This is a genomic window from Mumia sp. zg.B21, assembly GCF_019550855.1.
In the GTDB taxonomy this organism is placed as follows: domain Bacteria; phylum Actinomycetota; class Actinomycetes; order Propionibacteriales; family Nocardioidaceae; genus Mumia.
This window is the reverse complement of record NZ_JAHWCJ010000004.1, coordinates 57,672-113,691: the sequence shown is the minus strand read 5'-3', so window position 1 is coordinate 113,691 and position 56,020 is coordinate 57,672. Positions and strand designations below refer to the sequence as shown.

Genomic DNA, 56,020 nt, shown 5'->3' with positions numbered 1-56,020 from the left:
GAGCAGCAGACCCGACCGCCCCGTCCCGAGCACGTGGGCGAGGAGCAGCTCGGCGTCGTTGCGCGGCGAGGCGACCCCCGCCTCGGCGAGCCGACGGGCGGCGTCGGCCAGTGCCGTACGGACCTGGGTCACGCCGAGCTCTCGACGGCGGCGAGCCGCGCGGCGAGGTCGGCATCGACGCAGGCCTCCACGACGTCGTCGAGCGCGCCGTCCATCACCTGGTCGAGGTTGTAGGCCTTGAAGCCCACGCGGTGGTCGGAGATGCGGTTCTCGGGGAAGTTGTAGGTCCGGATCCGCTCGGAGCGGTCGACCGTGCGGACCTGTGAACGGCGGGCGTCCGAGGCCTCGGCGTCGGCGGCGTCCTGAGCGGCCTGCAGCAGCCGCGAGCGGAGGATCCGCAGCGCCTGCTCCTTGTTCTGGAGCTGGCTCTTCTCGTTCTGGCAGCTCACCACGATGCCGGTGGGAAGGTGGGTGATCCGGACGGCGGAGTCGGTCGTGTTCACGCTCTGCCCGCCCGGCCCCGACGACCGGAAGACGTCGATCCGGAGGTCGTTCTCGTTGACGTCGACATCGACGGACTCGGCCTCGGGGAGGACGAGCACGCCGGCGGCGGAGGTGTGGACGCGGCCTTGCGACTCTGTCACGGGCACGCGCTGGACCCGGTGGACGCCGCCCTCGAACTTGAGCTTCGCGTACGGCGCCTCCCCCGGCTCGGGCCTTCCCTTGGCCTTCACGCCGACCGTCACCGACTTGTAGCCGCCGAGGTCGGAGGCGTTCTCGTCGATCAGCTCGGTCTTCCAGCCGCGGCTCTCCGCCCAGCGCAGGTACATCCGGAGCAGGTCGCCGGCGAACAGCGCGGACTCCTCGCCACCCTCGCCCGCCTTGATCTCGAGGATCGCGTCCTTGGAGTCGGCGGGGTCCCGCGGGACCAGGAGGCGCTGCAGCCGCTCAGCGAGGTCGTGCTCGCGGCTCGCGAGGGACGCCACCTCGGAGGCGAAGTCGGGGTCCTCGTCGGCGAGCTCACGCGCGGCCTGGACGTCGTCCACCGTCTGCTGCCAGTCGTGGTAGGTCCGGACGATGCTCGTGAGCTCGGCATAGCGCTGGCCGAGCCGCTTGGCGCGCGCAGGGTCGGAGTGGACGGCGGGATCGGCCATCTGCGTCTCGAGGTCGGCGTGCTCGCGCACGAGCGACTCCACGGCGTCGAACCGGTTGCTCATCGGTCTCCTCCCTCCCTGCGTAACGGGTCCTGACATGACAACGGCGCCGGCGCACGCGAGGTGCGTGGCCGGCGCCGCGACGGGGTTACTTCTTGCCGTAGCGCTTCTCGAAGCGGGCGACGCGGCCGCCGGTGTCGAGGATGCGCTGCTTGCCCGTGTAGAACGGGTGGCAGGCAGAGCAGGTCTCGACGCGCATGACGCCCTCGGTCGAGGTGCTGCGGGTCGTGAACGTGTTGCCGCAGGTGCAGGAGACCTCGGTCGCGACGTACTTGGGGTGGATGTCGTGCTTCATGTGTCTTCCTCTCGTCAGCCGCTGGGTCGTCCCGCTGGTCGGGCCGTGAACCAGAGCCGTAGGCATTGTGCCACCGTCGCTCGGTGAAACACGAATCGTCGGGGTTGCATTCCCTGGTCAGGCCGCGATCATCGAGCCCGCCAGGAGGATCACCGAGAGCGCCATGAGCCCCACCGCGACGGTGAGGTAGACCGCGGTCTCGGAGATCGGCACACCCTTGTTGGCCTCGGTCAGCGCGAACAGCACCGAGGCCCCGGCGAGTGCGTTGAGCAGCACCACCGTGACCACCAGAGGGTTCACCGCAGGAGCTTCTCGATGTCGTCGGCGAGGTCCTCGGGCTTGGTGGTGGGCGCATAGCGGTCCACCACGTTGCCCTCGGGGTCGATGAGGAACTTGGTGAAGTTCCACTTGATCCGGTCACCGAGGACGCCCGACTTCTGGTCGCGCAACCACTGGTAGAGCGGGTGCGCCTCCGGCCCGTTGACGTCGACCTTGGCGAACATGGGGAAGGTCACGTCGTAGGTCAGGGAGCAGAACTCCTTGATCTCGGCCTCGTCGCCCGGCTCCTGGTTGCGGAACTGGTCGCACGGGAAGCCGAGCACCACGAGGCCCTCGTCCTGGTACTCCCGGTACAGCTTCTCAAGCCCCTCGTACTGCGGGGTGAAGCCGCACTTGCTCGCCGTGTTGACGACGAGGACCGCCTTACCCCGGAACTCGTCGAGATCCCGCTCCGTGCCGTCGATGTCGACGGCGCGGAAGTCGTAGACGCTGCTCATCAGTCGTCGTCCCCATTGCCCCGGCGTCCGGTGGCGGGGGTGCTCTGGTTGATCTGCATGAGGAACTCGACGTTGCTCTTGGTCGTCTTGAGCTTCTCGATCATGAGCTCCAGGGCCTGCTGACCGTCCAGGCCCGACAGCACGCGACGCAGCTTCCAGATGATGGACAGCTCCTCGCGGCTCATCAGGAGCTCCTCGCGCCGGGTGCCGGAGGACTCCACGTCGATCGCCGGGAAGATCCGCTTGTCGGCGAACTCGCGGCGGAGACGCAGCTCCATGTTGCCGGTGCCCTTGAACTCCTCGAAGATCACCTCGTCCATCCGCGAGCCGGTCTCGACCAGCGCGGTGGCGAGGATGGTCAGCGACCCGCCGTCCTCGATGTTGCGAGCGGCGCCGAAGAACCGCTTCGGCGGGTAGAGCGCCGACGAGTCGACGCCACCGGAGAGGATGCGCCCGCTCGCCGGGGCGGCAAGGTTGTAGGCACGTCCGAGGCGCGTGATGCCGTCGAGCAGGACGACCACGTCGTGCCCGAGCTCGACGAGACGCTTGGCGCGCTCGATCGCCAGCTCGGCGACCGTCGTGTGGTCGGTGGCCGGCCGGTCGAAGGTCGACGCGATGACCTCGCCCTTGACGGTGCGCTGGAAGTCGGTGACCTCCTCCGGGCGCTCGTCGACGAGGACGACCATCAGGTGGCACTCGGGGTTGTTGGTCGTGATCGCGTTGGCGATCTGCTGCATCACCATCGTCTTGCCGGCCTTGGGGGGCGACACGATGAGTCCGCGCTGGCCCTTGCCGATGGGCGACACGATGTCGATGATGCGGCCCGCGAGCTGGGTCGGCTCGGTCTCCAGGCGGAGCCGCTCCGAGGCGTAGAGCGGGGTGAGCTTGGAGAACTCGACCCGCTGCTTGGCCTCCTCGATCGTCATGCCGTTGACCGACTCGATCTTGACCAGGGGGTTGAACTTCTCCTTGCGCTCGCCCTCACGGGGCTGGCGCACCTGACCCACGATCGCGTCGCCCTTGCGCAGGCCCCACTTGCGGACCATCGACAGCGAGACGTAGACGTCGTTCTCGCCGGGCAGGTAGCCGCTGGTGCGCACGAACGCGTAGTTGTCGAGCACGTCGAGGATGCCGGCAGCGGGGATGAGGACATCGTCGTCGCCCACCATTGGCTCGGACTCGCGCCCGGTCCGCTCACTGCGGTCACCCCGGTCGCCCCGGTCGCCCCGGTCGCTGCGGTCGCCCCGGTCGCCCCGGTCGCTGCGGTCGCGATCACGGTTGCGGTTGCGGTTGCGGTTGCGGTTTCGGCGGCGTCCGCCGCCCTCGCCGTCGCGGTCGTTGCCGCGGTCGGCGTCACCGCGGTCGCGGCTCTCGGTCTTGTCGGCGCGCTGGGCGTCGGCAGCATTCTGGTCGCCGCTGCGGTCGTCGCGGGACTTCTCCGCGCGCTCTTCCCGAGGCTTCTCCTCGCGGGGCTTGTCGCCGCCGCGGTCGCCCCGGTTCTCACGGGGCTTGTCGCCGCCGCGGTCGCCCCGGTCCTCGCGGGCCTTGTCGCCGCCGCGGTCGCCCCGGTCCTCGCGGGGCTTGTCGCCGCCGCGGTCCTCGCGGGCCTTGTCGCCGCGGGCCTGCTGGCCACGATCCTCACGCGTCTCCGCGCGAGGGGCACTCTCGGTCGTCGCGGCGGCCGCCTCGGGCGTGGTCGCCTCGGGAGCGCTCGTACGCGCCGGCGCCGCGGTGGTCGAGCCGCCCTGTGCAGACTGGATGGCTTCGATCAGCGCGCCCTTGCGCATCTTGCCGACCCCCTTGATGCCGAGGCCGGAGGCGATCTGCTGCAGCTCCGGGAGAACCATGGCGTTGAGGCCGGTCCCCCGTCGACGGGAGGTCTTCGCCACGGGCTCGGCTGCGGGCTCGCCGGCGCCACCGAGCAGGGTGGGTGTTTCGGTCACGTGAGGTCCTTCCCACGTCAGGCGGCACTCGGGCGCCGCTCGTTGTGAGCGGTCCGTACGAGGTAGCGGACCGCCAGGCCCGACCCCGTGAACCGGAGGCGGACAAGCATGTGCGGTTCCCACGCGGTCCTGGAACTTCTGAACATCGACGGACGTCAGGAGGATGCGGGGAGAGATGGGGTCGAGGAGGTGCAAGCGAGTCGTACCCTCTCGGATCACCCGATGCGACTGTAACACCCCCCACAGTCCACATGTTCCCCTGGTGAACAGATGGTGAGACAGCGCCCTCCGAGGATCGGTCAGGCCCGGCAGGCGCCGCGGGCGGCGATCTCGAGCGGGAGCGCCGCCCAACCCTCGGGCGCGCGTCCGACCAGCGGCGCCGCCTCGTAGATGTCGGTCGCGAAGGCCAGCACGGTCGGGCCGGCGCCGGAGATGATCGCCGGGACGCCGTCAGCCCTCAGCTCCTGCACGAGCGCGTACGACGCGGGCATCGCCGGCGCCCGATACGCCTGGTGCAGCGCATCCTCGGTCGCGTCGAGCAGCAGCTCGGGCCGCCCGTCGAACGCGGCCACGAGCAGCGCCGCGCGACCGGCGTTGCGGGCGGCGTCGGCGTGCGGGACCTGGTCGGGCAGCAGCCCGCGCGCAACCTCGGTGCTCACCCCGTCCGGGGGCACGAAGGCCACCACGGAGGCCTGCACGTCGAGGCGTACGGCACGTGTCCGGGCACCGTCGTCCCAGGCGATGGTGAGGCCGCCGAGGAGTGCGGCAGCGACGTTGTCCGGGTGACCCTCGATCCGGGTCGCCAGCTGGAGTGCGCTGGCGTCGTCCACCGTCACCGCGCCGGGCGGCGCGATCGTCCCGGGAGCGGTCGCGGTCAACAGCGCCCGCGCCGCGGAGATCCCGCCGACGATCGCCGCGGAGCTCGACCCGAGCCCACGCGCGTGCGGGATGCGGTTGAGGCAGCGCACCCGCAGACCCGGCTGGTCGAGGCCGGCCTCGTCGAAGACGGCGCGCAGGGCGCGGACCACGAGGTGCGACTCGTCACGAGGCACGTCGTCGGCACCCACGCCCTCGACCGTCACCTCGAGCCCTGACCCGCCTACGACCTCGGCCGTGACCTCGTCGTAGAGGCCGAGTCCGAGGCCGAGGGTGTCGTAGCCGGGGCCGAGGTTCGCCGACGAGGCCGGGGTCACCACCGTCACCGGCCCCGAGACGAAGGGGCTCATGCCAGACCGGCGAGCTCGGCCGCCTTGCGGACATCGGCGTCCACGACGTTCTCGGCGATGTCGCCGAGATGGGTCAAGGGCGTGTCGATGTCCTTGAGGCCGTTGCCGGTGACGACGACCGCCACCGTGGCGCCGGTCGGCACCTCACCCGCAGCCGTGGCCTTGAGCAGCCCGGCCACGCCGGCGGCCGACGCCGGCTCGACGAACACGCCGTCGTGCCGGGCCAGCTCGCGCTGCGCGTCGAGGATCTCGCGGTCCGACACCGAGGCGATGCGTCCGCCGGACTCCTCGCGCGCGGCGACCGCGAGGTTCCAGGAGGCGGGGTTGCCGATCCGGATGGCGCTGGCGACCGTCTCGGGGTCGGGCACCGGAGCACCGAGCACGAGCGGTGCCGCACCCTCGGCCTGGAAGCCCCACATCTGCGGACGGCGCGTCGCCACGCCGTCGGCGGCGTACTCGCTGTAGCCCAGCCAGTACGCCGAGATGTTGCCGGCGTTGCCGACCGGCATGACGTGCAGGTCCGGCGCGTCGCCGAGGGCGTCGACCACCTCGAAGGCGCCCGTCTTCTGGCCCTGGATCCGCACCGGGTTGACGGAGTTGACGAGCGCGACGGGGTAGCTGTCGGCGAGCCCGCGGGCGATGTCGAGGCAGTCGTCGAAGTTGCCGCGCACCTGCACGACCAGGGAGTCGAACATCAGGGCCTGAGCCATCTTGCCCGCGGCGATCTTGCCCTGTGGGACGAGGACGATGGGGCGCAGGCCGGCGCGGGCGGCGTAGGCAGCCATCGACGCCGACGTGTTACCGGTCGACGCGCACACGACCGCCTCGGCCCCCTCGGCCGCTGCCACCGTGATCGCGGCCGTCATGCCACGGTCCTTGAACGAGCCCGTGGGGTTGCTCCCCTCGACCTTCAGGTGGACGTCGCAGCCCGTGATCTCAGAGAGCCAGCCGGAGTGGACCAGGGGCGTGCCACCCTCCCCCAGCGTCACCGCCGGCGTGTCCCCGACGACGGGGAGACGGTCGCGGTACTCGTCGATCACGCCGCGCCACAGGCGGGTACCGTGCTGCTCGGTCACAGTCCTTCTCCTTCGACCCGCATCACCGACGACACGTCACGGACCATCGGCAGGTCACGGAGCTGTCGTACCGTGCGCGAGAGCGCGGCGTCGGTCGCGGTGTGGGTGATGACGACGAGCTGGGCGTCGTCGCCGTGGCCTTCCTGCTGGACGGCCGAGATCGAGACCTCGTTCTCCGCGAACGCCAGGGCGACCGAGGCGAGCACGCCTGCCTTGTCGTCGACGTCGAGGGCGATGTGGTAGCGGGTCAGGGCGTCGCCGATGCCGAGGACGCGGCGACGGGCGTGGGTCCGCTCGGGCGGGCCGGTCACCCCGAGCAGCCGGTTGCGGGCCACGGCCACGACGTCGCCGAGGACGGCGCTCGCCGTCGGGGACCCCCCTGCGCCGGGACCGTAGAACATCAGCTGTCCGGCGGACTCGCTCTCCACGAAGACCGCGTTGTAGGCCCCGCGCACGCTGGCGAGAGGGTGGTCCTTGGGGATCATCACGGGGTGGACTCGGGCGGAGACCGCCTGACCGTCCGAGCTCTGGTCGCAGATCGCCAACAGCTTGACGACGCAGCCCATGTCGTCGGCCGAGGCGATCTCTGCCGCGGTGACGCTGCTGATGCCCTCGCGGTGGACGTCGTCGATGGTCACCCGGGTGTGGAACGCGAGGCTCGCCAAGATGGCTGCCTTCGCGGCGGCGTCGAAGCCCTCGACGTCGGCGGTCGGGTCGGCCTCGGCGAACCCGAGACGCTGGGCCTCCGCGATCGCCTCGTCGAAGCTCTGGCCGGTGCTCGTCATCGCGTCGAGGATGAAGTTGGTGGTCCCGTTGACGATGCCCAGGACACGACGCACGTGGTCGCCGGTCAACGACTCGCGCAGCGGCCGGACGATCGGGATCGCTCCGGCGACGGCCGCCTCGTACGACAGGTCGCGACCGGCGGCATCGGCCGTGGCGAAGAGCGTGGTGCTGTCCTCGGCGAGGAGCGCCTTGTTGCCCGTGACCACCGATGCTCCATGCTCGAGCGCCGCCAGCACCAGCGACCGGGCAGGCTCGATGCCCCCGATCAGCTCGATCACCACGTCGACGTCCCCGCGCGTGACCAGCGACATCGCGTCGGTGGTCAGGAGCGCCGCGTCGAAGACGGTCTCGCGGTCGCTGCGCGCGCTGTTGACGGCGACGCCGACCAGCTCGAGGCGGGCACCGACACGCTGGGCCAGCTCGTCGGCGTCACGGGTGAGCAGGCGAGCCACCTCGCTGCCGACGGCGCCGTGCCCGAGCAGCGCCACGCGCAGGGTGCGAGGTTGATCAGGGTGGGAGGTCACAGGGCCAGCCTAGTCGTGGAGGCGGGCGCCGGACGCCGGTGTCCGGCGCATGAGCGACAGGCAGGTCAGCCGACGTCGAGGCGCAGCAGGTCGTCCTCGGTCTCCCGGCGCACGATCAGCCGAGCGGCCCCGTCCTTGACCGCGACCACCGCGGGGCGTGGGACGTGGTTGTAGTTGGAGGCCAGCGAGCGGCAGTACGCGCCGGTGCCAGGCACCGCGATCAGGTCGCCCGGGGCCACGTCGGACGGCATGAACTCGTCCTTGACCAGGATGTCTCCGGACTCGCAGTGCTTGCCGACGACACGACTGAGCACCGGCGTGGCCGTGGAGGCACGGGAGGCGAGCGTGCACGAGTAGTCGGCGTCGTACAGAGCGGTGCGCATGTTGTCGCTCATCCCGCCGTCGACGGCGACGTAGCGTCGCATCGCTCCGCCGTCGAGCGCCACCTCCTTGGTGGTGCCCACCTCGTACAGCGTGAACGTGGAGGGCCCGGAGATCGCGCGACCCGGCTCGACGGACAGTCGTGGGACGGCGACGCCCAGCCCGCGGCACTCCCGCTCGACGATCTCGCGCATGTTGTCGGCGAGCTGCTGCGGGGTGGAGGGGTCGTCCTGGGTCGTGTACGCGATGCCGTAGCCGCCGCCGAGGTCGAGCTCGGGGGCGACGTAGCCCAGGTCCGCGCAGATCCGGGCGTGCAGGGCCAGCACCCGGTGCGCCGCAACCTCGAAGCCCGCGGTGTCGAAGATCTGCGACCCGATGTGCGAGTGCAGCCCGAGCAGCTCCAGCGACGGCCGCTCGATCACCTGCCGCACCGCCTCGAAGGCGTCGCCCTCGGTGATGGAGAGGCCGAACTTCTGGTCCTCGTGCGCGGTGGCGATGTATTCGTGGGTGTGTGCCTCGACGCCGGCGGTCACCCGCACCATCACCCGCGCCGTCACCCCCAGATCGGCAGCGACCGTCGCGACGCGCTCCACCTCGAGGAGCGAGTCGACGATGATCCTGCCCACCCCGGCCTGAAGCGACCGGCGGATCTCACTGATGCTCTTGTTGTTGCCGTGCAGGCCGAGGTTCTCCGGGGGTACACCGGCACGCAGCGCGACGGCGAGCTCGCCCCCGGTGCACACGTCCATCCGCAGGCCCTCCTCGGTGATCCACCGCGCGATCGCGGTCGAGAGGAAGGCCTTCGCGGCGTAGTAGACGTCCCACCCGGCGAACGCGTCGCGGAAGGCGCGCGCGCGTCCGCGGAGATCGTCCTCGTCGACGACGTAGAGGGGCGTCCCGAACTCCGCGGCCAGCTCTGTCGCGCCGACGCCGGCGACGGCCAGCTCGCCGTCCTCGCGCCGCTCGACATGGTCGGACCACAGGTGCCGCACCAGCTCGTTGGTGTCGTCGGGCTCGCGCAGCCATGCCGGACCCCGGCTCCCGGCCTGCCCGTGCAGCGCACCGGCCTCGTGCGAACGCACCGGATCACATCCGCTCGGGAGCGGAGACGCCGAGCAGCTCCAGCCCGTTGGCCAGGACCGTGCGGGTGGCGTCGATGAGGACCAGGCGTGCCGTGTGGACGGGCTGCACGTCCTCGTCGCCCTGCGGAAGGACGCGGCACACGTCGTAGAACTTGTGGAACGCCGCCGCCGTGTCCTCCAGGTAGCGCGCGACGCGGTGCGGCTCGCGCAGCTCCGCGGCGCGGGCCACGACCCGGGGGAACTCCGCCAGCGCGCGCAGGAGGTCGCCCTCGCGCTCGGTCGAGAGGTACGACAGGTCGGCGGCGTCGGGCGCCGGGACGATCCCGAGGTCGGCGCCGTTGCGCAGGATGCTGGAGAGGCGCGCGTGCGCGTACTGGACGTAATAGACCGGGTTGTCCGGGCTCTGCCGCGTCATCTCGGCCACGTCGACCGTCAGCGGGGAGTCGACCGGGTGCCGTACGAGCGTGTAGCGCAACGGGTCCACACCGACCATGTCGATCAGCTCCGAGAGCGTGACGAGCGTGCCCGCCCGCTTCGACAGCTTGAGTTCCACCCCGTCGGAGAGGATCTTGACGAGCTGGCCGATGAGCACCTGGAGGTTGTAGCCCGGCTCGTCCCCGGCGCACGCCGCCATGGCCTGGAGCCGTCCGACATAGCCGTGGTGGTCGGCTCCCAGGAGATAGAGGCACTGCTCGAAGCCACGGGCCCGCTTGTCGAGGTAGTAGGCCGTGTCGGACGCGAAGTAGGTCTGCTCCCCGTTGGAGCGGATCAGGACCCGGTCCTTGTCATCACCGAAGTCGGTCGTCCGCATCCAGGTGGCACCGTCGGCCTCGTACAGATGGCCCTCCTCGGCGATGACCTCCAGCGCCCGGTCGACGGCGCCGGACGCGACGAGCGAACGCTCGGAGAACCAGGAGTCGAACACGGTCCGGAAGGTGGCGAGGTCGGCCTTCTGGTGGGCGAGCTGGAGCTCGTAGCCGTTCTCGCGGAACGCGGCGAGCTGCTCGTCGGCGGGCAGGTCGAGGATCCCCGGGACCGCGGCGACGACCTCCGCGGCGAGGTCGACGACGTAGCCACCGTGGTAGCCGTCCTCCGGGACCTCGTCGCCGTTGGCCACCGCCATCAGCGAGGCCGCGAACTTGTCCATCTGGGTGCCGCGGTCGTTGACGTAGAACTCGGTCGAGACCTGGGCCCCGGCCGCGCTGACGACCCGGGCGATCGCGTCACCGACGACGGCCCAGCGGGTGTGGCCGAGGTGCAGCGGACCCGTGGGGTTGGCCGAGATGAACTCGAGGTTGACCCGTCGGCCGCCCAGCGTGTCCGTGATGCCGTACGCGCTGCCGGCACGGACGATGTCGCCGGCGAGGGAGCCTTGAGCCCCGGTGTCGACGCGGACGTTGAGGAACCCAGGCCCGGCGACCTCGACGGAACCCACTCCCGGGGCCTTCGCGAGCTGCTCCGCGAGCGCGGCAGCCAGGTCCCGCGGCGCCATCTGGGCCTGCTTGCCGAGCCGCATCGCGACGTTGGTCGAGTAGTCGCCGTGATCCTTGACCTTGGGTCGCTCGACGACCACCGACGCGGGAACCTCGGGCAGGGATACCGTCCCCGACGCCACCAGGGCGTTGAGGGCGTCGACGATCGCAACGGAGAGCTGTTCGGGAGTCACCTACGAATCGTATCGAGGCCCGTCAACGCAGGCGCCGCGGTCTCACTCGGCTATCCGGGCTGGGACGCCCCCTCGATCACCTCGCGCACGGTACGGACCAGCACCGCGGGGTCGAAGGGCTTGGTGACGTAAGCGTCCACGCCGACGTCCTGGCCCCGCTGGAGGTCGTACGCCTGGGCCTGGGTCGTCACCATGACGACCGGGATGTCACGGGTGCTCGGGGACCTGCGGAGCGCGCGTACAGTCTCCAGCCCGTCCATCCGGGGCATGACGACGTCGATCGTCACCACGTCGGGCCGGGTGTCCACGACGACGTCGAGGCACTCCAGGCCGTCGGCCGCCTCCAGGACGGTCCATCCCTCCAGCTCGAAGTTGGTCCGCAGCAGCAGACGGATCGAGTCGGTGTCGTCGACCACCAGGACACGCGGCGGCCGGCCGTTCGGGAAGGGCATGTGCGCAACCGTACTCGGCGTGCGCTACCGTTGTCGGGCTCGCTCGAGAAGCGCGCACGCCCCCGTAGCTCAGGGGATAGAGCACCGCCCTCCGGAGGCGGGAGCGTAGGTTCGAATCCTACCGGGGGCACCGACAGATCAAGCCGCTGACCTGCACCGACAGGTCAGCGGCTGTTCTTCTTCCGGGCGCTTCGTCCGTCGCGATGCTGTCCGAACGTGCCCGCGCCGACGTACCCTGGTGGGCATGCGAGCGAACCGCGGCAACCGCCTCCCCAGCTGGGCGGCCTGGCTCAGCGTGGCGGCCCTGGTCGGTCTCACCGTCGGACCGGTGGTCGCCGTGGTCGCAGCAGGCGCGTGCATGGCGGCACTGACCGCCGAGGAGGTGGGCTACCGTCGCCGCGCGCGGGCCTACTTCGCCCGCCTGCACCGTACGTCGCTGCACCGGCACGACGGGATCCTCGACGCCTGGATGGACATGCGCGAGGAGGTCCACGGCCACGAGTCCGCCGCGCTCGCCGACGACGTACGCCGTCGCCCGACCGCACGCTTCGTGGCGCTCGCCTCGACCGCCTCCTCCCGTCGGGACGCGGCGCGACCGCGCGACCACGCGAGCATCGCCGCCTACGCCGATGCCGTGGCCGACCTGGAGCGCGCGTGGCGGCGTCTCGAGCTGCAGGCACGCGGCCTCGACCTGTGGGGTGACGCTCGCCGCTGGGGTCGCCAGCACCTGCCGGCCTCGGCGACCGCCGCCGTCGCGCCGCTGGTCCCCGTGGTCCGTTCGGCCGCGCAGTCGGCCTGGCGCGCCGCCGAGGCACGCTTCGTCGCCGCCTCTGCCCGCGACGACCGGACGGCCTAGACGCTCGAGACCCGCCGACTACGACCTGCTCGCGGCGGCCGCGCCGAGGACGGCGCCCGCGTGCCCGAGCAGGGCGACGTATGTTCCCGTGCCGGCCACGACGTCGACGACGACGCCGAGGAGGGCGAGGACGAGGAAGCCCGCCCACGCCCCGAGGACCCCGACCGCGACACCGCGGGGCCTGCTCCTCCGTACCGGTGGAGAGGGCCGGAGGAGGAGACCGGCGACGATGCCGATGACGGTGACCGAGACCAGTGGCAGGAGCATGCTGCCATCCTGGGCGCACCCGGGGCCCGTTGTGATCGGGGACGCCCCCGGACGTGCCCCTGATCTGGACGTCCGAACCCGGACGTCACCGCCTGGATGTGAGCCTGGACATGCTTCGGTACCGTCGATGACGCCCCTTCCTTCGGGGTCTACCCTGGTACGCGTATGCCCTGCGGGGCGTCGGAGACAACGGACAAACCCGGAAGAGGCGATCGAGGCCGTGGCCCAGAGCGACAGCCCCCTGCCAGATTTTGGCACCAACCAGTGGCTCGTCGAGGAGATGTACGAGCGCTACAAGTCGGACCCCGCGTCGGTCGACGCGTCGTGGTCTCGCCTCTTCGAAGGCGATGGAGCAGCGCCGAGCAGTCCCCCGACGTCGAACGGCTCGAGCAGCGCCCGGCCGGTGAAGGCGACGGCGACCGCTGTCCGTCCGCCCACAGCCAAGCCGACGGCGGCCGGGGACATCCCCACGCCGGCCGGTGACGGCGCCCGCCCGGCGGTGGCCTCGCCCCCGACCGAGAGCGTGAAGGCCGCACCCACGGGCGACGCCGACAAGGCTGCCAAGCCGGCCAAGGCGAAGCCGAAGCCCAACGCCCCGGCGGCCAAGACGTCGGCTCCCGCCCCCGGCGCCGACGTGGAGAAGAAGGTCCTTCGCGGCGCTTCGGCCCGTACGGCGCTGAACATGGACGAGAGCCTCTCGGTCCCGACCGCGACGAGTGTCCGCTCGGTGCCGGTCAAGCTCTTGATCGACAACCGCATCGTCATCAACAACCACCTCGCCCGCGCGCGTGGTGGCAAGGTGTCGTTCACCCACATCATCGGCTACGCGCTGGTCAAGGCGCTCACGGCGATGCCGGAGATGAACGCCGGCTTCGAGGTCGTCGACGGGAAGCCCAACCTCCTCCAGCCCGCTCACGTCAACCTCGGTCTCGCGATCGACCTCGCCAAGCCCGACGGCACCCGTCAGCTGGTCGTGCCGTCGATCAAGCAGGCCGACACGATGGACTTCGCCCAGTTCTGGACGGCGTACGAGGCCGTCGTCGACAAGGCGCGCAACAACAAGCTGACGGTCGCCGACTTCCAGGGCACGACGATCAGCCTGACCAACCCGGGCACGATCGGCACCAACCACTCGGTGCCGCGCCTGATGAAGGGCCAGGGCGCCATCATCGGCGTCGGCTCGATGGACTACCCGCCGGAGTTCCAGGGTGCCTCCGAGCACACGCTCGCCACCCAGGCCATCTCCAAGATGATGACCCTGACGTCGACCTACGACCACCGGATCATCCAGGGCGCGCAGTCGGGCGACTTCCTGCGCCGCGTGAGCGGTCTGCTCCTCGGCGAGGAGGGCTTCTACGACGAGATCTTCGCGTCGCTGAAGATCCCGTACGAGCCGATCCGCTGGGCCCGCGACATCGCCGTCAGCCACGACGACGAGGTCCACCGCCAGGCCCGCGTGCTCGAGCTCATCCACGCCTTCCGCGTGCGGGGCCACCTGATGGCCGACACCAACCCGCTCGACCACTCCCCCCGCAGCCACCCCGACCTCGAGATCTCCTCGCACGGGCTCACGCTGTGGGACCTCGAGCGCGAGTTCGCGACGGGCTCGTTCGGGGGCCGCGAGCGCCGCTTCATGAAGCTCCGCGAGATCCTCGGCATCCTCCGCGACTCCTACGCCCGCACCTCCGGCATCGAGTACATGCACATCCAGGATCCCGAGCAGCGGCGGTGGATCCAGGAGCGTGTGGAGCGGGAGCACTCCAAGCCGCCCCGCGAGGAGCAGCTGCGGATCCTGCACAAGCTCAACCAGGCCGAGGCCTTCGAGGCCTTCCTCCAGACGAAGTTCGTCGGCCAGAAGCGCTTCAGCCTCGAGGGCTCGGAGACGACGATCCCGCTCGTCGACGAGATCTGCGAGGCCGCTGCGGCCGACAACCTCGACGAGGTCTGCATCGGCATGGCGCACCGGGGCCGGCTCAACGTGCTGGTCAACATCGCCGGCAAGAACCCCGGCTACGTCTTCCGCGAGTTCGAGGGCAACATCGACCCGCGAACCGTGCAGGGCTCGGGCGACGTGAAGTACCACCTCGGTGTCGAGGGCGAGTTCACGGCGGCCAGCGGTGACAAGATCAAGGTCTCCGTCGCCGCCAACCCGTCCCACCTCGAGGTCGTCGACCCGGTGCTCGAGGGCATCACCCGCGCCAAGCAAGACCGCCTGAACCGCGGCGAGGAGTTCCCGATCCTCCCGCTGCTCATCCACGGAGACGCGGCGTTCGCCGGCCAGGGCGTCGTGGCGGAGACGCTGAACCTCTCCCAGCTGCGCGGATACCGCACCGGCGGGACGATCCACCTGATCGTCAACAACCAGGTCGGCTTCACCACCTCGCCGAGCTCGTCGCGCTCCTCGACGTACGCGACCGACGTCGCCCGGATGATCCAGGCGCCGATCTTCCACGTCAACGGCGACGACCCGGAGGCGTGCATCCGGATCGCACAGCTGGCCTACGAGTACCGCAGGACCTTCAAGCGCGACGCGGTCATCGACCTGATCACCTACCGCAAGCGCGGTCACAACGAGGGCGACGACCCGAGCTTCACCCAGCCGCAGATGTACGACGTGATCGAGAAGAAGAAGTCCGTGCGTGTGCTCTACACGTCGGCGCTCATCGGTCGTGGCGACATCACGATGGAGGAGGCCGAGAGCGCGCTCAAGGACTACCAGGACCAGCTCCACCGCGTCTTCGCCGAGGCCAGCACCGTCGACGAGTACCAGACGGCGCCGGAGTACCCGGAGAAGCCGGAGCTCGCGCGACTCGAGACGGCCGTGTCTCCGGAGACGCTCAAGACCATCGCCGAGGCCTACACCAGCGTCCCCGACGGCTTCACGGTCCACCCGAAGGTTCTTCCGCAGCTCCAGCGCCGGGCTGCCGCGATCACGGCCGGCCCGATCGACTGGGGCACGGGAGAGATCATCGCCATGGGCTCGCTCCTGCTCGACGGGCGTCCCGTGCGTCTCGCCGGCCAGGACTCGCGCCGCGGCACCTTCTCGCAGCGCTTCGCGACGATCATCGACCGTCGCACCGGAGCCGAGTGGACGCCGCTGGCGCGCATGACGGAGGACCAGGGCACGTTCTACATCTACGACTCGCTCCTCAGCGAGTACGCCGCGCTCGGCTTCGAGTACGGCTACTCGGTGGCGCGGCCCGAGGCGCTGACGATGTGGGAGGCACAGTTCGGCGACTTCGTCAACGGCGCCCAGTCCGTCATCGACGAGTACATCTCGGCCGGTGAGGCGAAGTGGGGCCAGAAGTCGGGCGTCGTGCTGCTGCTGCCGCACGGCTTCGAGGGCCAGGGGCCTGACCACTCCTCGGCCCGGATCGAGCGTTTCCTCCAGCTCGCCGCAGAGGACGCGATGGTCGTCGCCCAGCCGTCGACCCCCGCCTCGTACTTCCACCTGCTGCGTCGCCAGAACCTCGAGAGCGAGCACCGCCCGCTCATCGTGTTCACCCCCAAGCAGCTCCTGCGCCTGAAGGCCGCCACCTCGCAGCCCGAGGACTTCACGACGGGCACGTTCCAGCCGGTGCTCGCCGATCCGGCCGAGGGCGGCATGGACGCGAGCAAGGTCGAGCGGGTCGTGCTCACCTCCGGTCGGGTCGCGTACGACATCCTCGCGACCCGTGACAAGGTCGAGAAGGACGGCATCCGTACGGCGGTCGTCCGCGTCGAGCAGCTCTATCCGCTGCCGCTGGCGGAGATCGAGGCCGAGCTTGCCAAGTACGGCAACGCCCGTGAGGTCCGCTGGGTTCAGGACGAGCCTGCCAACCAGGGTCCGTGGCCGTTCATGGCGCTGAACCTGGCGCCGGAGCTGTCGCTGCCCGTGGTGCGGGTCTCGCGTGACGCGTCGGCGGCGCCGTCCGTGGGCAACCACAAGCGGCACGTGGAGGAGAACAAGGCGCTCATGGAGCGCACGTTCGCCTGAGGCGCGAAGGAGGAACGGTGTACTTCACCGACCGAGGGATCGAGGAGCTCGCCTCCCGCCGCGGCGAGGAGGAGGCCACGTTCGCGTGGCTCTCTGAGCGGCTGCAGGAGTTCGTCGACCTGAACCCCGAGTTCGAGGTGCCGGTCGAACGGCTCGCGACCTGGCTCGCGCGCCTCGACGACGAGGACGACTGAGCAGGACAGACGCACGAAGGCCCGCCGATCTCCGGATCGGCGGGCCTTCGTCGTCGGGTGGGTCAGCGCGTGAAGACGATCTTGCCGAACACGTCGCCGGACGCGACCGCCGCGAAGCCCTTCGGCGCGTCCGTCATCGGGATCACCTGGTCGATCAGGGGCCGGGTGCCCGTGACGTCGAGGAGCTCGACGAGCTGAGCCAGCTCCGTGCGGGTGCCCATGGTCGAGCCCTGCACCCGCAGCTGGAGGAAGAAGATCCGGGTCAGCTCGGCGTGCGAAGGGTTGTTGCCCGACGTGGCACCGGCGATCACGATCGTCCCGCCCGGCTTGAGCGACTTGACCGAGTGCGACCAGGTGGCGGCACCCACGGTCTCCATCACGGCGTCCACGCGGACGGGCAGGCGGGCACCGGCCTCGAAGACCTCGTGCGCGCCGATCTCAAGCGCCCGTGCCCGCTTGCCCTCGTCCCGGCTCGTCGCGTACACGCGCATCCCGGCAGCTCTCGCCAGGACGATCAACGCGGTCGAGACCCCGCCACCGGCACCCTGGACCAGGACGGTGTCGCCAGGCTTGAGCCCGGACTGGGTGAAGAGCATCCGATAGGCGGTGAGCCACGCCGTCGGCAGGCACGCGGCCTCCTCGAACGACAGCCCGGACGGCTTGGGCACCACGTTGCGACGCGGCACTGCGACCTTGTCGGCGAACGTCCCCTGGAACCGCTCCGACAGCAGCGAGCGCCTCGGGTCGTGCGTCTCGTCGCCGGTCCAGGAGGGGTCGCTGACGACAGCGTGGACGACCACCTCGTTGCCGTCCTCGTCGTAGCCCGCCGCGTCGCAGCCGAGGATCATCGGCAGCGACTCCTCGCGCAGGCCGACACCCCGCAGGGACCAGACGTCGTGGTGGTTCAACGAGGCCGCCTTGACGGTGACGGTCGTCCATCCGTCAGGCACCTGGGGGTCGGGACGCTCACCGACCACGAGGCCGGAGAGCGGGTCGTCGGGACTGAAGGACTCGGCATACACGGCGAACATGCACGCACCCTACGGGGTCCGGCGTCGCCCTACCGACGCGCGACCCCGTCGCCCTACCGACGCGCGACCCCGTCGCCCTACCGACGCGCGACCCCGTCGCCCTACCGACGCGCGACCCCGTCGCGACGCGCCGCCGCCATCACCGCCCCCGCCACCACCGGCGCCACCCGCTCGTCGAACGGCGACGGGATCACGTACAACTCGCTGAGCGCGTCGCCGACAAGGTCCGACAGCGCCCGCGCGGCGGCAACCTTCATGCCTTCGGTCACCCGCGAGGCACGCACGTCGAGCGCCCCGCGGAAGACCCCGGGGAACGCCAGGACGTTGTTGATCTGGTTGGGGTAGTCGGAGCGACCGGTCGCGACCACGCGGGCGTGGCGGCGCGCGATGTCGGGGTGGACCTCGGGCGTCGGGTTGGCCAGCGCGAAGATGATCGCGTCCTCCGCCATGCGCTCGATCGCCGACTCCCCCACGGTGCCGCCGGACACGCCGATGAAGACGTCGGCGCCGTCGAGGGCGTCGGAGAGCTGGCCTGTGCGACCCCACTCGCGCGTCTCATAGGCGAGCTCGGCCTTGATCGGCGTGAGGTCTGTCCTGCCGCGGTGGATGACTCCACGGCGGTCGACCACCGCCAGCATGCGGACACCGCTGGCCTGAAGGATCCGGGCGATCGCGACACCGGCGGCGCCGGCCCCGGAGATGACGACCTTGGTGTCCTCGACCCTCCGACCCGTGAGCCTCAGGGCGTTGAGCAGCGCCGCCAGGGTGACGATCGCCGTACCGTGCTGGTCGTCGTGGAAGACCGGGATGTCCACCCGCGCCTGGAGCGCGCGCTCGATCTCGAAGCAGCGGGGAGCAGCGATGTCCTCGAGGTTGATGCCGCCGAAGCTCGGCGCCATCCGGGCGACCGTGTCGACGAAGTCGCCGGGATCACGCACGTCGAGCGCCAGCGGGATCGCGTCGACCCCGCCGAACTGCTTGAACAGGATCGCCTTGCCCTCCATCACCGGCAGGGACGCCGTCGGCCCGATGTCACCGAGTCCCAGGACCGCCGAGCCGTCGGTGACCACCGCGACCGTGTTGGGGACCCAGGTGTAGTCGTCGGCGACGGAGGGGTCCGCGGCGATGGCCTCGCACACACGGGCGACGCCGGGGGTGTAGGAGAGCGAGAGGTCGTGGGCGTCGCGCAGCGGGGCGGTCGCCGCGATCTCCATCTTGCCGCCGCGGTGTACGTCGAAAACCGGGTCTCCCACGTGCTGCGACGGGAAGGGGAGACGGTCGACTGATTCGGCAACCACGACAGAACCTCACTGGGAAGAAGGGTGAAAGCACGTCCACGACGGCACCAGAGTGCCGCGCAGAGGACGGCCGGTCAGGAACGGGACCGGGAACCGGAGCCCCGCACACGGCCGGTCTGGCCGCGGGAGCGGTGGAGAGGGGGTGACCCGAAGCCCATTGAACCACACGCGTCACTGCTGAGAGGCGCGCGACTCCTCGTCGACGGCCGCGAGGATCCGGCTCGTCCCCGGCGACAGGATGCCCCACAAGACGGCGCCGGCGACGACGGCGAAGAGCCCGGACAGCGGCGGGGCAGCCTCACGGAGGTTCCACGCCAGGCCGAGCTGGATGAGCTGCGTGAACACGATGGGTGCCCTCACCCAGGTCTGGAGGCGCCACAGTCCGCGCGCGGAGGCCAGGAGCAGACCGGCGTAGGCGAACAGGAACAGCGAGGTCCCGATCGCCAGGACGGCGCGGTCGGCGTGCAGGTCCAGGAGGTCGAGCGTGGCGAAGACGGCGAGCCCCAGCCCCTCGACGGCCACGAGGAGGACGGCGGCGACGATCCTGACTGTCCGCCCAGGTGTGGTGTGACCCACGGAACAGGCTCCTTCGTTCAGATTGCCCTTGTGTTAACCGGCGTTTATTGCGACGATCTTATTGCTGCTGTTCAGCGCCGGTTTCACGGTGTTTTCCTCCGGGCGCAGGACAAACAGATCGGACGCCCAGAACCCCCTCACCTACGGTAAGGGACTAGTAGGCTTCCGCCCCCGATCGTGAAGTGATTCACAAACCTAAGATCGCGCCCTCCCGCGGTCAGAAGAAAGGACGTTTCGCCATGGACTGGCGTCACCACTCTGCGTGCCTCGACGAGGATCCGGAACTCTTCTTCCCCATCGGGAGTACGGGGCCGGCCATCTCGCAGGTCGAGGAGGCCAAGGTGGTGTGCCGCCGTTGCGACGTCCGCGAGCAGTGTCTCACGTGGGCGCTGGAGTCCGGTCAGGACCACGGCGTCTGGGGTGGCATGAGCGAGGACGAGCGCCGCGCACTCAAGCGTCGCACCGCGCGTGCCCGGATCCGCACCGCCTGACCCCGCGCCCTTCACCGGGCTGCTGCACCTTTTCGTACCGAGGCCCCGTACCCGCCAACCGCGGGACGGGGCCTTCGTCCGTCAGCGTCCCCCGAGCGGCACCTGGATGCGCACGCGCGTGCCACCACCGCCGGTCGCCGGATGCCGTGGGCCGAAGGACAGCACTCCCCCGAGCTCGGACTCCACGAGGGTCGCGACGATCGAGACGCCGAGACTCGTCGTCCCGCGGGGGTCGAACCCCGCGGGCAGTCCGACCCCGTCGTCCAGGACCGCGATGTCGAGCCGGTCACCGCGCCTGTGCGCCTCGACGACGACGTGGCCACGCTCCTCTTCTCCGAAGGCGTGCTCGGCGGCGTTCTGGATCAGCTCGGTGAGCACCATGGCCAGCGGCGTCGCCACCTCGGCAGGAAGCTCCCCGAAACTCCCGATCCGCTCCGTGGTGACGCTCCTGGCTGCCGAGGCGACCTCGGCGACCATGGTGCGCAGCCGGTCGGCGACGTCGTCGAACGGGACCTTCTCGTCGAAGGCCTGACTCAGCGTCTCGTGCACCACGGCGATCGACTCGATCCGTCGCACCGCCTCCTCGAGCGCCTCGCGACCGGCACCGGTGTCCATCCGGCGGGCCTGCAGCCGCAGCAGCGCCTGCACCGTCTGGAGGTTGTTCTTGACCCGGTGGTGGATCTCCCTGATCGTCGCCTCCTTGCTCATCAGCTCCCGCTCACGACGACGCAGCTCCGTCACGTCGCGCAGCAGCACCAGGGCGCCGGACGGCTCCCCCGAGGAACGGAGCGGGATCGAGCGCAGGCTCAGTGACGCGTCACCGTTCTCGAGCTCGGCCTGGGTGACGTTGCGTCCGGTGAGCGCAGGAAGGATCGCTTGCTCGGTGGGACGGTTCGGGGCGCTCAGCAGAGATCTGGTGACCTCCGCGAGGTCGACGCTCTCGAGGTCCCCTGTCACGCCGAGACGACGGAAGGCCGACACGCCGTTGGGGCTGGCATAGATGACCCGGCCGTCAGCGTCGGTGCGGATCAGCCCGTCGCCCACCCGCGGCGAGTGAGACAGGTCGGACTGCTCGCCCAGCAACGGGAACTCGCCCTTGCTGATCATCTCCGTGAGGTCGTCGGCCATCGCGAGGTAGGCGAGCTCGAGCCGGCTCGGCGTCCGCACTCCCAGGAGATTGGTGCTGCGGGCGATCACCGCGATGACGGCCCCGTCGCGGCGTACCGGGATGGTCTCGAGCCGGACCGGGATGTCGTCGCGCCACTCCGGGTCGCCCTCGCGCACCACGCGGCCCTGGCGGAAGGCCGCGTCGATGGTGGGTCGGCGGTTGCGGGGAACGAAGTCACCGACGACGTCGTCGAGGTGCGCCGTCACGCCGGTGGTGGGCCGCATCTGCGCCCCGGCCCAGAATCCTTTGCCCTCCGCATCGGGCAACCACAGGACCAGGTCCGCGAACGAGAGATCGGCGAGGATCTGCCAGTCGGCGACGAGCTGGTGCAGCCACTCCATGTCGGCAGCGTCGAGGCTGGTCTGGTGAGTCGCGACGTCGTCGAGGGAGGGCACGGAGTCCAGCGTATCCAGCGGGCGGCGGAGGCGGTCTGACTGCCGAGACGAGTGTGGGCCGGGTCTCGCCTGCACCGCTCGGCGTGCAAACATGTCCTCGTGTCCGAGTCGTACTGGCGTTCCGTGATCGACGCCGGGATGCATGTCCCGGACGACCGATCACTCAACGACCTCACGCTCGAGCTGATCGACATGCTGGCGAGCCCCGACGCCCACACGCGTGACGCCATCGCCTTCCCGCTGCTGGCGACGTGGATCCACTCCGGCGAGTACGACGCGTTGCTGCGCGGCTTCGGCAACGGCGTCGTCACCGGCCTCCAGACAGGACTCGGCACGCAGGGCGACCTGACGATCCTCCGGCGGTCCTACACGGCGCTCGTGCTGTCCGAGATCATCGTGCGCGACAACGAGATGCAGCTGCTGCCGGCGGCGACCGTGATGGGCTGGGGCGACCAGGCCACGTCGTGGTTCGTGCGCGAGAAGGACCTGCGGGGATGGATCCCGGACGTCGGATGGGCCAACGCCGGGTCTCACGGCGCCGACCTGCTCGGCGCCCTCGCGCGCTCGCCGCACTTCGACAAGCTCGAGCTGACGGTGCTCCTCGACGTCCTGGCCGACCGGCTGCTCTCCCCCACCGAGCACGTGCTGCACCACGGCGAGGAGGACCGGCTGGCGTACGCGGCGATGGCGGTGCTGCACCGCGACGTCGTCGCACCCAACGTCGTCGAGCCGTGGCTCGCTCGACTCGGAGCGGGGACCCGTCGCCCTCGTACCCGCGGCAGCTCGCCGGGTGAGTGGCCGACCCCGGCGGCGTACAACACCTCGCGCTTCCTCCGCGCCCTCTACGTCCAGCTCGCGCTGGGCGTGAAGGGGCGCGTGGAGGTGATCGGCGACGACGCGCTCTTCGCCACGCCCACCCCGCACCGCGCCGACCTGCTGCTTGCGGTGATCGAGCAGATCCGTGCCGAGACGCCGTGGCTGTTCGCGACGGCCGGCGGGCGACGGACGGTGACCACCGCGCGGTGACCGAGGATTACCCCTGGGTAACCTAGGTCACATGACAGCTGAGACCCCCACCGCGCCCGACGCTCCGGCCCCCGAGGGTCGGGAAGGCCACGGAGGCGACCACGCCCTCGACGCAGCCCGCGCGCACGGCGTGGAGACGATGTTCACCCTCTCGGGTGCCCATGTCTTCCCGCTGTACGACGCCGCGGTGAAGGCCGACCAGCCGATGCGTCTCATCGACGTGCGCCACGAGCCGTCCGCGGTGTTCGCCGCCGAGGCGACGGGGAAGCTCACCCGTACGCCTGGCCTGGCCGTGCTGACGGCCGGACCGGGCGTCACCAACGGCGTCAGCCCCATCGCGCAGGCGCACTTCGCCGGGTCGCCGCTGGTCACGATCGGCGGCCGTGCGGCGACGCACACGTGGGGCATGGGGAGCCTCCAGGAGCTCGACCACCCGCCGATCGTCTCCACCGTCTCGAAGTGGGCGGGCACGGCCAAGACCACCGATGAAATCGGTCCGACGGTCGACCAGGCGTTCGCGCTCGCGGGCTCGTCGCACCGGGGGCCCACGTTCCTGGACGTCCCGATGGACCAGCTCTTCAGCCGGACGACGGCGCCCGCCGACGCCGCGTACGGGAGCCTTCCCGACGCGATCGAGCCCGATGACGACCAGGTCGGGCAGGTGGCGCGTCTGATCGCCCGGGCAGAGCGTCCCCTCCTCGTCCTCGGGACGGACGTCTGGGCAGACGGCGCCGAGGAGGCGGCTCTGCGGTTCGTCGAGGAGACGGGGATCCCCGCCGTCTCCAACGGCATGGGCCGCGGGGTGGTCCCGCGCGGTCATCGACTGCTCGTCACGAAGGCGCGGTCCCAGGCGCTCGGCAAGGCCGACCTCGTCGTGGTCGTGGGGACACCGCTCGACTTCCGCCTCGGCTACGGCGTCTTCGGCGGCAAGGACGGCGCCACCCCCGCACAGGTCGTGCACGTCGCCGACAGCCCGGGCCAGGTGTCGACCCGCGCAGACCTCGCGGCCTCCCTCTCGGGCGACCTCACGGCGTGCTTCGACCAGGTGCTCCGCGCGCTGGAGGCGACGACCGGCACCCGCCCCTCCTGGTCCGGCTGGGCCGAGCAGCTCAGCGACGCCGTCTCGGCGGCGGTCACCCGCGACGCCGAGCTCCTCAGCGCCTCCGCCGACCCCATCCACCCCGGGCGCATCTACGGGGAGCTCATCCCGCGCCTGGCCGACGACGCGGTCGTCATCGGTGACGGAGGGGATTTCGTGTCCTTCGCCGGCAAGTTCCTCGAGCCGGCACGCCCGGGCTGCTGGCTCGACCCCGGACCGTACGGCTGTCTCGGCGCCGGTCTCGGCGCCGCGATGGCGGCACGGATCGCCCGACCCGACAGCCAGGTCGTCGTGCTCTTCGGCGACGGAGCCGCCGGCATGTCGCTGATCGACGTCGACACGCTCGTACGCCACAACCTGCCGGTCGTCATGGTCGTCGGCAACAACTCGGCATGGGGCCTGGAGAAGGCGCCGATGAAGTTCCTCTACGGCTACGACGTCGCTGCCGACCTCGCTCCGCAGACGCGCTACGACGAGATCGTGACGACCCTCGGCGGTGGTGGCGAGGCGGTCACCGACCCCAAGGAGATCGGTCCCGCACTCGACCGGGCGTTCGCGTCCGGCGTCCCCTACCTCGTCAACGTGATGACCGACGTCGACGCGATCTACCCGCGCAGCACCACCGGGGTCTGAGGTCGCGTACGGGCCACTCGGCCCGACGTGCGACCATGGGAGAAGCACAGTTCGAGGAGGACCCATGGGCAAGACTGGCCGCAAGCGCCGGGCGCGTCGCAAGAAGAACGCGAACCACGGCAAGCGTCCCAACGCTTGATCACACCGAGAGGGCCCCGCACCACACGGTGCGGGGCCCTCTCGTGTGTGGTCTCAGGCGACCGGCCGGCTGAAGCCGACGAGCTGCGTGCCGGGCACCGGCGACCAGTCGAGGTCGGTACGCCGGACGAACCCGTGCTGTCGATAGAGCCGATGCGCAGCGGTCATCTCCGGCAGCGAGCTGATCACCACCTCGGCGAGGCCCTCCTGGTGTGCACGATCGAGGCACCACGTGATGAGCGCGGTGCCGACACCACGGCCCACGGCACCCGGGTCCACGCCGAGCATCCGGAACTCGCCCTGGTCATGGCGCGTCGCGAGCTCACGCATCGACGAGCCCGGCGTGCACCAGGTCACCGAGCCCACGAGTCGTCCGTCGAGCTCGACGACGAGGACGACAGAGTCCGCGGCACGCGTGGCCACGTCGGCGAGCTTGGCGGCGTAGGCGTGGTCCTCCGAGCCGTCGGAGAACCGGAGGTAGCCCTCGCTGCGGTAGGCCGTGACGACGATCTCGCCGGCGCGCGCGTACTCCTCAGGCCGGACCGGCCGGACGAGCAGCCGTCCGGCCCCGACCGACGCGGCCGAGGTCACGGGCGGACGCGGGCAAGGAAGCGGTCGGTGTCGACGACGACCCGGCGCACCTCGCCCTCGGCCAGCAGCGTGCCGTCGGCGCTCATGACGACGACCTCGAACGACACCATGCGGCCGTCGACCGCGGTCACCGCGGCGGCGACCGTCACGGTCGCACCGACCGGACTCGCCGCGAGGTGGTCGAGGCGGACCCGGGTCCCGACAGACGTCGACCCGTCCGCGACCGCCGACGCGATCGCCTCGCAGGTGGCTTCCTCGCACCAGGCGAGCGTGCGAGGCGTCGCGAGGACCGGCAACGAGCCGCTCCCGAGGGCGAGCGCCGTGTCGCTGTCACCGACCGTCCGCGACAGCGTGGCGGACATGCCCTTCTCGAGCGCTCTCACGCGCCCGGGCTCGACGCCACGGTCGCTCCGCGTGACCGTCACGGTCGTGCGGATGGACGTGAGCACCTTGGCCCGCAGGACCTCGGGGGCCTTCTCGCGGCACGAGCGGGCGACGAGCTCCTTGACGATGCGCTCCACGTCGAACTGAGAGAGGCACGGTGCGCAGTCGGCGATGTGCGCGTGCACGGCGTCCCAGTCGCCCTCGGCCATCTCGTGGTCGAGGAACAGGTAGAGGTTCTCCAGGGCGCTCTGGCAGTCGGGGCCGAGCCTGATGTCGTCACTCATGCTTTGTCACCTGCTGAGACCATGCCGCGCTCCCGTGCGTAGTCGGTGAGCAGCTCGCGGAGCTGCTTGCGTCCACGGTGAAGACGCGACATCACGGTGCCGATCGGCGTCTCCATGATCTCGGCGATCTCCTTGTAGGGGAAGCCCTCGACGTCAGCGAGGTACACCGCGTAGCGGAAGTCCTCGGGGAGCTGCTGCAGCGCCTGCTTCACGTCGCTGTCGGGAAGGTGCTCGAGGGCTTCCATCTCCGCGGACTTCAGACCGCTCGAGGTGTGCGCGGCCGAGCGGGCGAGCTGCCAGTCCTCGATCTCCTCCGTCATCTGCTGCTGCGGTTGCCGCTGCTTCTTGCGGTAGGAGTTGATGTAGGTATTGGTGAGGATCCGGTAGAGCCAGGCCTTGAGGTTGGTCCCCGGACGGAACTGGTGGAACGACTGGTACGCCTTGGCGAACGTCTCCTGGACCAGGTCCTCTGCGTCGTGCGGGCTCCGTGTCATCCGCAGCGCGGCGGAGTAGAGCTGGTCGAGGAACGGCAGCGCGTCCTGCTCGAAGCGGGCGGTGCGCGCCTCGGCCGACTCACCGGCCTCGGCCCGGTCCGTCCCCTCGTCAGCGGGCGTCGCGGCTACGTCATTGGGTTCGGTCATCGCAGTCCAGCCTACCCCGGCGATGCCGGCCGGGACCGGGGTGATGACCCCGGCGGGAGCCGGACGGGTCAGAGTCGCGAGCACGCATCCTCCTCGGATCGAGGCGTCCGCCACAGTCGGGCGGCACCGTGTGGGTTCAACACGGGTCCGCCGGGCGTCATTCCCCGACGGGAGCCGCCCGCCCGACCCGGCGGCGTACGAAGTCGTGCACGCCGTCGACGAGCAGGGCGTCCACCGCAGCCTGGTCGGGGACCGCGCGCTTGCCGACCTTGAGGGAGTGGTCGGCGCCCGGGAGCACCACCATCGAGGTGCCCGCCGGGAACTCCGGCGGCGTCCCGAAGGGGTCACGCTCACCCTGGACGACCACGGTCGGCAGTCCCGACCCCTCGAGCTCGGCCACCCGGGTGCGCTCAGGCTTCCCGGGCGGGTGCAGGGGGAAGGCGAGCGCCACCACGCCCACCGCACCCAGAGCCCGGGCGCGACGGCACGCCACCCGTGCGCCGGCGCTGCGCCCGCCGATCACGAGCGGGACCCGCGGACGCAGATGGTCGACGAGCGCCGTGAACGACGCGTCGAGCACCGAGGGTGCCGGGGCGATCCGCCTGCCGGCCGTACGCCAGGGCATCTCGACGCGGACGACGCCGATCCCGAGGCGTGGCAGCCCGCGGTTGAGCACCTCGAGATCGTGGCTGTCGATGCCTCCGCCGGCACCGTGGGTGAGGACCAGGGTCGCCCAGGGGCGGTCGGGGCGCCGTGAGACGAGCCGCCCGGGCCCGTGAGGAGTGTCGTACGTGGCCTCGGCCAGGGTCGTCATCAGAGGCCACCGAGCGTCGGCTGCTCGCCCTCCTCGGCTGCGCCGGGCTCGTCCTCGAGGGCGATCGGCTCCACCAGCTGAGGGCCGTTGTTGCGGACGTTGTTGACCTCCCGGGACACCGGGTAGGCCTGCAGCGCCCCGGGTGCGGCGGGGACGAGCAGACGGGCGAGCTCGTCCTTGTCGTCGGTGTCAGGGTCGAGCCAGGTGGCCCAGCGGTCGCGCGGGACGAGCATCGGCGCCCGGTCGTGGATCCGGCCGACGTCGTCGGTGGCGGTCGTCGTGATGATCGTGAAGCTCCACAGCCAGGCGGTGTCGTCGTCCTCCGGCAGCGAGCGGTCCCGCCAGATCTCATAGAGCCCCGCCATGGCGAGCGTGCTCCGGTCGGGCGCATGGATGAAGAAGGGCTGCTTGACCGGTCTGCCCTTGGCGTCGCGCTTCTCGCTCGCGTACCACTCGTAGAAGCCGTCCGCCGGCACCAGCGCCCGCCGCTTCGCGTAGGCCGCGCGGAACGACGGCTTCTCGGCGAGAGTCTCGGCGCGCGCGTTGATCAGGCGGTTGCCGATCGCCCGGTCCTTGGCCCAGCTCGGCACCAGGCCCCAGGTGACCGCCTTGACCAGCCGGTGCTTCGCGGCGGGGTCCTCGCTGGAGCGCCGCTCCAGGATGAGCGGGACGACCTTGGTCGGGGCGACGTTGTAGTCGGGGTCCAGCTCAGGCAGGTCCTCGGCCGGCTCGGCCTCGAACTCGGCGCTGAGGTCGGACGGGGATCGCGTGGTGGCGTATCGACCGCACATGGCACCAGCGTTCCACACGTCGGTGACGGGGCCGCCGAGCGTGCACCGTGAGCCCCGGCGTCCGCCCGCCCCGAGAACGAGCGGACGCCGGAGCAGTCAGCCGAGCCCGTCCGCGGACCCCCCGCGGCCGAGCTCGCCCAGCAGGCGGGAGGCCGCCTCGCTGGTCCCCGGGACACCCTCGATCCACACCCGCGTGGGCGGGACGTCGGGTGAGGAGTCGACAAGGCCCCGCAGCGCGCTGTAGCCGCGGGTCGCGTCCCAGCGTCGCACCAGCGCGACGGCTCGGCGCTCGCCGAGCCGTGAGACGGTCTCGTCGCCGTCGAAGCAGGAACGAAGGAGCTCGGCGACGACGATCATCGAGAGCGACCGCAGCAGGCCGCTCTCCGCACCGCCGCTCGGACGCACCTCGACGACCACGAACGCCCACAGGTCGGACGCGCTCGCACCGGCGCGCTCGGCGAGACGATAGGCATCGTCGAGCCGGGTCCGCAGGTGTGCGGGCGAGGTGAGCCCGGTGAGGGGGTCCTCGCAGGAGACGACGTAGCTGTCCTGCGCGGCGGTCTCGGTCCACGCGATGCTCATCGCGCGGACCAGCTCGTACGGAGGGAGCGAGCCCGAGACGCTGCGACTCACGTCCTCGACGTCGCGCAACAGCTCGCTCCAGCCGATCCCCTCCGTGGCTGCGGCCGCCCCGAGCTCGACCGCAACCCCTTCGGGGTCCTCACCACCGCGAAGCACGTCCCGCAGCGCGTCCAGATGACGCCGGGGGACGAGGAACAGAGACTCCGCGGCCAGCCCGCGTATGGCCGGAGGGTGCCACTGGTCCTGCCGACCGGAGCTTGTCGCCGTAGGGCGTGCCATGTCGTCGCGCTTCATGCGAGTGAGACGGGCGCTTCGCCGGTCCATGACGCGGGTTCGACAACTTTTTTGCGCGACACGCCTGCGACACGTCGATCTCGCCTACCGTGGGAGGCGCCATGACAGAGCCCACCGCCGATCCGAGCAGGCCGAGCGACGCCGAGCTGATCTCGGCCGTCCGGGCCGGCGACAACGCCGCGTACGGCGTGCTGTTCGAGAGACACCGTGACGCGGCGCGTCGGATGGCCGCTCAGCTGGTCCGCAGCCCCGACGGTGACGACCTCGTGTCCGAGGCCTTCATCAAGGTGCTGGACCAGCTGAGGGCGGGCGCCGGGCCCGACGTCGCCTTCAGGGCGTACCTCCTCACCGCGATCCGCCGGCTCCACATCGACCGCGTGCGCGCCGACCGACGGGTTCAGCCCTCCGACGACCTCGAGAAGTACGACGGCGGCGTCGAGTTCGGCGACACGGCCGTGGCCAGCTTCGAGAGCTCCGCCGCGGCGCAGGCGTTCGTCGCCCTCCCCGAGCGTTGGCAGCTGGTCCTGTGGCACCTCGACGTCGAGGGGGCCAAGCCGGCCGACATCGCCCCGATGCTGGGCATGTCGGCCAACGGCGTCTCGGCGCTGGCCTACCGGGCACGAGAAGGACTGCGGCAGTCCTATCTCCAGGTCCACCTCGCCGACACCGCCGAAGAGAGCTGCCGTGGGACGACCGAGCGCCTCGGTGCCTACGTCAGGCAGGGCCTGGGCAAGCGCGAGACGACCAAGGTCCGTGAGCACCTCGACGGCTGCGCGCGCTGCACCGGTGTCTACCTCGAGCTGGTCGAGGTCAACTCGGGGCTCCGTGGACTGCTGGCTCCGGCGCTGCTGGGAGCGGTCGGACTTCGGTACGTCGCCGATCTCCAGGGTCAGGTGGCGGCCGCCGGCGCCGGTGCGGGGGGATCCGCCGCCGGGGGCGCCGGTCACACGAACCCGGGACGCTGGGCCGGGAACACAGCAGGGCGCGCCCGCGACTGGGTGACGGCGGCACCCGCCCATGGGGTGGCCGCGGCCGGGATCACGCTGGGCGTGATCGGCGCCGCGGTCGTGGCCGCGATGGCGTTCATGACGCTGGAGAGCCCGGGCGGTCCCACCTCCGACGAGGTGTCCGACGGGCCGTCGCTCTCGCTTCCCGGCCCTACGCGCCCCGGAGACTCCGACCCACGGGTCCGTCCCCAGACGGTCCCCCCGACGGCGGTCATACCCCCGACCCTTCCCGGGTTGGTGCCACCCGGATCCCCGTCGACCATCCCGGGGATCCCGGGTGTCGAGGACCCCGGAGCTCCTGACGCGCCAGAAGGACCGGGCGCACCCGACGACCCCGGGCCTGGCGGACCAGGCCCGGACGACCCACGCAACCCGGAGGAGCCGCAACCTCACGACCCCGGGCCCAACGACCCCGGGCCAACAGAGCCGGCACCCACCGAGCCTGGGCCCACCGAGCCGACAGAACCGACCGAGCCGGCACCGACCCCTCCCGTGGCACCACGAGACCTCGCGCTCACCGACGAGCCGGGCGGGCTCACACTCGCGTGGTCCGCCGTCGCCGGCGCCGACGGGTACGAGGTCTACCGGAGTGTGGGCACGGGCCTGGCGGGTGCGGGCCGCTCCGCAGCGGCGGTGGTGAGCGGCGACCTCGTGTCGGGCCCCGACCCACTCGTCACCACCTCGTTCGTCGACACCGGAGCACCGAACGGCGCCCGTGTGGTCTACGAGGTGGTCGCACTGAACGCCGCCGGGAGGTCGGAGACCGCGACCCTGGGCCCGATCCGGCTGCCCGCCGTCGCGCGCATCTCCGTGCGCCCGATCGGTCTCGGCACCCGCTGCATCGAGGCGACCGGTCGTCCCGGCTCCGCGTCGACGCGCCTCGGGAGCTGTGGCACCGCGACGGTGTGGCGGGTCTGGGACGCCGGCAGCGGCACGGGGTGGTGGACGATCCGCGCGGTCAGCGGGCCTGCGACCGGAGCATGCCTGACCTCGGCGGCGAGGCCCGTCGTCTCGACCGTGACGACGGAGGCCTGCGCCGGCAGCACCCGTCAGCAGTGGGCGTTCGACCCCGGCTCCACGGCGTCGCAGCACGTGTCGGCGAGGGCACGTCCGGGTCAGGTCCTGGACGCCACCACGGCGAGCGCCGGCGGCCCGCTCTTCACGCTGCCGCGCACCACGAGTCCGCGGCTCGATCGCAACCAGCGGTTCAGCGCGCTGCTCGAGGACGTCGCTGCCACGTTCCGCTGAGACCTGGCATCCGTTCCGTGGCGCCCGTCACCGGGAACGGCGTACGGTCACCGGCATGAGCGATGAGACGTACGTGGTCGTGGGTGGCGGGCTGGCAGGCGGGAGCGCGGCGGCGACCTTGCGCGAGGAGGGCTTCGACGGCGCGGTCGTGCTGGTCACCGTCGAGGACAGGCCGCCGTACGAGCGGCCGGTGCTCTCCAAGGGCTACATGCTCGGGTCGGAGAAGGAGTCCTCGGCGTACCTGCACGACTCCGGGTGGTGGAGCGACCACGACATCGACCTCCGGACGGAGACGATGGTGACCGGGGTACGCCTCGAGGACAGGGTGCTGGAGCTCGAGGGCGGCGGCACCCTGGCGTACGACAAGCTCCTCCTCGCGACCGGCTCGTGGCCGCGACGGATCGAGGTGCCCGGCGCCGACCTCGACGGTGTCCTCTACCTGCGCGACATGCCCGAGGCGGAGCGGATCCGGGCGGCCATCGAGGCCGGTGGTCCGCTGGTGATCGTCGGCGCCGGATGGATCGGGCTCGAGATCGCCGCGGCCGCACGGACGCACGGCGTCGCGGTGACGGTCCTCGAGACGGCGACCCTCCCCCTGCAGCGGGTGCTCGGCGACCGCGTGGCCGAGGTCTTCGCCTCCCTCCACCGGCACCACGGCGTCGACCTGCGGCTCGGCAGCGGCGTGACGGAGATCCGGGGCGACGGCGGCTCGGTCACGTCGGTCGTGACGAGCGAGGGCGAGGAGGTGCCCGCGGCGGCGGTGGTCGTGGCGATCGGCGCAGCACCGCAGAGCGACTGGGGACAGGCAGCGGGGCTGTCCGGCGACCCCGGCATCGACACCGACGCGTCGTTGCGCACCTCCGACGTCGCGGTGTGGGCAGCGGGCGACATCGCGGCGGTGGACAACCCTCGTCTCGGGCGGCGCGTGCGGGTCGAGCACTGGGCGATGGCGCACGACTCCGGTCCGGTGGCGGCGCGGTCGATGCTCGGCCAGGACGTCACCTTCGACAAGCTGCCGTTCTTCTTCACCGACCAGTACGACCTGGGCATGGAGTACGTCGGTCACGTGGAGGACGTCGACGAGACCGAGGTCGTCGTGCGGGGCGACGCCGCCCCGGCGGGCCCGTTGGCCTTCCAGGCGTTCTGGCTGCGCGACGAGGTCGTGCAGGCGGCGATGCACGTCAACATGTGGGACGACGGTGTCGACCCGCTCGAGGCGCTCGTGGGACGCCGCGTGGACGCGGGACGCCTCGGCGACCGGGGCGTCCCGCTGGCCGACCTCTGAGGTGACCGGCGCCGGTGATGTGTGGCGGTGGGCCGAAGAGGGTAGTAAAGAACCATGACTCTGCTGCGTACCGTCGCCCGTCCGTTGCTCGCCTCGATGTTCGTCTACGGCGGAGCGAGCGCCCTCCGTAACGCCCCGATGATGGCCGAGCACGTGAAGCCGACGACCGACAAGATCGCCGGGTTCGTGCAGTCGGTCGTCCCGGGAGCATCGATCCCGACCGATCCGGAGTCGATGGTGCGCGTCAACGGCGCCCTCCACCTCGGCTTCGGCACGGCGCTGGCGCTGGGGCGTTTCCCGCGCCTGTCCGCGGCGGTCCTGGCCGCGACGTTGGTCCCGACCACCCTGGCGGGCCACTCGTTCTGGGACGAGGACGACGCCTCGACGGCGGTCAACCAGAAGATCCACTTCACGAAGAACCTCTCCATGATGGGTGGCCTGCTGATGGCGACCCTCGACCCCGAGCCGCACAAGAAGATCCTGCCCCGGCGCGCGAAGGACCAGGTCGTCAAGGCCGGCGGCCACGTCCAGGACTCGGTCCAGAGCACGGCCAAGCAGGTCAAGAAGTCGCTGCCGCTCTGAGCGTCGCCACGACGTCGTCGCAGTCGTGGTCGGATAGGCTCGGCTGCGATGACGTCACCGCTGTGGGCCGCCCCGTTCCGTCTCGATCCCGTCGACGCGACAGTGTCGCTCCCGGGGTCGAAGTCGCAGACCAACCGCGCGCTCGTCCTGTCGGCGCTCGCCGACGGCCCGTCGCGGCTCGCGCGCCCGCTCGTCTCCCGTGACACGTCGCTGATGGCCGAGGCGCTGCGGACCCTGGGCGTGGGCGTCGTCGAGGACGGCGACGCCTGGGTCGTGACGCCGGCCACGTGGGGCACGCCCCTCGGCGCGGTGCACATCGACGTCGGTCTCGCGGGGACCGTCATGCGCTTCGTGCCCCCGGTGGCCGCGCTGGCCGACGGCGAGGTGACGTTCGACGGCGACGACCGGGCACGTGAACGCCCCATGGCGACCACCGTCAGCAGCCTCCGCGCGCTGGGTGTCACGGTCGTCGACCGCGGCGACGGGCGGCTCCCGTTGGCGGTGCGCGGCGACGGGCACGTACGCGGTGGCGCGGTGACCATCGACGCGTCGGCGTCGAGCCAGTTCCTCTCCGCGCTGCTGCTCGCGGGCGCCCGCTACGCCGAGGGCGTGGACGTACGCCACGATGGCCCGCCGGTCCCCTCCGCGACCCACGTGGAGATGACGCTCACCGAGCTCAGGCGCCGTGGCGTGACGGTGGAGGCGAGCACCGACCGCTGGACCGTCGAGCCCGGCCCCATCGCCGCGTACGACACCACGATCGAGCCCGACCTCTCCAACGCCGGTGCGTTCGTCGCCGGTGCCCTGGTCACCGCGGGGCGGGTCCGGGTCACCGGATGGCCCCGCGCGACCGACCAGGCTGGTGATCGGTGGCGAAGGATCGCCGAGGCGTTCGGGGCCGACGTGTCGTTCGACGGCGACGACCTGGTCGTGACCGCTCCCCCCGCCCTCGACGGTGTGACGCTCGACCTCCGCGACGAGGGCGAGCTCGCCCCGGTGGTCGCCGCCGTCGCCGCACTCGCCTCGGGGCCGTCGACCTTGACCGGGATCGGTCACCTCCGCGGCCACGAGACCGACCGTCTCGCCGCGCTCGCCGCCGAGATCAGCCGACTCGGTGGCGAGGTCGAGGAAGGCACCGACCAGCTGACGATCCGTCCGCGTCCCCTGCACGGCGCCACGCTCCGGACGTACGCCGACCACCGGATGGCCCACGCGGCGGCCGTGCTCGGGCTCGCGGTCAAGGACGTCCGTGTCGAGGACGTCGCGACGACCGCCAAGACCTACCCGGGCTTCGCGCAGGACTGGGAGCGGTTCGCGTCGTGACGCAGCGCTACGACGAGGACCGTCCGCACGAGCAGTTCGACCGCCCGCGCCGGCACACGCGTCCACGGACGAAGGAGCGCCCGAGCTACGACGACGCCGAGACCGGCTGGGTCGTCGGCATAGACCGCGGGCGCTACGGCCTGCTCGTCGGCGACGACGACCGCGTCGTGACGGCGATGAAGTCCCGGTCGCTCGGTCGCAAGGCGGTCGTGGTGGGCGACCGGGTCCGGATCGTCGGGGACACCACGGGAACCCACGACACCCTCGCCCGCATCGTCGAGGTCGAGGACAGGACGACGGTGCTCCGCCGTACGGCCGACGACAACGACCCGATCGAGCGCGTCATCGTCGCGAACGCCGACCAGATGGTCATCGTCACCGCGCTCGCCGATCCTCCACCTCGACCTCGCCTCATCGAACGCTGCCTCGTCGCGGCGTTCGACGCGGGGATGCGCCCTCTGGTGTGCCTCACGAAGTCCGACCTCGGCGATCCGGACCCCCTGGTCGCGATGCTCGTCCCGCTCGAGGTCGACGTCGTCGTCACGCACCGAGGTGGTGACCTGGAGATGCTGCGCGAGCGGCTGCGCGGGCGGACCAGCGTGCTCGTCGGCCACTCCGGCGTCGGCAAGTCGACGCTCGTCAACGCGCTCGTCCCTGACGCCGAGCTGGCGACAGGCGACGTGAACGCCGTCAGCCGTCGCGGTCGGCACACCTCGACCTCGACCCACGTGCTTCCGCTGCCGTTCGGTGGCTGGATCGTCGACACCCCGGGGATCCGGAGCTTCGGGCTGGCCCACGTCTCGATCGACCGGCTGCTCGCTGCGTTCCCCGACCTGTCGGACGTCACCGAGGAGTGTCCACGTGGCTGCCAGCACACCGTGCACGACCCTGAGTGCGCCCTCGACGTCGCGGTCTCCGAGGGCCGCCTCGACGCGGCGCGGGTCGACTCCTTCCGCCGACTCGTGGTCAGCCGTGAGGACGCCGACTGACGTGGTCCACGTGTGCTGCGGCGGCACCGATCAGGGAGTCAGGCACTCCTCGAGCGACGCCGTCTCGCCTGCCGCGACGCCGGTGGCGCACCACACCGCACGCGAGCCCCGGTCACCGGTCTCGTAGGTGATCCACGCGGCCGTGACCCCGGAGACGGCCAGCAGGACGGCGACCAGGGTCGAGGCCAGACCGGCCGTCCTGGTCGCGACCATAGCCGCGAGCACGGCCAGGACGGCGAGCACGATCGCGGCGTAGAGCAGACGGTTGCCCCACGTCTGGTGGACGTCGATGGCGTCCGCGATCTCGCCGCCCAGCTCGAGTCGATCCTTGAGCTGCTCCCCCGACCGGACGGTCGCGTACGTCCCAGCGGCGGAGATCACGGCCAGCACGGCGACGGGCCAGCGCAACGCCCACCGCCACCGCGGCACCAGGAACGCGAGCGTCAGGAGCGCGGTGACCGGGATCAGCACGATCGGCGCGTGAAGGAAGAGCGGGTGGAGCGGAACTCCGTCGATGAAACCGAACATGGCTGCCTCCCAGGACGGTGTCCATCGTAGGGGTGCGTACCTCTACTGTGGGCCCATGGCGCACTCCCACCACGACGATCTCCGGCTCTGCCACGTGCTCGCCGACAACGCCGATGCGATCTCGATGGAGAAGTTCAGGGCCGCCGACCTCGTGGTGACGACCAAGCCGGACACCACCTGGGTGACCGAGGCGGACCAGGCCGTCGAGCGGACGATCCGGCGTACGCTGCGCAGCGCGCGCACCCGCGACACCGTGCTCGGCGAGGAGTCGGGCGAGCAGGTCGGCACCGTCGAGGACGCCCCGCGGCGCTGGATCATCGACCCGATCGACGGGACCTCCAACTACGTGCGAGGCGTGCCGGTGTGGGCGACTCTGATCGCGCTGGCGGTCGAGGACGAGGTCGTCGCCTCGTGCGTCTCCGCTCCCGCGCTCGGTCGACGCTGGTGGGCCTCGAAGGGCGGAGGCGCCTACACCGGCAAGTCGCTCATGTCGGCGACCCGCCTCCAGGTGTCGAAGATCGATCGGATCGACGACGCGTCCCTGGCCTACGCGTCGCTCGGGGGCTGGGAGGACATCGGCAAGCTCGAGAGCTTTCTCGCGCTCACCCGGCGCTGCTGGCGCACCCGCGGCTACGGCGACTTCTGGTCCTACATGCTGCTGGCCGAGGGCGCTGTCGACATCGCCGCCGAGCCGGAGCTGGCGCTCTGGGACATGGCCGCGCTCGACCCCATCGTCCGCGAGGCGGGTGGCACCTTCACGGCGCTCAACGGCCAGCCCGGCCCGTGGCACGGCAACGCGCTCGCGACCAACACCCTGCTGCACGACGCGGCGATGGCCTACCTGGGCTACTTCCCCGACCCGGTCCCGCACGACGAGCCCGGAGACAGCAACGAGCACGGGGGTGCCCAGCGAGCCACCGCACCGACCAACGTCACGAACCTGGCGGCCCGTCGCCGCTCGGACTCCTGATCCACGCATCCCCGCCCTGCCGGCCTCGGTAGGATCAGCGTCATGTCCACGCCGACGCCGCCGTACCCCTCTGTGCCGGGCGGGCCGTCCGGATCCGGGCAACCGGCGTACGGACAGCAACCCCCGTACGGACAGCCGCCGTACGGACAGCCGCCGTACGGACAGCCCTCGCCGTACGGACAGGCACCGTACGGACAGCAACCCCCGTACGGCCCGCCCGCCTACGACCCGTACGCCCAGGGCCTGCCGCAGGCGAGCTTCCCCATCCCGAGAGATCCCGACGCACGCCCGGCCACCGTGACGATCGCCGGCTGGATCACGATCGTGACCGCGACGCTGGCCGTTCTCGGGTGGATCGCCATCGTGCTGGCCATCGACCCGCTCCTGGACGAGATCGCCAAGCGCCCCGACGACTTCGACCAGACCGGGTCCGACATCGCGACGATCGCCGACAGCATGTCCGTGATCTATACGACGGCCGTCGCCTTCATCGTCGCCTCGCTGGCCGCGGCGGCGCTTGCCGTCCTCACGTTGCGACGCGTCGGATGGGCCCGGATCGCCCTCGTCGTCCTCTCGGGTCTGACGATCGCCGTCGGGATGCTGATGATCATGGCGCTCGTCTCGCTCCTGTGGGTCGTTGCGGGTGTCGCGGTGGTGGTGCTGCTCTTCACCGGCGGCGCCAATGAGTGGTTCTCCAGGACCGGCTCGGAGTGGGACACTTCAACGAGCGGCTACGGCACCGGGTACGACGCCTACCGCAACTCGAGCAGCTCCTACCAGCGGCCCGGACCGCCTCAGGGCTGGTGACCGCGAGTCGGATCGCGCTAGGTTGACCCCATCGTCCACGCCTGGGGGGATCAACGATGAAGGTCAGCGACGTCATCACGTCCAAGGGGAGCACCGAGGTCTTCACGATCGCGCCTGACGCGCCGATCTCCGACCTCCTCGACGAGCTCGCCGAGCACAACATCGGTGCGCTCGTCGTCTGCGAGGACGAGCGCCGCCTGGTGGGGATCGTCTCCGAGCGCGACGTGGTCCGCAAGCTCCGTGGCATCAGCGACCCGACGTCGCAGCCCGTGTCGTCGATCATGACGACCGACGTCCACACCTGCGCGCCCGAGGACTCCATCACCGCGATGCTGGAGACCATGACGAACCTGCGCATCCGGCACGTCCCGGTGATCAGCGAGGACGGCGACCTCGTCGCGCTGCTGTCGATCGGTGACGCCGTGAAGTACCGGATGCAACAGCTGAAGTTCGAGCGCGACCAGCTCAACCAGTACGTCGCCTCCGCACGCTGACCTGGAGTGCCGACGACCCGCGTGACCCGCCTGGCCGGCAAGCAGCGCCACGACCGTGACGCGCTCGACCGACTTCTCGACTCGTCACGGATCTGCCACGTGGCCGTCGACGTCGACGGATTTCCCACGGTGTTCCCGACCGCGTTCGCACGCGACGGTGACGTGCTGCTCATCCACGGGTCGACCGGCTCACCCTGGATGCGCAGGCTCGCCCGGGGTGCCCCGATCTCCGTGGCGGTGACGGCCCTCGACGGCATCGTGGTCGCCCGTTCGGCGTTCGAGTCGTCCTTGCACTACCGCAGCGCGATGCTGTTCGGCGCCGCGTCGCCGCTCACGGGGGACGTGCAGGCACGTGCTCTGGACCTGCTGACCGAAGCCCTGGTCCCCGGTCGCCTCTCGGAGGTCCGGCGCCCGACGTCACGCGAGACCGCGGCGACCCTGGTGCTCGGGCTGCCGATCGAGCACTGGTCGCTCAAGGTGTCCGACGGCTGGCCCGAGGATGACCCCGACGACGTGGCCGGACCGGCCTGGGCGGGCGTGGTCCCGCTCACCGAGGCTGCGGGCAGCCCGCTGCCCGCTCCCGACCTCCGACGCGGTGTCGTCGTGCCTTCGTCGGTGAGTCGGCTGACGTCGCCCGACGGCATCGCGCAGCCGTCGTCGCGTCAGCCGTCGAAGTAGGACTCCATCAACCGCTGCGCCCACTCCGGCTGCTCGACGTGCTCGGGGAGGAACGCCGGCATCGCCGGCTTGATGTCGAGCACCGGTGTCCCGTCGACCGCGTCGAGTCCTCGCACGGTCAACCGCCGACCCTCGACGGCGACGATCTCGCACGCCGAGTGTCCGAGCCTGTTGGGGCGGACCGGGCCACGGTCGGCGAAGATGCCGATCGCCGGCATGTCGCGGCGACCGAGCGGACGCTGCGGCTCACGGTAGTCGGCGCGCTCTTCGACCTCGTCGAAGACGAAGACGAGCTCCACGTGGGAGAACCCGTCCAGACCCTCGAACGGGCGTTCCCCAAACCTCTCGTCGACCTCGACCACGCTGTCGACGTCACCCCAGCCGCGGTCACCGGACGGGTCCTCGGCGGGGCCGTGCACGACGCCCACCGGCGTCATCGGGAAGGTGGTCACTGCGCTCCTCTCGTCCTTTCTCTCAGGCGTGCGGGAAGTCGCTCCCGTCGTACGCACGCCGCTCGACGAGCACCAGCCAGTTGCCGGAGCTGTCGCGCATCACCGCCTCCACGCCGTACGGGCGCTCCGAGGGCGGCTGGACGAACGTGACCCCGCGGGCGGTGAGGTCCTCGTACGTCTTCTGGCAGTCGTCGACGGTCAGCCCGATCCCGCTCATCGTCCCGTTGTCGAGGGCTCTCGCGACCGCATCGGCCACCCCCGGGTCGAGGGGTGGGCCGGGCACCATCAGCGTGACCTCGAGCTCGGGCTGCGAGGGGTGACCGATGGTGAGCCACCGGAACCCGTCGCCGAGGCGCTGGTCGGTGCGCGTCTCGAAGCCGAGCAGGTCGACGTAGAAGTCTCGGGCAGAGTCCTGGTCGGTGACCCAGACGGTCACCAGCGAGATGTTCGTGATCATGACGTGACGCTACGACGGTCACCGGCCGAGGCGCTTCTCCGATGTTGCGCCGTGCTGGCGACATCGCTCGGCCCGCGCATGAAGACCCAGCACCCGGGGATGGGCGGAGCCCCGTCGGCGAAGCATCGCTGGTAGTCCGACGGCGAGACGCCGACCAGCGTCGTGAAGGTCCGGCTGAACGTGCCGAGGCTGCTGTATCCGACGTGGTGACAGATCTCGGTGACGGTCAGGTTGGTGGCTCGGAGCAGGTCCTGTGCGCGCTCGATGCGGCGCTGTCGCAGGTAGGCTCCCGGCGTCACACCGTAGGCGGCGGCGAACGCCCGCAGGAAGTGGTGCTTCGACAGTCCGGCGGCACGGGCGAGAGCACCGAGGTCCAGCGGCTCGGCGTAGCACCGGTCCGCCAGGTCGCGAGCGCGCCGCAGGTGGACGAGGAGGTCCCGCGGGACCTCGGTGACGGTGGGCGCCGTCACCCCTGCTGCTCCTCGGTGCGGTCCCCGCCCCAGCGTGTGTGGAAGGTGCCCGGCTTGTCGACGCGACGATACGTGTGGGCACCGAAGTCGTCGCGGAGCCCCTGGATCAGGGCGGCGGGCAGGCGCTCGGCCCGCAGGGCGTCGAAGTAGGCGAGCGACGAGGCGAACGCCGGCGCCGGGATGCCCGCGTGCGCCGCGATCCCGACGACCCGCCGCCACGACTCGAGCCCCTCCTGGACGGCGTCGACGAAGTAGGGCGCGACCAGCAGCGTGGGCAGGTCCGGGTCGGCGTCGTACGCCTCACGGATGCGGTCGAGGAAGCGTGCGCGGATGATGCAGCCACCCCGCCAGATCGTCGCCATCGCGCCCGGGTCTACGCCCCACTCGTAGTGCTTGCTGCCGGCCTGGATCTCGTCGAACCCCTGGGCGTAGGCCACCACCTTGGACGCATAGAGCGCACGACGGACGTCCTCGACGAACGCGTCCACGTCGTCCGGTCGCCACGCCGTGTCGGCGTGCCCGTCCGGATAGGCCGCACGCGCGGGCTCACGCTGCTCTGCGTGGCCCGAGACCGAGCGCGCGAACGTCGCCTCGGCGATCCCGGTCACCGGCACCCCGAGGTCGAGTGCGGTCTGGACGGTCCAGCGTCCGGTGCCCTTCTGCTCGGCCTCGTCGAGCACCACGTCGACGAACGGGCGTCCGGTCTCGGCGTCGGTGTGGCCGAGGACGTCTGCCGTGATCTCGATGAGGTACGACTCGAGGTCACCACCGTTCCACTCCCGGAAGATGTCCGCGATCTGGGCGGGCTCTGCACCCAGCCCGTGCCGCAGAAGGTCGTAGGCCTCTGCGATCAGCTGCATGTCGGCGTACTCGATGCCGTTGTGCACCATCTTGACGAAGTGCCCCGCGCCGTCGGGTCCGACGTGGGTGCAGCATGGCGTGCCGTCGACCTGGGCCGCGATCGCCTCGAACATCGGCCCGAGCGTCTCGTACGACTCCGCGGACCCGCCGGGCATGATGCTCGGTCCGTTGAGCGCCCCCTCCTCGCCGCCGGAGACGCCCGCACCCACGAAGTGCAGACCCTTCTCCCGCAGTGCTGCCTCCCGACGTCGCGTGTCGGCGAAGTGCGCGTTGCCGCAGTCGATGACGATGTCCCCCTCGTCGAGCAGCTGGACCAGCTCCTCGATCACGGCGTCGGTCGGCTCTCCCGCCTTGACCATCACGATGATCGGACGCGGGCGCTCGATCGAGGCGACGAAGTCACGCATCGACTCCGACGGGACGAAGGTGCCTTCGTCGCCGTGCTCGTCGACGAGGCTCTGGGTCCGCGCGTACGTGCGGTTGTGCAGCGCGACCGGATTGCCGTGCCGCGCCAGGTTGCGAGCGAGGTTTCGTCCCATCACGGCGAGTCCGGTGACGCCGATGCGGGCCTTCGGGGTGTCGTTCACGTCGTCCTCCTGATCTGTTGAGCGGTCAGGCACGCTGCGATGCGGCGGCGACCGGCTCGAGCTGAGAGAGCCTGAGCGGGTGTCGCAGCGGGCCGAAGGGAGAGGTGCGGGTCGTGACCAGGTCGCTGTCCACGTGCAGGAGCTCTCCTGGCTCCAGAGCGGTCCATCCCGCCTCCGCGTCCATCTGCTCAGAGGCGACGACCACGGTCCGCTCGCCGGTGACGCCGTCGGGCTCGACCTGGGCTCGAATGCGGTCGCTGGAGCGATCCCAGCCATCGCCGACCTGGCGCTCGGTGTGCTCGAGGAACCACAGCGCGTGCACCTCGGGGTAGCGCAGCGCCCACAGGTCGGTTGCGGTCGTGAGCACCAGATTGAGCGCGAGCACCGGCACGTTGTCGGCGATCCAGGCGATCGCCGTACGCAGGGCCGCCTCGATGTCCCCGCCGTTGCGGCGCGCGACCGCCGTGATCAGCGCGAACACGCGCTCGCTGTCGGTCTGTCCCCCCACGAGCCCGCCGGCGTCGAGCTCGTCCAGACGTGCGTCGAGCGCGTCGAGGCCACCCACCACACCGTTGTGGGCGAACAGGCGGCCGTCGAGCTCGAAGGGGTGGGTGTTGGCGACGGTGTGGGCGCCCGTGCTCGCATACCGGACGTGCGCCACGAAGGTCGTGCCGCGAAGCGTCTGAGCGTCCCGCGCGAAGTCGGTGTCGTCCCACGCGTCGATCGGCTGCTTGTCGAGCGTCGCGCTCCCGTCCGCCGCAAAGACCCCGATGCCCGTGCCGTCCGGGTTGCGCCGACCCTGGGCGCGCAGGCTGTCGGGCGCGTCGAGCAGCCAGAACGTCGCGGTCGTCGGCTGACGCCCGCAGTGCAGACCGAACAAGCGGCACATGCTGGTCAGCCTCTCAGCGTGCGCGGGTTCTCGCTCATCACGCGACGGCCGAGCGAACGGCTACGGTGCCGGGATGCTGTACGTGTGCCAGCGGCACCATGCCCGTGTCCTCCACCACGACCTCAGGCTGGAGGTCGCGGGGGTCCTCGTCTCGTGGGCCGTCCCGAAAGGGCCCTCTCCCGATCCGTCGGTGCGGCGGCTCGCCATCCGCACCGACGACCACGACCTCGCGCACGCCACGTACGAGGGCGCCTACGCACGTGACGGGGGCCGCCCCGGCAGCGTCATCGTGTGGGACAGCGGCACGTACGAGCACCTCACGAACCGTGCCGGGACACCGGTCTCCGCAGGCGATGCGCTCGCCGATGGGCACCTGGTGGTCGACCTTCACGGTCGACGGCTGAGCGGGCCATACGCGCTGACCCGAACGGGTGAGGCAGGCGGGAAGGAGCAGTGGATCCTGGTGAAGATGCGCGGGCCCGGGGTGGAAGCCGGTGCAGACCCCGCTCGCGACGGGCTCACCTCCGTGCTGAGCGGACGGACGAACGCCGAGCTCGAGCGGGCCTTCAAGCCCTCTGACGACGTGCGATAGCGGCCGCCTCGGTGCGTGTGGCCGCACCGAGCTTGGCGAGGATGTTGGAGACGTGCACCGACACCGTCTTGGTGCTGATGAACAGCAGCGTGGCGATCTCGCCGTTGGTACGGCCTTCGACAAGGTGGTCGAGCACCTCACGCTCGCGTGCGGTCAGGGGCTTCTCCCCGGCCGATGCCTGCGGCACCGCCGTCCGGCCACCCGCAACAGCCGTCGCCCCCGCGAGCTGCTCGAGCTGACGCACCAGCGGCTCGGCGCCCAGCGACACCGCCGTCTCGTGTGCAGCGCTGGCCACCTGCTTGGCTCCGGCGATGTCGCCGGCGGCGTGCAGGACGGAGCTGAGACGCGAGGTCGAGCGCGCCTCCTCGTAGACATGGCCGAGCTTCGCGAACGCACCTGTCGCCCCGCGCCACGCCTCAAGCATCACTGGGAGGCCGAGGTCCTCTCCCGCTGTCCAGCGCACGCGCAGGATCTCGGCATCGAGCCGGCGCCCCCATGCCTCACCCTCGGGCCCGAACGGCCCGCGCTCCTCGACCGCCCGGTCGGCGTCGACGCGCAGCTGAGCGGCACGCTCGACGAAGGCGCTTCGCTCCGACGCCGACACGTGCGGCGCCGCGTCGGCGTAGCGGCCGGCGAGCAGCGCCCCCATCCGCAACCGCGCCGGGACGCGGCGGCCGCCCCAGTCGGTGACCAACGAGGCGACGAGATCGTCGTGCCAGGCCTGCGCCGACGCGACGTCGGGCGCGAGGTCGATGGCCGCCGTGCCGCTGTGGATCGCGAGCGCGATGTCTCTGTGCCAGAAGGAGTCGCGCAGGCGACGCGCGCGCGGCAGGACAGTCGTGTCACCACGCGCTGCGGCGACGAGCAGCTGCACCGACTCCAGAGAGCCGGCATGGACCGCCGGAGGGCGCAGGGCCGAGACGTCGCACAGCTCCTCGACGAGGTCCCACCGGCCACGGAGATAGGCCGTGAGGGCTGCGAAGAAACGGCCGTCGAAACCGTACGGGGCCCACCGTCGTCCCGCCTTCTCCGCCGCCTGCATCGTCGTGAGGAACTCCGCCGTGGCAGCGTCGAGGTCACCACGGTCGTGGTACAGGAACGCGAGATGCTGGTGGGCGCGCAGCTCGGTGACGACGTTGCCGGATGCTCGGGCGGTCTCGGCAACCTCCCGGAACCGCCGCTCGTCACCGGCCGGGTCGTCGCCCCTGAGAGCTCGCACCCGGGCCTTCGTGGCGGCAGCCTCGTCGACGACGCGGCTGAGGCCGAGGCGCTGGCCCAGCGTCATGGCCTGGGTCGCCCAACGCATCGCGTCGTCGTGGCGCCGCTGAGCTCCCGCGACGTGGGCGGCTACGGCCTCGAGCGAGGCGCGCAGCGCCGTCGGCTGCTCGGGCACGAGCGCGAACGCATGCTCGACCGCCTGTGCGGCCTCGGCGTCGCGGTCGCCCAGGACGGTCGCGGTGCCGTAGGCGACGAGGAGCCGGGCGCGTTCGGTGTCGGAGAGCGTCGCCGCACCGTCCTGGAGGTAGTCGTCGACGACCCCTGCCGCCCGACGGACGTATCCCGACGCGGTCAGCGCCTCGCTGGTGGCGACGACGAGGTCGACCAGATCAGTGCCGGGTGGCGCCGCGGACGCGACCGACAGCGCGCGCTCGTAGTGCTGGGCGGCCTCGTCGTGCCCACCGACCCGCCTCGCCCGGTCTGCGGCGCGCACGCTGGCGGTGAAGGCCATCTCCGCCATGCCGGCCTCGAACGCGTGACGCGCGACGTCAGCGGAGTCGCCACGACCCGCCAGTGCTTCGGCGTATGCCTTGTGGAACCGGCGACGCTCGGCGGGGAGGAGGTCGTCGCGGACCACCTCTGCGAGGAGGGCGTGGCGGAAGGCGTAGCCGTCGTTGCTCGTGCGGCTCAGGATGCGGTGGTCCAACGCGGCCCGGACACCGTCCTCGAGGGTGTCTGGAGGGAGGTTGACAACCGCGGCGAGCAGGTCGTCGTCCACCTCGGCACCGGCGCACGCGACCGCTCTCACCACCTGCCTGCCGCCGTCGTCGAGGCGGTCGAGACGCACGAGCAGCAGGTCGGCCAGCGTCGGGGGCAGCGGACCGTTCTTGTCGTCGACGTCGACGAGCTCCTCGGCGATGAACGCGTTGCCCTCGGCCCGACGGACGATCGCGGCGAGGCCGGTGGCGTCGATCGAGGCGGTCGCTCGTGACCGGACGAGCGCACGGACCTCGTCGTCTGCGAGGGGACCGAGGTCGAGTCGTTGCACGCCCGGCAGCCGACTCCACTCGGCCACGTCGGCACGCAGCGGATGGCGGCGGTGGAGGTCGTCGCTGCGGTAGGAGATGACGAACCGGACAGCGCCGTCGTAGCGCTGGGAGAGCACGTAACGGATGAGATGACGCGTCGAGGTGTCGGCCCAGTGGGCATCCTCGACGAGCACCAGCACAGGCTGGCTGGAGGCGAGCAGCTCGAGGGCGGCCACGACGGAGGCGAACAGCTCGCCCCGGTCGACTCCCGTGCCGTTGGCGGCGCCCCACATCAGGGGGCCGAGGGGCGGCAGGGCGTCGGACAGCGCCTTGCGGGAGGGGTCGTCGAGGGCGGCCAGCACCTCGGCGAACGGCTGGAACGGGATCGCGCTGTCACCGAGGTCGAGACAGTGGCCGACCAGCACACGGTGACCGTCGTCGGCGGCTCGGGTCGCCAGCTCGCGCAGCAGACGGGTCTTGCCGATCCCGGCGTCGCCGCTCAAGAGGACACCCCCGCGGGCCTCGGGATCGGCGACACCGGCAGCGATCAGCAGCCGCTCGAGCTCCCCTTCTCGTCCGACGAGGGGCTCGGTCGTTCTCCAGTCGGCGGGCATGTGCCCATGATCGCGTACCCCACTGACAAGGTCCGAGCTCATTGACCCGGGGGCACCTCGATCGTGTCCACGACGGACATCATGCCGTCGGGTGCTCGGAGCGCGCTCCGGTCTCGCGTACACGAAGCCGGCGGCGGACGGTGCGGCGCCTGACCGCGCCATGCGCCTGCTCCATCCGACGGTCCATCTCGGTCTTCACGTAGTACTCCGGCATGAGGATCATGACGTCGATCCTCGTTCTCTGAGGTAGGCGCCTCCATCGGGCGAACGCCTGAGTCGGCGCCTCCAGCTACCTCAGATCTCCACTTGCCATTTGTTTTTGCCTACGCAATATTCGGGTAACAGTATGACGTAGGTCACACCGGACCTGGAGGAATTCATGAACGTGAGACGTCGAGACAGAGATTCATCGGGCCGGTCGTACCGACCGTCCGCCCGCCGCGCGGCTCTGGTCACCGGTGCCGCAGCGGCTCTGGTCGCCGGCCTGGTCGGGGTGGGCGCCGGGTCCGCCCCGGCAGCCAGTACGGCCGGCGCGGCGTCAGCGACCGCGGGTGAGCGGGGCGGCACGCCGGCCTACCTGAACGAGCGGCTGTCGACCAAGAAGCGGGTCGCCGACCTGCTCTCCCGGATGACGCTGGCCGAGAAGATCGGCCAGATGACCCAGGCCGAGCGCGCCAACGCGTCGCAGGCCGACGTCACCGACCTCGCGCTCGGCAGCATCCTGTCCGGCGGCGGGTCCACCCCCACGCCCAACACCGCCGAGGGCTGGGCCGACATGGTCGACGGCTACCAGGACGCCGCCCTCGCCACACGGCTCAAGATCCCCGTCCTGTACGGCGTCGACTCGGTGCACGGACACGCCAACCTCAACGGCGCGACCGTCTTCCCCCACAACATCGGGCTCGGAGCCACCCGAGACCCGAGGCTCGTCGAGAAGATCTCCCACATCACCGCCGAGGAGACCCGTGCCACCGGCCCGCAGTGGAGCTTCGCTCCCTGCCTGTGCGTCGCGCGCGACGACCGCTGGGGCCGCACGTACGAGAGCTTTGGCGAGTCGCCGAGGCTCGTCTCGGAGATGGCGGTCGCAGTGCGCGGCTTCCAGGGACGGCGCGGCCAGCTGGACAACCCGGACCGCGTGCTGGCGACGCCGAAGCACTTCGCCGGTGACGGTCTGACCACCTTCGGGACGTCGGCCGGTGACTACACGATCGACCAGGGCATCACGATCGTCAGCCGCCGGGACTTCGCTCGCCTCGCGCTCGCGCCGTACTGGCCCGCCATCCAGCGCTACGGCGCCGGGTCGGTCATGCCGTCGTTCTCGTCGGTCGACTGGACCGAGGACGGCGTCGGCACGAACGTCCTCAAGATGACCGCGCACAAGGAGCTGCTCACCGGCGTCCTCAAGGGCCGGATGGGCTTCGATGGCCTGGTGATCAGCGACTGGGAGGCCATCCACCAGCTTCCCGGCGACTGGAACACCCAGGTGCGCACGGCGATCAACGCCGGGATCGACATGGCGATGGAGCCGGCGCAGTTCGAGGAGTTCATCACCGCGCTCACCGAGGAGGTCCAGGCCGGTCGCGTCCGGATGTCGCGCATCGACGACGCGGTCAGCCGGATCCTCACGCAGAAGTTCGAGCTCGGGTTGTTCGAGAAGCCGTACACCGACCGGCGCAACATCGACGAGATCGGCAGCGCCCAGCACCGCAAGGTCGCCCGCGAGGCCGTCGCGAAGTCGCAGGTCCTCCTGAAGAACCGGGGGCGCGTCCTCCCGCTGTCGAAGCGGGCGCCGCTGTACGTGGCCGGCAGCAACGCCGACAACATCGGCAACCAGGCCGGCGGGTGGACGATCACCTGGCAGGGCGGGTCCTACCACCAGATCCCGGGCGACACGATCCTCGACGGCATCGACGACGCCTCCCGGCGCGACGTGACCTTCGACGAGACCGCGTCCACGCCGGTGCCCCGCAACGCGACGGGTGTCGTCGTGGTCGGCGAGACGCCGTACGCCGAGGGCTTCGGCGACGTCGGCGGGCCCCGGTGGGAGTCCGACCCGGGGGACAACGGCGTCCCCCGCCCGGTCAAGGACATGAAGCTGTCCACCGCCGACCAGCGGGCCGTGGACACCGTCTGCACCCAGGCCGCGGAGTGCGTCGTGATCGTCATCTCCGGCCGGCCGCTGGAGATCCCGCCGGCGCTGCTGTCGAAGATCGACGGTCTCGTGGCCGGCTGGCTCCCGGGCAGCGAGGGCGCCGGTGTCGCCGACGTCCTGTTCGGCAAGAAGCGGTTCACCGGCACGCTGCCCGTGACCTGGCCGCGGAGCGTCGACCAGGAGCCGATCAACGTGGGTGACGCGGACTACGACCCGCTCTACCCGTACGGCTTCGGCCTGCGAGCCCGATGAGACCAGGGCCCGTCATCGGCGCCCCCGACGCCGGTGACGGGCCCTGCCCAACTCTGCGACCGCCAGCCTCAGCGGCGTCCGGACGTGTCGGTCGAGGTGGTCCAGGCCACCGTCTCGTCGACGTCCACGTGGTTGCCGCTCGGCGTGGTCGAGTAGGTGCCGGTGATGTCGTCTTCCGCGGAGCGCACGCCCGACGTGCCAGGGCCACCCCGTCCCAGATCGCGACCCATCACCTTCTTGGCCTGCGCCACGATCTGGTCGTAGCGCTCCCGGCCCGCCCTGGCGCCGAGCACGTACCCCGCACCTGCGGCGAGGAGAAGGGAGATCTTGCGCATGGGGTTCCTCTCGATCGCTGACTTGAACCCTCGACGCTAGCGCGGTCTCGCGCCTTCAGCCACCCTCCTCGGGCGGCAGCTCGGCACCCTCGGCCTCGTCGCGATCGGCCCACTCGAGAAGCGGCTCGATCGAGAACACGGCGTCGTCGATGCCGGCGTGCAGATCCCCGAGCTCGGCGAACCGGCGGGGCATCGTCGCGATCGTCATGTCGGCAGGCTCGACATCGTCGACCTCGTCCCAACGGATCGGCCCCGAGACCCGTGCGTCCGCGACACCGCGCACGGAGTACGCCGCGGCGATCGTGTGGTCACGAGTGTTCTGGTTGTAGTCGACGAACAGCTTGGCCGGGTCGCGGTCCTTTCGCCACCAGGTCGTCGTCACGTCGTCGGGGACGCGTCGCTCGACCTCGCGTGCGAAGGCGAGCGCGGCGCGGCGGACGTCAGCGAAGCCGTGGTCGGGCGCGATCCGGACGTAGACGTGCATCCCCGCGCCACCCGACGTCTTCGGCCAGCCGACCGCGCCGAGCTCCTCCAGGATCTCGTGGCTCACGCGCGCGACACGGCGCACGGTGGCGAAGTCGCACTCCGGGCCCGGATCGAGGTCGATGCGCCACTCGTCGGGCTTCTCGGTGTCGGCGCGGCGGGAGTTCCAGGGGTGGAACTCCACCGTCGACATCTGCACGGCCCAGACCACGCTCGCGAGCTCGGTGACGCACAGCTCGTAGGCGTGCCGGTGGTAGCGCGGGAACTCCACGCGCACCGTCTCCAACCACGGCGGGGCGCCGGCGGGGACGCGCTTCTGGTGCACCTTCTTGTCGGCGACGCCCTTGGGAAACCGGTGCAGCATGCAGGGCCGTTCGCGCAGGGCGTTGACGATGCCGTCCCCGACCGACAGGTAGTAGTTGACGAGGTCGAGCTTGGTCTCTCCCCGCTCGGGGAAATAGACGCGGTCCGGGTTCGAGATGCGGACGTCACGGGTCCCCACCTCCACCTCGATCGCGTCGCCCATGCGAGCGATCCTCGCACGGGCGACGCGATCTCGGGCGGCGCCGCTCAGTGGCGCCGTCCGCGGCGGCGGAGGGTACTCGCGCCACGGACGCTCTCGGCACGGCGGTCGTCTCCGGAGATCGACAGCCGCTCGATGCGGTGCTTCATCTCCGTCACGACGGAGGACTCGGGATCGATGTACATCAGGGTCTCCTTCTCTCGTCCTGATGCCTCGACTCTCGTCGTCTGAGGTAGCAGCCCACATCGGGCTCATGCCCTAGTCCGGCGCAGAGGTGCCTCAGATCGGTCCGACGCTCCGAGCGAAGACCCCCGGCGTCGTGCCGAGCACCCTGCGGAAGTGACGGGTCAGGTGCGCCTGGTCGTGGAACCCCGCCCGGTGGGCAGCATCCGCGACCGCGTGGCCGTCAAGGATGAGCCGACGCGCCAGGTCCACCCGCCGACTCGTGAGGTAGCGGTGCGGAGCGATCCCGTAGGCCTGGGAGAAGGCGCGTACGAGGTGGCTCGGATGGGCGCCCAGGAGGTGGGAGGCCTCGTCGAGCGTCACGCCGGCGACCACCGCCTGGTCGAGCAGCTCGCGCAGCCGGCGTGCCAGCGGCGCGTCGGGTGCCGTCGACGGCGCGGGTCCGTGCAGGTGCTCGCCGAGCACGTCGTGGAGGCGCGCCAACCACGACTCCACCTCGAGGACGTCTCCGCCCGCGAGCGCGCGGTGCACGCCCTGGACGCCCTGGGCCGCGTCGGGACGGGCCACCGTCGGGTGGTCGACGCTGTGGCCAACCGCCCCGGTGGGCAGCCAGGACTCGTCGAGATAGAGCACGCGCTTGCGGAAACCGGTCCCGAGCCGCGCCGAGCGGCCGTCGTGGGGCACGTGAGGTGGGAGCAGCGTGACCGTCGTCGGCTCGGCGGTGTGCGGGTGCCGGTCGAGGTCGTACGAGACGGCGCCGTCGTCGACGACGAGCACCGTCCAGTCGCCGTGGGTGTGACTGGGGTAGGCGTGCTCGGTGAACTCGGCGTGCAGCACCTCCCGCAGGTGCGGCACGTCGGGTCGCCACGCGCGGACCCGGTCGACCATGCAAAGAACGTACAAGACCACGCTGCCGGGACGCAGCGATCCTGAGCGCATGACGACCGCCGTGGAACCGACGCCCACCACCCGTTTCGACACCAAGATCGCGATCGTCCTGAGGGACGACCTCCTCCCCTGGCAGGAGCTCAACGTCACCGCGTTCCTGGTCAGCGGCATCGCGACCAGGGACGACGCCATGGTCGGCGAGCCGTACGAGGACGCCGACGGCCGGCAGTACCTGCCGATGATGCGCCAACCGATGCTCGTCTTCAGCGCGACGTCCGACGACGTGCGCCGCATCCACGCCACCGCCCTGCGACGAGGGCTGCCGATGGCGATCTACACACGGGACCTCTTCGCCACCGGCCACGACGACGCGAACCGTGCGGTGGTGCGTGCCGTGCCGACCGAGGCCCTCGACCTCGTCGGCGTCGCCGTCCACGGACCGCGCAACGCCGTGGACAAGACGGTCAGAGGCGCACGGCTCCACCCCTAGACGGCTGCGGAGCCGGCTCCACCGTCAGCCTTCGCAGCCCGCACCACGTAGTTCTTGGGCATCCCGCTCGCGGTGTACTTCCAGCGCAGGTCCAGGCGCGCGAACACGCCGGAGAGCACGAAGGCCGTCGCCCGGGTCACGGCGAGGAACGGGCCGAGCACGACCCGCCGCCGCAGCGTCAGCGTCCGTGCTCGCGGGAGCTGGCGGTGCATCTGCTCGAGCTGGAATGCCACCGTGCCGAAGTAGCCCTCGAGCCACGAGACCGTCACGTCGGTGAAGCCCGCGTCCCTGAACATCGTGCGCAGCGCGAACTGCGTGTAGCGGAAGTAGTCGTAGGGCTCCTGGTGCTCGGGGTAGAACAACGGCGCCGACAGCAGGATCCGTCCGCCGGGCGCGAGAACGCGGTAGAGCTCCGCCAGTGCCTCGGCAGGGGCGTCCAGGTGCTCGAGCACCTGGTTGCACAGGATCCGCGCGAAGCGTCCGTCCTCGACCGGGATGTCGGTCAGGGTGCAGACGTAGTCGAGCGGCGTGTACCGCGTGCTGAGCTGGGCGAAGTCGGCCGCCTCGTAACGGGCGTGGGAGAACAGGCGCCGGTACGGCCCGTGTCCCGCACCGGCGTCGAGCACCAGCGCACCGGCAGGGGTCGACCTCGCAAACCTCCGGTTGACCCGGCGGAGCCGGACGCGCGAGGTGTTGATGAGCCAGGGCCGCTTCCGCCGCGTTGCCATGGCGGTCACCGTAGCGGCGACGCGGCTCACCCGGCCGAAGGCGTGATGGTCCGCCGGACGAGAGGAACGCCCGGCCGGTAGGCCAGGTGGACGGCGGACGGAGCGTCCAGCACGACCAGGTCGGCCCGGGCCCCGGGCCGCAGGTGTCCGACGTCGTCGCGGCGAAGCGAGGCCGCGCCGCCGAGCGTGGCGGCCCGGAGTGCCTCGTACGGGGTCATCCCCATCTCGCGGACGGCCAGAGCGATGCAGAAAGGGATCGACGAGGTGAAGCTGCTGCCGGGGTTGCAGTCGCTGGCCAGCGCGACGGTGACACCGGCGTCGAGCAGACGCCGGGCGTCGGGGTAGGGGTGACGGGTGGAGAACTCGACCCCCGGCAGCAGGCCCGCGACTGTGCCAGAGGACGCGAGCGCCTCGACGTCGGCGTCGCTCAGGTAGGTGCAGTGGTCCACCGCCGCCGCACCGAGCTCGCAGGCGAGCCGGACGCCCCGGCCGTGGCCCAGCTGGTTGGCGTGGACGCGCAGCCCGAGTCCCGCCTCGTGCCCGGCCCTCAGGACCGTGCGCGAGGCCTCGGCGTCGAACGCACCCTCCTCGCAGAAGACGTCGATCCACCGTGCGTGCGGGGCACAGGCGTCGAGCATCGGCCCCGTGACGAGGTCGACGTAGGACTCGGTGGTCGTCCCCTCCGGCACCACGTGGGCGCCGAGGTACGTCGTCTCGTCGGTGTGCCGGGCCGCGATCGCCAGGGAGCGCGCCTCGTCGTCGACGGTGAGTCCGTACCCGCTCTTGATCTCGACGGTGGTCGTCCCCTGCCTGCGCATCTCGGCGAGCAGCCTGCGCACCTGCCTGTCGAGCGTGTGGTCGCTGGCCTCGCGGGTGGCCGCGACCGTCGCGCGAATCCCGCCCGCGGTGTACGCCCGACCCGCCATCCGAGCCTCGAACTCCGCAGCCCGGTCGCCGGCGAAGACGAGGTGGCTGTGGGAGTCGACGAACCCGGGGACGACCGTGCCCCCGTCGACGTCCACCACGTCGTCGGCCGGCGGCGCCTCGGCGGCCTCGCCGACCCAGGCGATGCTTCCGTCGTCCACGACGAGCGCGGCGTCACGACGGACCGGGCGGTCGTCGTCCCACGTGACCAGCTCGCCGATGTCGGTCAGCAGGAGGCTGGTCACGCGCGCTCCCAGATCGTGGCGACCGCGCGTCGCATCATCTCCGCCACGTCCGCCTCGTCGTACGGGAGGCTCGTGGGCGGCTCCACGTCCGCCGCGGTCGCGGCCCACAGGGGCTCGGACACACCGGACAGGCGTACGGAGTCGCGCAGCCTGATCGCGTCGGCGTCCGCGAGCTCGGGCGGCAGGCCCAGGGATGCGTAGCCGGTCCGGGTCGCGGCCTCGCCGAGCTCCTCGGCGGTCCACCACCCTCGCCGCCCGCTCACCAGCCGCTGGTGCATCTCCACCGCCCTCGCCTCCGCGAACACGTCGATCACCGTGTTGCTGTCCGAGCCGAGCGTCAGGCGCGCGCCTGCCTCGCGCAACCGCGTCGACGGCCCGACGCCGTCGGCGAGCTCGGCCTCGGTGGTGGGGCAGAGGCAGACGTACGCCTGTGCGTCACCGAGGGCCGCGACGTCGTCGTCGGTGAGATGCGTGGCGTGCACGGCCGTGGTCCGCGGCGACAACACCCCCGCCTCGGCGAGCAGGGCCACCGGGGTACGTCCGGTGGCCGTGACGCAGTCGTCGTTCTCCCGCGGCTGCTCCGAGACGTGCACGTGCAGCGGGGCGTCGGGGAGGGCCTGCGCGACCGTGGCGAGCGCCTCGACGGGCACCGCGCGTACGGAGTGCAGCGCCGTACCGACCACGACGTCGTCCGCACCTGCGTGGCGACGGGCGAGGTCGTCGACCCGCGACGCCCACGCGTCGGCGTCTCCGTCGCAGAAGCGGTGCTGGACTCCCTCGACCGGCACCCCGAACCCGGCCGTGAGATAGCAGGTGTCGAGGAGGCAGATGCGAAGGCCGACGTCGCGAGCGGCGGCGACCACGGCCTCGCCCATCGCGTTCGGGTCGTCGTAGGGGGTGCCGTCAGGGCCGTGGTGGAGGTAGTGGAACTCGCCGACGGCACCGATCCCCGCCAGCCGCATCTCCGCGTAGGTCGCCACGGCGAGGTCGTGGAGGAGGTCGGGGTGGAGCACGGACGCGACGGCGTACATCCGCTCGCGCCATCCCCAGAACGTCGCACCGCCGACCTCGCGACCGCGCAGGGCGCGGTGGAAGACGTGGCTGTGGCAGTTGGCGAGGCCGGGGAAGGTGGTCACGCGAGCTCCCGCACCACGGTCGCCAGGGCGTCGACCCCGGCCGCGCAGTCGGCGTCGTCGGCGTGCTCGTCCGGCGAGTGCGAGACGCCGGTGGGGTTGCGCACGAAGAGCATGGCGGTGGGGACCACGCGGCTCAGTACGCCCGCGTCGTGGCCGGCGCCCGTCGGCAACGACGGCGCCGCGAGCACCGCGGCGAGCCTCTCGCGCAGCGCCGTGTCGAACCCGACCGCGGGGCTCGCGGACTCCACGGTGACCCCCAGTCCCACGCGGGCCTGCGCCGCCGCCGCGCGAGCATCGACGAGGACGGTGTCGATCAGCCGCGCGAGGGCGCCGTCGTCCGGCGCGCGGGCGTCGAGCCAGCCCGACACGCGCGACGGCACGGCGTTGGCCCCGCCCGGCTCGACGACGACCCTTCCGAAGGTCGCCCGCGCCTGGGCGTCGACGGCGCGCGCGGTCGCCGCGACGACGGTGGCGGCGTACGCGGGCATCGGGTCGCGCCGGTCCTCCATCGGGGTGGTCCCGGCATGGTCGGCGCGACCGGAGAAGTCGAGGCGCCAGCGCCCGTGCGGCCAGATCGCCGTCGCCACGCCGACGGCGTCGCCGGAGTGGACCAGCGCGCGGCCCTGCTCGACGTGGAGCTCGACGAAGGCACCGACACGGTCCAGCCACGCGCTGCGGCCGACCCTGCGCGGGTCGCGGCCACGCGCCCTCATCACCTCGGCCAGCGTGCAGCCGTCGACGTCGGTGAGCGCCAGGGCCTTCTCCGGCGCGAGGGTCCCCGCTGCGAGGCGCGAACCGGCGCAGGCGACCCCGAAGCGTGCGCCCTCCTCGTCGGCGAAGCAGGCCACGGCGATCGGCCGCGACGGGACGAAGCCGTCCCGTCGCAGCTGGTCGAGCGCCGCGAAGGAGGACACGACGCCGAGAGGCCCGTCGTACGCGCCGCCGTCGGGCACGGAGTCCAGGTGCGACCCGAGGAGCAGGGCGTCCGCGCCCTCTCCCCCGCTGGCGCCCTCTCCTCCGCTGGCGCCAGCCCCTAACCAGGCGACCTGGTTGCCGTTGCCGTCCTCCTCGCACGCCATGCCGCGCGCCGCCGCCTCGCCGGCGAACCACTCGCGCAGCTCCATGTCCGCGTCGTTCCACGCGAAGCGGCGGTAGCCTCCCGTGCGACGGTCGCGGCCGATGCGCTCGATCGCGGCGAGCATGCTCACCGCCTTCACCCCTCCTCCATCGGGATGCGCACGCCGCGCTCGTGCGCCACCTCGCGCGCCCGGTCGTACCCGGCGTCGACGTGCCGCATCACGCCCGTCCCAGGATCGTTGGTGAGGACGCGTTCGATCTTCTCGGCGGCGAGGCTGGTCCCGTCGGCGACGACGACCTGACCGGCGTGGATCGAGCGCCCGATGCCGACACCGCCCCCGTGGTGCAGCGACACCCAGGTCGCGCCCGAGGCGGTGTTGAGCAGGGCGTTGAGCAGCGGCCAGTCCGCGATCGCGTCCGAGCCGTCGGCCATCGACTCGGTCTCGCGGTACGGAGAAGCGACCGAGCCGGAGTCGAGATGGTCGCGTCCGATCACGACCGGAGCCGTGAGCTCCCCGGAGGCGACCATCTCGTTGAACCGCAGTCCGGCGCGATGACGCTCGCCGTACCCGAGC

General features: G+C 71.3%; 59 protein-coding genes and 1 tRNA gene (2 of these 60 only partly in view). 20 read left to right on the top strand and 40 right to left on the bottom strand.

Translation table 11 applies throughout. From position 1 onward, the window contains the following. The 12 genes from prmC to KV100_RS15680 all read right to left on the bottom strand — a co-directional run. Positions 1-132, bottom strand: partial view of a peptide chain release factor N(5)-glutamine methyltransferase gene (gene prmC, locus KV100_RS15735; protein WP_220344056.1) — the 5' end (the start) only. It extends 720 nt beyond the left edge of the window; 132 of the gene's 852 nt are visible here — the first part of the coding sequence; the start codon lies at positions 130-132; its stop codon lies beyond the left edge, outside the window. Next, positions 129-1,217, bottom strand: coding sequence for a peptide chain release factor 1 (prfA, locus tag KV100_RS15730; protein WP_220344055.1), 1,089 nt, complete (start codon positions 1,215-1,217; stop codon positions 129-131). The genes prmC and prfA overlap by 4 nt, the downstream gene beginning before the upstream one ends. Before the next feature lie 85 nt (positions 1,218-1,302). Next, complete coding sequence (gene rpmE / locus KV100_RS15725; RefSeq protein ID WP_220344054.1) at positions 1,303-1,509, bottom strand: 50S ribosomal protein L31; 207 nt, start codon at positions 1,507-1,509, stop codon at positions 1,303-1,305. A 117-nt stretch (positions 1,510-1,626) separates the two neighbouring features. After that, entirely contained in the window at positions 1,627-1,809 is a 183-nt protein-coding gene (locus tag KV100_RS15720) for a hypothetical protein (protein ID WP_220344053.1), read from the bottom strand. Beyond that, positions 1,806-2,285, bottom strand: a complete 480-nt coding sequence (locus KV100_RS15715; protein ID WP_220344052.1) for a glutathione peroxidase — start codon at positions 2,283-2,285, stop codon at positions 1,806-1,808. Before KV100_RS15715 ends, KV100_RS15720 begins: the two co-directional genes overlap by 4 nt. Next, the gene (gene rho, locus KV100_RS15710) at positions 2,285-4,228 is read right to left on the bottom strand and encodes a transcription termination factor Rho (protein WP_374226671.1); all 1,944 of its coding nucleotides are present in this window, start codon (positions 4,226-4,228) and stop codon (positions 2,285-2,287) included. The genes KV100_RS15715 and rho overlap by 1 nt, the downstream gene beginning before the upstream one ends. Before the next feature lie 299 nt (positions 4,229-4,527). Then, positions 4,528-5,454, bottom strand: coding sequence for a homoserine kinase (gene thrB, locus KV100_RS15705; RefSeq protein ID WP_220344051.1), 927 nt, complete (start codon positions 5,452-5,454; stop codon positions 4,528-4,530). Beyond that, positions 5,451-6,530 carry a threonine synthase gene (thrC, locus tag KV100_RS15700; RefSeq protein ID WP_220344050.1) on the bottom strand — a complete coding sequence of 360 codons (1,080 nt, stop codon included), beginning with the start codon at positions 6,528-6,530 and terminating at the stop codon, positions 5,451-5,453. The genes thrB and thrC overlap by 4 nt, the downstream gene beginning before the upstream one ends. After that, positions 6,527-7,840, bottom strand: coding sequence for a homoserine dehydrogenase (locus KV100_RS15695; RefSeq protein ID WP_220344049.1), 1,314 nt, complete (start codon positions 7,838-7,840; stop codon positions 6,527-6,529). Before KV100_RS15695 ends, thrC begins: the two co-directional genes overlap by 4 nt. A 65-nt stretch (positions 7,841-7,905) precedes the next feature. Then, on the bottom strand, positions 7,906-9,303 hold the full coding sequence (lysA, locus tag KV100_RS15690; protein ID WP_220344048.1) for a diaminopimelate decarboxylase: 1,398 nt from the start codon (positions 9,301-9,303) through the stop codon (positions 7,906-7,908). A gap of 4 nt (positions 9,304-9,307) precedes the next feature. After that, the gene (argS, locus tag KV100_RS15685) at positions 9,308-10,969 is read right to left on the bottom strand and encodes an arginine--tRNA ligase (protein WP_220344047.1); all 1,662 of its coding nucleotides are present in this window, start codon (positions 10,967-10,969) and stop codon (positions 9,308-9,310) included. 50 nt (positions 10,970-11,019) lie between these two features. After that, on the bottom strand, positions 11,020-11,421 hold the full coding sequence (locus KV100_RS15680) for a two-component system response regulator (protein ID WP_220344046.1): 402 nt from the start codon (positions 11,419-11,421) through the stop codon (positions 11,020-11,022). A 58-nt stretch (positions 11,422-11,479) separates the two neighbouring features. Between KV100_RS15680 and KV100_RS15675 the strand changes: the two genes are divergently transcribed. Beyond that, positions 11,480-11,551: transfer RNA gene (locus KV100_RS15675), tRNA-Arg, on the top strand. Between the two features lie 114 nt (positions 11,552-11,665). Next, entirely contained in the window at positions 11,666-12,277 is a 612-nt protein-coding gene (locus KV100_RS15670) for a hypothetical protein (protein WP_220344045.1), read from the top strand. A gap of 18 nt (positions 12,278-12,295) precedes the next feature. On the opposite strand, the gene KV100_RS15665 is transcribed toward KV100_RS15670, so the two are convergent. After that, positions 12,296-12,544, bottom strand: a complete 249-nt coding sequence (locus tag KV100_RS15665; protein ID WP_220344044.1) for a hypothetical protein — start codon at positions 12,542-12,544, stop codon at positions 12,296-12,298. Positions 12,545-12,755: 211 nt separating this feature from the next. On the opposite strand from KV100_RS15665, the gene KV100_RS15660 reads away from it, so the two are divergent. Both KV100_RS15660 and KV100_RS15655 read left to right on the top strand, forming a co-directional pair. After that, a complete protein-coding gene (locus KV100_RS15660) occupies positions 12,756-16,520 on the top strand; it encodes a multifunctional oxoglutarate decarboxylase/oxoglutarate dehydrogenase thiamine pyrophosphate-binding subunit/dihydrolipoyllysine-residue succinyltransferase subunit (RefSeq protein WP_308291483.1) in 3,765 nt (1,254 codons plus the stop codon). 17 nt (positions 16,521-16,537) lie between these two features. Continuing rightward, positions 16,538-16,714, top strand: coding sequence for a DUF6104 family protein (locus tag KV100_RS15655; protein ID WP_220344042.1), 177 nt, complete (start codon positions 16,538-16,540; stop codon positions 16,712-16,714). Between the two features lie 62 nt (positions 16,715-16,776). On the opposite strand, the gene KV100_RS15650 is transcribed toward KV100_RS15655, so the two are convergent. The 3 genes from KV100_RS15650 to KV100_RS15640 form a co-directional block, all read right to left on the bottom strand. Further along, entirely contained in the window at positions 16,777-17,745 is a 969-nt protein-coding gene (locus KV100_RS15650) for a zinc-binding dehydrogenase (RefSeq protein ID WP_220344041.1), read from the bottom strand. Positions 17,746-17,846: 101 nt separating this feature from the next. Then, positions 17,847-19,043, bottom strand: a complete 1,197-nt coding sequence (locus tag KV100_RS15645) for an NADP-dependent malic enzyme (protein WP_374226670.1) — start codon at positions 19,041-19,043, stop codon at positions 17,847-17,849. 171 nt (positions 19,044-19,214) lie between these two features. Next, positions 19,215-19,619, bottom strand: a complete 405-nt coding sequence (locus tag KV100_RS15640) for a hypothetical protein (protein WP_220344040.1) — start codon at positions 19,617-19,619, stop codon at positions 19,215-19,217. Between the two features lie 239 nt (positions 19,620-19,858). Between KV100_RS15640 and KV100_RS15635 the strand changes: the two genes are divergently transcribed. Further along, entirely contained in the window at positions 19,859-20,110 is a 252-nt protein-coding gene (locus tag KV100_RS15635; RefSeq protein WP_220344039.1) for a WhiB family transcriptional regulator, read from the top strand. 81 nt (positions 20,111-20,191) lie between these two features. On the opposite strand, the gene KV100_RS15630 is transcribed toward KV100_RS15635, so the two are convergent. After that, on the bottom strand, positions 20,192-21,673 hold the full coding sequence (locus KV100_RS15630) for a sensor histidine kinase (RefSeq protein ID WP_220344038.1): 1,482 nt from the start codon (positions 21,671-21,673) through the stop codon (positions 20,192-20,194). Positions 21,674-21,772: 99 nt separating this feature from the next. On the opposite strand from KV100_RS15630, the gene KV100_RS15625 reads away from it, so the two are divergent. From KV100_RS15625 to KV100_RS20385, 3 genes are all read left to right on the top strand, one after another. Next, positions 21,773-22,699, top strand: a complete 927-nt coding sequence (locus tag KV100_RS15625) for a DUF2785 domain-containing protein (protein WP_308289409.1) — start codon at positions 21,773-21,775, stop codon at positions 22,697-22,699. 31 nt (positions 22,700-22,730) lie between these two features. After that, positions 22,731-24,431, top strand: coding sequence for an acetolactate synthase (locus tag KV100_RS15620; RefSeq protein ID WP_220344037.1), 1,701 nt, complete (start codon positions 22,731-22,733; stop codon positions 24,429-24,431). A 64-nt stretch (positions 24,432-24,495) separates the two neighbouring features. Then, on the top strand, positions 24,496-24,570 hold the full coding sequence (locus tag KV100_RS20385; RefSeq protein WP_373887156.1) for a 50S ribosomal protein bL37: 75 nt from the start codon (positions 24,496-24,498) through the stop codon (positions 24,568-24,570). A gap of 53 nt (positions 24,571-24,623) precedes the next feature. On the opposite strand, the gene KV100_RS15615 is transcribed toward KV100_RS20385, so the two are convergent. The 6 genes from KV100_RS15615 to KV100_RS15585 all read right to left on the bottom strand — a co-directional run bounded on the left by KV100_RS15615 (position 24,624) and on the right by KV100_RS15585 (position 28,935). Further along, entirely contained in the window at positions 24,624-25,160 is a 537-nt protein-coding gene (locus KV100_RS15615; RefSeq protein WP_220344036.1) for a GNAT family N-acetyltransferase, read from the bottom strand. Beyond that, entirely contained in the window at positions 25,157-25,828 is a 672-nt protein-coding gene (gene rsrA / locus KV100_RS19765) for a mycothiol system anti-sigma-R factor (RefSeq protein WP_255566296.1), read from the bottom strand. Before rsrA ends, KV100_RS15615 begins: the two co-directional genes overlap by 4 nt. Then, positions 25,825-26,469 carry a sigma-70 family RNA polymerase sigma factor gene (locus tag KV100_RS15600; RefSeq protein WP_220344035.1) on the bottom strand — a complete coding sequence of 215 codons (645 nt, stop codon included), beginning with the start codon at positions 26,467-26,469 and terminating at the stop codon, positions 25,825-25,827. The genes rsrA and KV100_RS15600 overlap by 4 nt, the downstream gene beginning before the upstream one ends. A gap of 157 nt (positions 26,470-26,626) precedes the next feature. Further along, on the bottom strand, positions 26,627-27,283 hold the full coding sequence (locus KV100_RS15595; protein ID WP_220344034.1) for an alpha/beta family hydrolase: 657 nt from the start codon (positions 27,281-27,283) through the stop codon (positions 26,627-26,629). Next, positions 27,283-28,074 carry an SOS response-associated peptidase gene (locus KV100_RS15590; RefSeq protein WP_220344033.1) on the bottom strand — a complete coding sequence of 264 codons (792 nt, stop codon included), beginning with the start codon at positions 28,072-28,074 and terminating at the stop codon, positions 27,283-27,285. The genes KV100_RS15595 and KV100_RS15590 overlap by 1 nt, the downstream gene beginning before the upstream one ends. Positions 28,075-28,170: 96 nt before the next feature. Then, positions 28,171-28,935, bottom strand: coding sequence for a hypothetical protein (locus tag KV100_RS15585; RefSeq protein ID WP_220344032.1), 765 nt, complete (start codon positions 28,933-28,935; stop codon positions 28,171-28,173). 116 nt (positions 28,936-29,051) lie between these two features. Here KV100_RS15585 and KV100_RS19940 point away from each other — a divergent pair, with 116 nt between their 5' ends. From KV100_RS19940 to rsgA, 5 genes are read left to right on the top strand one after another with little or no spacing between them, the layout of a single operon-like run. Beyond that, positions 29,052-31,205, top strand: a complete 2,154-nt coding sequence (locus KV100_RS19940) for a sigma-70 family RNA polymerase sigma factor (protein ID WP_220344031.1) — start codon at positions 29,052-29,054, stop codon at positions 31,203-31,205. A gap of 55 nt (positions 31,206-31,260) precedes the next feature. Continuing rightward, positions 31,261-32,490: an NAD(P)/FAD-dependent oxidoreductase gene (locus KV100_RS15575; protein ID WP_220344030.1), complete on the top strand. Its 1,230-nt coding sequence runs from the start codon at positions 31,261-31,263 to the stop codon at positions 32,488-32,490. Between the two features lie 54 nt (positions 32,491-32,544). Beyond that, entirely contained in the window at positions 32,545-33,072 is a 528-nt protein-coding gene (locus KV100_RS15570) for a DoxX family protein (protein ID WP_220344029.1), read from the top strand. A gap of 48 nt (positions 33,073-33,120) precedes the next feature. Further along, complete coding sequence (gene aroA / locus KV100_RS15565) at positions 33,121-34,395, top strand: 3-phosphoshikimate 1-carboxyvinyltransferase (protein ID WP_220344028.1); 1,275 nt, start codon at positions 33,121-33,123, stop codon at positions 34,393-34,395. Beyond that, complete coding sequence (gene rsgA, locus KV100_RS15560) at positions 34,392-35,384, top strand: ribosome small subunit-dependent GTPase A (RefSeq protein WP_220344027.1); 993 nt, start codon at positions 34,392-34,394, stop codon at positions 35,382-35,384. Before aroA ends, rsgA begins: the two co-directional genes overlap by 4 nt. A 30-nt stretch (positions 35,385-35,414) precedes the next feature. On the opposite strand, the gene KV100_RS15555 is transcribed toward rsgA, so the two are convergent. Beyond that, a complete protein-coding gene (locus KV100_RS15555) occupies positions 35,415-35,912 on the bottom strand; it encodes a DUF2231 domain-containing protein (protein ID WP_220344026.1) in 498 nt (165 codons plus the stop codon). Between the two features lie 55 nt (positions 35,913-35,967). Between KV100_RS15555 and KV100_RS15550 the strand changes: the two genes are divergently transcribed. The 4 genes from KV100_RS15550 to KV100_RS15535 are packed head-to-tail and all read left to right on the top strand — an operon-like array spanning position 35,968 to position 38,861. Next, on the top strand, positions 35,968-36,882 hold the full coding sequence (locus KV100_RS15550) for an inositol monophosphatase family protein (protein WP_220344025.1): 915 nt from the start codon (positions 35,968-35,970) through the stop codon (positions 36,880-36,882). A 42-nt stretch (positions 36,883-36,924) separates the two neighbouring features. After that, the gene (locus KV100_RS19935; RefSeq protein ID WP_220344024.1) at positions 36,925-37,689 is read left to right on the top strand and encodes a hypothetical protein; all 765 of its coding nucleotides are present in this window, start codon (positions 36,925-36,927) and stop codon (positions 37,687-37,689) included. 56 nt (positions 37,690-37,745) lie between these two features. Beyond that, positions 37,746-38,183 (top strand): CBS domain-containing protein, encoded by a 438-nt coding sequence (locus KV100_RS15540; protein WP_220344023.1) that lies wholly within the window; start codon positions 37,746-37,748, stop codon positions 38,181-38,183. Positions 38,184-38,189: 6 nt separating this feature from the next. Beyond that, the gene (locus KV100_RS15535) at positions 38,190-38,861 is read left to right on the top strand and encodes a pyridoxamine 5'-phosphate oxidase family protein (RefSeq protein WP_220344022.1); all 672 of its coding nucleotides are present in this window, start codon (positions 38,190-38,192) and stop codon (positions 38,859-38,861) included. Here KV100_RS15535 and KV100_RS15530 read toward each other — a convergent pair. The 5 genes from KV100_RS15530 to KV100_RS15510 all read right to left on the bottom strand — a co-directional run bounded on the left by KV100_RS15530 (position 38,846) and on the right by KV100_RS15510 (position 42,577). Beyond that, positions 38,846-39,313 carry an SAM-dependent methyltransferase gene (locus tag KV100_RS15530; protein WP_220344021.1) on the bottom strand — a complete coding sequence of 156 codons (468 nt, stop codon included), beginning with the start codon at positions 39,311-39,313 and terminating at the stop codon, positions 38,846-38,848. The genes KV100_RS15535 and KV100_RS15530 overlap by 16 nt on opposite strands. Before the next feature lie 22 nt (positions 39,314-39,335). Beyond that, the gene (locus tag KV100_RS15525) at positions 39,336-39,770 is read right to left on the bottom strand and encodes a VOC family protein (RefSeq protein ID WP_220344020.1); all 435 of its coding nucleotides are present in this window, start codon (positions 39,768-39,770) and stop codon (positions 39,336-39,338) included. Further along, positions 39,767-40,240, bottom strand: a complete 474-nt coding sequence (locus tag KV100_RS15520; protein WP_220344019.1) for a helix-turn-helix transcriptional regulator — start codon at positions 40,238-40,240, stop codon at positions 39,767-39,769. Before KV100_RS15520 ends, KV100_RS15525 begins: the two co-directional genes overlap by 4 nt. Further along, on the bottom strand, positions 40,237-41,640 hold the full coding sequence (gndA, locus tag KV100_RS15515; RefSeq protein ID WP_374106990.1) for an NADP-dependent phosphogluconate dehydrogenase: 1,404 nt from the start codon (positions 41,638-41,640) through the stop codon (positions 40,237-40,239). The genes KV100_RS15520 and gndA overlap by 4 nt, the downstream gene beginning before the upstream one ends. Positions 41,641-41,713: 73 nt before the next feature. After that, positions 41,714-42,577 carry a class II glutamine amidotransferase gene (locus tag KV100_RS15510; protein ID WP_220344017.1) on the bottom strand — a complete coding sequence of 288 codons (864 nt, stop codon included), beginning with the start codon at positions 42,575-42,577 and terminating at the stop codon, positions 41,714-41,716. A gap of 73 nt (positions 42,578-42,650) precedes the next feature. On the opposite strand from KV100_RS15510, the gene KV100_RS15505 reads away from it, so the two are divergent. Then, positions 42,651-43,169 carry a DNA polymerase ligase N-terminal domain-containing protein gene (locus KV100_RS15505; protein ID WP_220344016.1) on the top strand — a complete coding sequence of 173 codons (519 nt, stop codon included), beginning with the start codon at positions 42,651-42,653 and terminating at the stop codon, positions 43,167-43,169. Here the strand turns inward: KV100_RS15505 and KV100_RS19930 are convergent. Further along, entirely contained in the window at positions 43,144-46,029 is a 2,886-nt protein-coding gene (locus KV100_RS19930) for a LuxR family transcriptional regulator (protein ID WP_220344015.1), read from the bottom strand. The two genes, KV100_RS15505 and KV100_RS19930, sit on opposite strands and share 26 nt — an antisense overlap. A gap of 79 nt (positions 46,030-46,108) precedes the next feature. Continuing rightward, entirely contained in the window at positions 46,109-46,252 is a 144-nt protein-coding gene (locus KV100_RS15495) for a hypothetical protein (protein WP_220344014.1), read from the bottom strand. A 156-nt stretch (positions 46,253-46,408) separates the two neighbouring features. Between KV100_RS15495 and KV100_RS15490 the strand changes: the two genes are divergently transcribed. Next, complete coding sequence (locus KV100_RS15490) at positions 46,409-48,433, top strand: glycoside hydrolase family 3 protein (RefSeq protein WP_220344013.1); 2,025 nt, start codon at positions 46,409-46,411, stop codon at positions 48,431-48,433. 68 nt (positions 48,434-48,501) lie between these two features. Here KV100_RS15490 and KV100_RS15485 read toward each other — a convergent pair whose 3' ends face one another. The 4 genes from KV100_RS15485 to KV100_RS15470 all read right to left on the bottom strand — a co-directional run bounded on the left by KV100_RS15485 (position 48,502) and on the right by KV100_RS15470 (position 50,845). Beyond that, positions 48,502-48,768, bottom strand: a complete 267-nt coding sequence (locus KV100_RS15485) for a hypothetical protein (protein WP_220344012.1) — start codon at positions 48,766-48,768, stop codon at positions 48,502-48,504. Positions 48,769-48,823: 55 nt separating this feature from the next. Next, complete coding sequence (gene ligD, locus KV100_RS15480; protein ID WP_220344011.1) at positions 48,824-49,777, bottom strand: non-homologous end-joining DNA ligase; 954 nt, start codon at positions 49,775-49,777, stop codon at positions 48,824-48,826. Positions 49,778-49,821: 44 nt separating this feature from the next. Further along, on the bottom strand, positions 49,822-49,959 hold the full coding sequence (locus KV100_RS15475) for a hypothetical protein (RefSeq protein WP_220344010.1): 138 nt from the start codon (positions 49,957-49,959) through the stop codon (positions 49,822-49,824). 94 nt (positions 49,960-50,053) lie between these two features. Beyond that, positions 50,054-50,845 (bottom strand): AraC family transcriptional regulator, encoded by a 792-nt coding sequence (locus tag KV100_RS15470; protein WP_220344009.1) that lies wholly within the window; start codon positions 50,843-50,845, stop codon positions 50,054-50,056. 49 nt (positions 50,846-50,894) lie between these two features. Between KV100_RS15470 and KV100_RS15465 the strand changes: the two genes are divergently transcribed. Next, positions 50,895-51,335 (top strand): DUF2000 domain-containing protein, encoded by a 441-nt coding sequence (locus KV100_RS15465; protein WP_220344008.1) that lies wholly within the window; start codon positions 50,895-50,897, stop codon positions 51,333-51,335. On the opposite strand, the gene KV100_RS15460 is transcribed toward KV100_RS15465, so the two are convergent. The 5 genes in view from KV100_RS15460 to hutU are tightly spaced (at most 26 nt apart) and all read right to left on the bottom strand, a layout consistent with a single transcriptional unit that may run on beyond the window. Further along, a complete protein-coding gene (locus KV100_RS15460) occupies positions 51,332-52,063 on the bottom strand; it encodes a class I SAM-dependent methyltransferase (RefSeq protein WP_220344007.1) in 732 nt (243 codons plus the stop codon). The two genes, KV100_RS15465 and KV100_RS15460, sit on opposite strands and share 4 nt — an antisense overlap. A 26-nt stretch (positions 52,064-52,089) precedes the next feature. Next, a complete protein-coding gene (gene hutI, locus KV100_RS15455; RefSeq protein ID WP_220344006.1) occupies positions 52,090-53,232 on the bottom strand; it encodes an imidazolonepropionase in 1,143 nt (380 codons plus the stop codon). Beyond that, positions 53,229-54,368: a formimidoylglutamate deiminase gene (locus KV100_RS15450; protein ID WP_308291459.1), complete on the bottom strand. Its 1,140-nt coding sequence runs from the start codon at positions 54,366-54,368 to the stop codon at positions 53,229-53,231. The genes hutI and KV100_RS15450 overlap by 4 nt, the downstream gene beginning before the upstream one ends. Further along, positions 54,365-55,570, bottom strand: a complete 1,206-nt coding sequence (locus KV100_RS15445) for an allantoate amidohydrolase (protein WP_220344697.1) — start codon at positions 55,568-55,570, stop codon at positions 54,365-54,367. Before KV100_RS15445 ends, KV100_RS15450 begins: the two co-directional genes overlap by 4 nt. Positions 55,571-55,581: 11 nt before the next feature. Then, positions 55,582-56,020 carry the end of a urocanate hydratase gene (gene hutU / locus KV100_RS15440; protein WP_220344005.1) on the bottom strand. Its footprint extends 1,235 nt past the window's final position, so 439 of the gene's 1,674 nt are visible here — the last part of the coding sequence; the start codon falls outside the window, past its right edge — the gene reads right to left on this strand; its stop codon occupies positions 55,582-55,584.

Coding starts and splice junctions, on each gene's coding strand:
- KV100_RS15510 (WP_220344017.1), bottom strand. CDS start 42,577: ATGTGCCGCTTGTTCGGTCTGCACTGCGGGCGTCAGCCGACGACCGCG.
- rsrA (WP_255566296.1), bottom strand. CDS start 25,828: ATGAGTGACGACATCAGGCTCGGCCCCGACTGCCAGAGCGCCCTGGAG.
- KV100_RS15505 (WP_220344016.1), top strand. CDS start 42,651: ATGCTGTACGTGTGCCAGCGGCACCATGCCCGTGTCCTCCACCACGAC.
- KV100_RS15635 (WP_220344039.1), top strand. CDS start 19,859: ATGGACTGGCGTCACCACTCTGCGTGCCTCGACGAGGATCCGGAACTC.
- KV100_RS15485 (WP_220344012.1), bottom strand. CDS start 48,768: ATGCGCAAGATCTCCCTTCTCCTCGCCGCAGGTGCGGGGTACGTGCTC.
- KV100_RS15595 (WP_220344034.1), bottom strand. CDS start 27,283: ATGACGACCCTGGCCGAGGCCACGTACGACACTCCTCACGGGCCCGGG.
- KV100_RS15665 (WP_220344044.1), bottom strand. CDS start 12,544: ATGCTCCTGCCACTGGTCTCGGTCACCGTCATCGGCATCGTCGCCGGT.
- thrB (WP_220344051.1), bottom strand. CDS start 5,454: ATGAGCCCCTTCGTCTCGGGGCCGGTGACGGTGGTGACCCCGGCCTCG.
- KV100_RS15475 (WP_220344010.1), bottom strand. CDS start 49,959: ATGTACATCGATCCCGAGTCCTCCGTCGTGACGGAGATGAAGCACCGC.
- KV100_RS15540 (WP_220344023.1), top strand. CDS start 37,746: ATGAAGGTCAGCGACGTCATCACGTCCAAGGGGAGCACCGAGGTCTTC.
- KV100_RS15590 (WP_220344033.1), bottom strand. CDS start 28,074: ATGTGCGGTCGATACGCCACCACGCGATCCCCGTCCGACCTCAGCGCC.
- KV100_RS15525 (WP_220344020.1), bottom strand. CDS start 39,770: ATGATCACGAACATCTCGCTGGTGACCGTCTGGGTCACCGACCAGGAC.
- KV100_RS19935 (WP_220344024.1), top strand. CDS start 36,925: ATGTCCACGCCGACGCCGCCGTACCCCTCTGTGCCGGGCGGGCCGTCC.
- KV100_RS15460 (WP_220344007.1), bottom strand. CDS start 52,063: ATGGCAACGCGGCGGAAGCGGCCCTGGCTCATCAACACCTCGCGCGTC.
- KV100_RS15465 (WP_220344008.1), top strand. CDS start 50,895: ATGACGACCGCCGTGGAACCGACGCCCACCACCCGTTTCGACACCAAG.
- KV100_RS15470 (WP_220344009.1), bottom strand. CDS start 50,845: ATGGTCGACCGGGTCCGCGCGTGGCGACCCGACGTGCCGCACCTGCGG.
- KV100_RS15670 (WP_220344045.1), top strand. CDS start 11,666: ATGCGAGCGAACCGCGGCAACCGCCTCCCCAGCTGGGCGGCCTGGCTC.
- KV100_RS15715 (WP_220344052.1), bottom strand. CDS start 2,285: ATGAGCAGCGTCTACGACTTCCGCGCCGTCGACATCGACGGCACGGAG.
- KV100_RS15680 (WP_220344046.1), bottom strand. CDS start 11,421: ATGCCCTTCCCGAACGGCCGGCCGCCGCGTGTCCTGGTGGTCGACGAC.
- gndA (WP_374106990.1), bottom strand. CDS start 41,640: ATGGGACGAAACCTCGCTCGCAACCTGGCGCGGCACGGCAATCCGGTC.
- KV100_RS15620 (WP_220344037.1), top strand. CDS start 22,731: ATGACAGCTGAGACCCCCACCGCGCCCGACGCTCCGGCCCCCGAGGGT.
- KV100_RS15550 (WP_220344025.1), top strand. CDS start 35,968: ATGGCGCACTCCCACCACGACGATCTCCGGCTCTGCCACGTGCTCGCC.
- KV100_RS15445 (WP_220344697.1), bottom strand. CDS start 55,570: ATGCTCGCCGCGATCGAGCGCATCGGCCGCGACCGTCGCACGGGAGGC.
- KV100_RS15585 (WP_220344032.1), bottom strand. CDS start 28,935: ATGGCACGCCCTACGGCGACAAGCTCCGGTCGGCAGGACCAGTGGCAC.
- KV100_RS15650 (WP_220344041.1), bottom strand. CDS start 17,745: ATGTTCGCCGTGTATGCCGAGTCCTTCAGTCCCGACGACCCGCTCTCC.
- KV100_RS15600 (WP_220344035.1), bottom strand. CDS start 26,469: ATGACCGAACCCAATGACGTAGCCGCGACGCCCGCTGACGAGGGGACG.
- KV100_RS15495 (WP_220344014.1), bottom strand. CDS start 46,252: ATGATCCTCATGCCGGAGTACTACGTGAAGACCGAGATGGACCGTCGG.
- aroA (WP_220344028.1), top strand. CDS start 33,121: ATGACGTCACCGCTGTGGGCCGCCCCGTTCCGTCTCGATCCCGTCGAC.
- KV100_RS15490 (WP_220344013.1), top strand. CDS start 46,409: ATGAACGTGAGACGTCGAGACAGAGATTCATCGGGCCGGTCGTACCGA.
- prfA (WP_220344055.1), bottom strand. CDS start 1,217: ATGAGCAACCGGTTCGACGCCGTGGAGTCGCTCGTGCGCGAGCACGCC.
- KV100_RS19940 (WP_220344031.1), top strand. CDS start 29,052: ATGACAGAGCCCACCGCCGATCCGAGCAGGCCGAGCGACGCCGAGCTG.
- KV100_RS19930 (WP_220344015.1), bottom strand. CDS start 46,029: ATGCCCGCCGACTGGAGAACGACCGAGCCCCTCGTCGGACGAGAAGGG.
- rpmE (WP_220344054.1), bottom strand. CDS start 1,509: ATGAAGCACGACATCCACCCCAAGTACGTCGCGACCGAGGTCTCCTGC.
- KV100_RS15555 (WP_220344026.1), bottom strand. CDS start 35,912: ATGTTCGGTTTCATCGACGGAGTTCCGCTCCACCCGCTCTTCCTTCAC.
- KV100_RS15570 (WP_220344029.1), top strand. CDS start 32,545: ATGACTCTGCTGCGTACCGTCGCCCGTCCGTTGCTCGCCTCGATGTTC.
- ligD (WP_220344011.1), bottom strand. CDS start 49,777: ATGGGCGACGCGATCGAGGTGGAGGTGGGGACCCGTGACGTCCGCATC.
- KV100_RS15575 (WP_220344030.1), top strand. CDS start 31,261: ATGAGCGATGAGACGTACGTGGTCGTGGGTGGCGGGCTGGCAGGCGGG.